The following is a 56957-nucleotide window of genomic DNA, read 5'->3' on the forward strand; positions in this document are numbered from 1 at the left end:
GAACGCGGACTCTTCGAACGGCTGAGCCTCGAGGCGTTCCAGTCGGGCCTCTCATGGGCCACGATCCTGAGGAAGCGCCCGGCCTTCCGGGCCGCCTTCAAGGATTTCGTCCCCGAGGAGGTCGCGGCCTTCACGGAGGCCGATACGGCACGGCTCCTGGCGGATGCGCGCATCGTGCGCAACCGGGCCAAGATCGCCGCCACCATCGGCAACGCGCGTGCCACCGTGGGGCTCCGGGAGAAGGGCGGGCTGAGCGAGTTCATCTGGTCGTTCAAGCCCGCCGCCACCCCGGAGCCGCGGACCATGGCCGAGGTGCCCACGCAGTCCGCGGAGTCGGCGGCCATGGCCAGGGCGCTCAAGAGGGAGGGCTTCGCCTTCGTCGGCCCCACCACGGCCTACGCCCTGATGTCGGCCGTCGGCATGGTGGACCTGCACCTGGTCGGCTCTCACCGCCGGGGCAGCTCCGGGATCTGGAGCTAGCGCACCCGAGGGTCCGCTACCAGCTCCTGGCCGCGCCCCCGCCGCCTCGTTCGGTCTCGGCGGCTGCCACGAGCATCGCGCCCTCACGGGCCACGCCGGAGGCGTTGCCGATCCAGCTCCCGGGATCCTCGTCCTGGATCTCATGCCCGAGGGCCGCCAGCCCGGCGCCCGTCGGCGAGGACCCCAGCCCCAGATCCGCATCCTCGGGGAAGGAATTGCGTGAACTGAGCCGTGGGGCCGCCACCGCGTCCACCAGCGGCAGCCCGCGCTCGAAATAACCCGCGATGATCATGGCCACCGTCGTGATGATGGTCGCCCCGCCCGGTGTGCCCACCGACAGCCGCAGACCGGCGTCGTCGGTGATCAAGGTCGGGCTCATCGAGGAACGCGGGCGCTTCCCGGGACCGGGCAGATTGGGATCCGGGACCCCCGGCGTCACCGGCACGAAGTTGAAGTCCGTGAGCTCGTTGTTCAGCAGGAAGCCGTAGCCCGGGACGGTGATCCCGGATCCCCCGGTCTGCTCGATCGTCAGGGTGTAGGAGACGGCGTTGCCGTACTGGTCCACGACGTTCAGATGGGTGGTGGACTGCCCCTCACGCGGCTCGGGCTGGCCGATGCCCGCCGCCGCGGCGTCCTCGTAGTCGCCGTCGGGCGAACCGAAGGGAATGGGACGGTCCTGGGCGCGGTCCGGGGCGAAGAGTGCCGCGCGTTCCCCGGCGAATCCCGTGCTGAGCAGCTCCCCGATCGGCACGTCCGGGACATGGCCCACCCACCGGTTGCGGTCGGCGAAGGCGATCGCGGTGGATTCGGCGAAGCGGTGAAGATAGTCGACCTCGCTCAGCGCGCTCAGCGGGGTGCCCGTACGGCGTTCGATCTCCTGGAGCAGGTTCAGCGTCTCCCCCACGGCGATGCCGCCGGAACTGGGCAGGCCCATCCCGTACACGGTCATCCCGCGGTAGGCGCTCACGGTCGGCTCCCCCGGCAGGGCCGCGTAGGAGGCCATGTCCTGGGCGGTCATCGGACTGCCCGGCACCTCGTCACCGCCCGCGGTGGTCGGCCGGTTCGCCTCGGCCAGCACGGCCTGGGCGAGGGCGCCTTCGTAGAACTCGCGGACGCCCTGGGTACGGAGGATCCGGTAGGTCTCGGCCAGGTCCGGGTTGCGGAACTCGCTGCCCACGGCCGGGGGCTCGCCATCGGGCATGAAGACCCTGGCCGTCTCGGGGAACCGGGAGAACCGCTCGGCGTTCTGCGCCGTGTGGTCGTGATAGTTCTGATCGACCACGAAACCGTTCCGGGCCAGCTGCTCCGCCGGCTCGAGCAGTTCCCAGAGATCCCGGGTGCCGAAGCTCGCGAGCGCAGCCTCCCAGGTCGCCGGCGTGCCGGGGATGCCCACGGACTTCCCGGAGCCCACCACGGCATCGAAGTCCAGAGCGTTGCCCGCACCGTCCGTGAACTCGGTCTCGGTATAGGCGGCGGGCGCCGTCTCCCTGCCGTCGATGGTGTGCACTGCCCCGGTGGCCGCCTCCCGGTAGACCAGGAAGCCGCCACCGCCGACCCCGCTGGAGAAGGGTTCGGTCACCCCGAGGACGGCGGCCATCGCCACCGCGGCGTCCACGGCGTTGCCGCCGCATTGGAGCACCGTGAGCCCGACATCGCTCGCATAGGCGTCCACGCTGGAGACCGCGGCCGTCGCACCGCAGGATTCCGGTGTCTTGAAAGGCTCCGGCTGGGCTCCGGTACCACCGCCTTCACCAGCGCCGGGGGCGCCGGCGGGCGGCACCGAGGCCCGCGCTGGTGAGGCCACGAGCCCTCCCGCTCCGAGCGCCGCTCCGACGCTCAGAAGCGCTCTGCGGGTGACATGTCGTGAGGGTGTGTGGGTCATGGCTCGTCCCCTGCTCGCCGCGGATGTGCTCTGTGTCACGTTCATCTAGGACACTACAAGGGTGCGCGGCTCCACGGGTAGGGGCATGGCAAGGACGGATTGGGCCTTCCGGAAACGGTTCAGCCCTGCGGCAGCCGCCGGAGAGGGGCTTGGGCGCGGGAGCGCAACCAGTTGATGAGCACGCCGGTCAGGGCCGCCGCGATGCCGCTGAGGACGACCAGGACCAGCATGGTGGTCAGTGCCTGGACCGAACCGGCCTGCTGATACGGCGCGCCCTGCCAGTGGGACAGCCAGACGGGTCCGGCGATTACGGAGGTCAGGAACGGCACCAGGTACAGCAGGCGCAGCCACAGGGGATCGACGGCGGCGAAGACGGGAGCCGAGGCGGTGATGCCCACATTGGTCAGGAACCAGCAGCCCGCGCTGAGCACGAGGATCCCCAGGGGGTTCTCTCCCAGGCTGCCTCCTAGCGTGGTGAAGTCTGCACCCGATCCCAGCGCCCACGGCCATGCGAGCATGGACACCGCCGCCGCCACGGCTACGGTGGGGCCCGACAGCAGCAACAGCGGGATCAGCCCGCGCCGGGGGAAGCCGTAGTCCTCCCGGTGCAGGTCGGCCAGCACCCATGGCCAGAGCACGGCGGCCGCCGACAGGGCGATGACGCCCAGGAGGGCGCCGTCGTCGATGACCGAGAAGTTGTTGTTCCGTAGAACGGAGCGCTGCCCCAGGAACGCGGCGATGACGCTGACTGCCGCCAGCACCACGGCGAATCCCGCCTGGGATCTCAGGGCTCGTCCCAGTGTGGTGTGCCCGCCGCTCATCGGCCCCCGCTCACTGAGGCGGAATCGCCCTTCGCTGTCTCGATTCTCCTGCGCATAGGCCCACCCTATGCGGGCCCGTAGGGTGGGGGGATGCGCGACCTCCAGACACTGCACCGCATCCTCCAGGAACTCGACGGCCAGGGCTACGGAGGTTACAAGCGGCTCAAGGGGATGTACGACCTGGGAGATTTCCGCCTCAGTGTCGACCATGTCCAGGTGGATCCGTATGCACCGCCCTCGAAGGTCCGTGCGATCTTCACCCGTGAGGCCCTCGCGCTTCCGCCGGGGTCGGCAGACAGCCGCGAGCAGCGGATCGCGGCCGCCGATTTCCTGGCCCGCGGCTTCCTCGCAGCGGTCACCGCCCGTCAGCGCGGGGCGGGAGGTTCTCCGCGGTCCTCGCGGGCGGCGCCTCGCGGACGATGGGGCCATGACTCCGGGGCGGACGAGTCGCGGGCGATCACCGCCTACCCCTGCGGGCAGGAGGTGATCGAACGCAGCACCGTCGTGATCTCCGGCGAGCACGTGGAGGTCCGGTTCGAGGTCGGGCTGCCGGCCGCGGGCCGGCGGGTCAAGGGCCGCTCGGCGGACCGCATCCTCACCAAGGCCCTGCCCGAGGTCCTGCTGTCATCCCTGGCGCCGGGTCACCGTGACGACGACGCGCTCATCGCCCACGTGGAGCTCTACCTGGACCAGCTCGCCCTGCGTGATTCGCTGGCCGAACGCGATCTGGTGGCCTTCGTCGGCGACGGCGCGATCCTGCCCCGCCGCTCGGGCGACTCGGCCCTGCCCCTGGAACGCGGCGCCGTCCCGTTCGAGAGCCCTCAGTCGCTGCGGGTCGCCGTCGACCTCCCGAGCGGCCGGCGGGTGACCGGGATGGGGGTCCCCTCCGGCATCACGGTGATCGTGGGCGGGGGCTATCACGGGAAATCCACGCTGCTGGCGGCTCTCAGCGGAGGGGTCTACCCGCATATCGGGGGCGACGGACGCGAGTGGGTGCTCACGCGCGAGGACGCGGTGGCCATCCGGGCGGAGGACGGCCGCGCGGTGACCGGCGTCGACATCTCCCCTTTCATCACGGGGCTGCCGACGGGCGTGGACACCCGTGCCTTCACGACGACGAACGCCAGCGGCTCCACCTCCCAGGCGGCCAATTTGGTCGAGGCCCTGGAGACGGGGACCTCGGCGGTGCTGATCGACGAGGACACCTCCGCCACGAACTTCATGATCCGCGACGACCGCATGAAACGCCTGATCCCGGCGCACAAGGAACCCATCACGCCCTTCGTGGACCGCGTCGAGCCCATGCTGACCCAGACGGGGGTCTCCACGGTCCTGGTGGCCGGTGGGTCCGGGGCGTTCTTCGACGTGGCCGACCACGTCATCGCCATGGAGTCCTACCAGCCGCGGGACGTCACCCGGGAGGCCCGGCAGATCGCCGCCGACACGCCCCTGGCGGACGAGTCGGGCACCTCCGGCGTCAACGCCCGCGAGGTACCACCGTTCCGCGCACGGACCCCGCGGATCGTGCAGCGCAACAGCCTCGCCCCGGCATCGAAGTCGAAGGGCTCCCGTGCCCGAGGCCGTACGGAGATCCAGGTGGGACGTGAGCACATCGATCTCAGCGCGGTCTCGCAGCTGGTCGACCCGGGGCAGACGACGGCGATCGCCCACGTCATCGATCAGGTGGGTGCCGGGTCCGGAGGAAATGTGGCCCTGGAGCAGCTCGCCTCGGAGGTGATCTCCCGGCTCGAGCGAGAGGGACTGGACACCCTGGGCCGCCATGCAGGACACCCCGGCTATCTGGCAGCCCCGCGCCGGCAGGAGCTGCACGGGGCGATCAACCGCTACCGGGGCCTGAGACTGGCCAACGACGGCGATGAGGAACCCGCCTCCTAGGGCAGGCCCCCTCAGATCCCCTCGTACGGGCCTCTCCGTCGGGCCTATCCGCTCAGGCGCCTTCTTCTCAAGCCTCGGAGACGGGGTGGTAGTGGCTGTCGTCGTTGACGTAGGCGTAGTAGATGCCGATGAGCAGACCGCCGCCCATGAAGTTCCCGATCAGCGCCACCCCCACGTTGGCCAGCGCTGCCAGGACGTCGATGCCGTGGTTCAGCCCCACGACGGTGAACAGCACCGTGTTGGCCACGGAGTGCTCCAGACCCAGGAACGCGAAGACGAACACGGCCGCGATCATGGACAGCGCCTTGGTGAGGTCGTCCTTGATGTAGCCGTTGTAGATCAGCAGCATGGCCAGGTTGATCATGAAGTTGCACAGCACGGCCCGGACGAACAGGTCCCCATAGCCTTCCCAGCCCCCGGCGACGTAGGCCAGCTTGTGCTCGGTCGCCGCGAGCATCGCCTCGCCGGCGGCTCCATCGGGGATGGTGGACATGGTGTACAGCACCGCGATCAGCAGCCCGCCGAGGAAGTTGCCCAGCAAGCACAGCCCCAGGATCTTCAGCCCCCGCCAGGCCGTGATCCTGCGATAATAACCACCGATCGAGACGATCATCATGTTCGATGTCAGCAGCTCCGACTTGGTGTAGTAGATGAACACCAGCGCCCAGCCGAAGGCGAGTCCACCCAAGGCGCGGCCTATGCCGATGAGCGTCTCCTCCCCCACCGGGATCCCATCGAAGACCGCGATCAGCCCGAAGTTGGTCACGTACAGGATGGCGACGATCATCCCGGCCATCGCAGCACGCATCAGATAGCGCTGGACCAGGGTCCCGGTCATCCGGTACTTGGTATCCAGGGCCTCCAGGACGGCTGAGATGAAGGTCTTGCCCGGGAACAGGGCGCTGACCGATTTGCCGTGCGGCGCGCCGGTTCCGGCTGTCGCGGTGCCGTCCGGACCGGATTCGGGATGCGCTTCGTCGCGGGTGCTTTCAGTGGCCACCGGACGATGGTGCCACGGCGTGCGCACGCCGCGGGTACGGTTTCCCGTTGTTTTCGCGGTGTTTCGGTGGCGACGCATCACACCGCCGTCGGACGCCCGCTCGGCGCCCCGGACCTACTGCGGGCTCCCGTCAGAGGTCGTTCTCCTCCATCACCGGCGGGCTCGTCTCCACGTCGACCCACCGCATCCACCGGGGCTCCAGACCGACGACGCACAGGTAGGCGGGATCCTCGGCGCTCTCACCGTGGGCGATGGCCAGGGCGTCCGCCGCATGCTCGGCCTCACTGCCGCCCAGGACGCGCGCCAGGGCCTCCATCTGGATCTCCTGCCCCTGCCCGGAGACCACCACGAGCGACACCTCGGGGCGCGAGCCGATGTTGAGAGCCTTGCGGGCGCGACGGTCCGTGGCGAAGACGATGGTCCCCGACCCCGTCACCGCGAGATTCACCCACGCCGCCTCGGGGAAGTCCCCCTCCGCGGGATGGGTGGCCAGGACGCCGCCGGGATGCCGCTGGACGAAAGCGGCCAGGACCGCCGCCGGCTCCGGATTCTGATCTGTCATGATGTCCCCTCATCGTCCGCGCCGCTGCAGGCTGACTAACCCTTTCCATCTCCGTCCGGAACCACCCGCCGAGCACTCTCGGAGGCGGTGGGACGACACGGCGCGGTTCTTCTTCGCCCCTCACTCAGACAGGTGTCCAAGTATGACGCCGACGGGCTCCCGGCGCCATCGCACCACGCCGGTCACCACGATGCCCCCACCCCGGCGTCCAGGCCCCCCGCGCCTTGCGACCGCACTCAGATGTGCTTGATCACCTTGGCCGGGTTGCCGACCGCCACGACGTTGGCGGGGACATCCTTGGTCACCACGGCGCCGGCACCGATAACGGAGTTGTCGCCGATCGTCACGCCGGGGCACACGACGGCGCCACCGCCCAGCCAGACGTTATCGCCGATCACGATCGGCTTGCCGCCTTCCAGCTTGTCCCTCCTCGGCTGGGGGTCGACCGGATGGGTGGGGGCCAGCAGCTGGACGTTGGGGCCGAACTGGCAGTCCTCGCCGATGGTGATCGGAGCGACGTCCAGCGCGGTGAGGTTGAAGTTGATGAAGGTGCGCGCGCCGATCGAGATGAACTCGCCGTAGTCCACGTACAGCGGCGGGCGGATCATGACGTCCTCGCCGAGGTCGCCGATGATCTGCTCCAGGATCCCGCGGGCATCGTCCTGCTCGTGGAGCACGGCCATGTGGTACTCGTGCGCCAGGCGGGCCGCCAGCTTGCTGCGCGCCGCGTTGACCGGATCGTCCCCGATATACGGGTCGCCGGCCATCATGCGCTCGCGGTTGGTACGGTCATCGCCTTCGAAGTAGTCGCGCTCAGTCACGTCACCGAGCCTACGCGTCGCCTCAAACGGCCGCGAGTAGTCTCCGTCCGGCGGGTACAGGCCGTCCTAGACCCGGTAGCGGGAGTCCGGGGCGTCCGTGACGAACATGTAGCCCGGGGCGTGGGTCAGGGCGAAGGGCGGGCGCGATGCCATGATCGCGGCCTGCGGGGTGACGCCGCAGGCCCAGAACACGGGGATCTCGCCCTCGCCGATCTCCGGAGCGTCCCCGAAGTCGGGGGTACCGATGTCGGTGATGCCCAGACCCTCCGGATCGCCGACATGCACCGGCGCCCCGTGGAGTGCCGGATACCTTCCGGAGATCTGCACCGCGTCGGCCACGCGGTGCGCGGGGATGGGACGCATGGAGACCACGAGCTCACCGCTGATCCGTCCTGCGGGCGCACACGGCCGGCAGGTGCGGTACATGGGCACGTTGCGCTCCAGCTCCTGGTGCCGGATGGGGATTCCCGCCTCGACCAGGCCCGCTTCGAAACTGAAGCTGCAGCCGATCAGGAAGGAAACCAGATCGGGGTGCTCCTCCCAGGCGGAAGAGGCGTCGCCGGTTTCCTCCGCCAGCTCCCCATCGCGCCACACCCGGTAGGCGGGAAGGTCCGTGCGCAGGTCGGCGCCGGGTGCCATGGCCGGTTCGGTGGCCCCGGCGTCGAGCACCTCCAGGACCGGACAGGGCTGAGGGTTGCGCTGGGCGTAGAGCAGGACGTCGTAGGCCCAGTCCGCGGGGACGGAGATCAGGTTCGCCTGGACCAGCCCATGGGCGACGCCGCTCGTGGGCCGGACCAGTCCCCCTCGATAGGCGGCTCGGGCCTCCCGGGCCTCGGCGAGCTGTCGCCGGGTCGCGGAGATCACGACTCCTCCACGGTGCCGAGCACCTGGCCTGCCACCAGGTCCTCTCCGGCCTCGGCATTCCGACGCAGCGTACCGGCCCGGGGTGCCTTGACCGGCACCTCCATCTTCATCGCCTCGATGACCGCGACGGTCTCTCCTTCGGAGACCTCCGCGCCGTCGTCGGCCTTCCACGCGCTCAGCCTGCCGTTGAAGGGAGCGGGCACCGCGCCGGGGTCGGACTCGGTCTCCTCGCCACCTCCGGCGTTGTCCTCCGGCGCCGCCCCGTCGGAGGAGGTGCCGAGGCGGGCCAGCAATGCGGCCGGCAGTCCCAGCTGCACGCGCCGCCCGTCGATCTCCACGGGCACCCGCAGAAGGGGCGTCTGCCCGGGTGAGGGAACCGGCTCGGCGGCCGCGAAGTCCGCAGGGCACTCCTCCTCGATCCAGCGGGTATGCACCGCGAACTCCCCCTCGGAGGCCGTGAAGGCAGGGTCTGTGACGACGTACCGGTCGAACGGCAGCACCGTCGCGACGCCTCCGATCTCGAACTCGTCCAGCGCCCGCCGCGATCGCGCCAGGGCCTCTTCGCGGTCCCGCCCCCAGACCACGAGCTTGGCCAGCAGCGAGTCGAAGCTGCCCGGGATCGTCTGCCCCGCTTCGAAGCCGGCATCCAGGCGCACGCCCTGGCCCGCGGGGGCGTCGAACCTCTCGATCGTCCCGGGGGTCGGGAGGAAGCCGAGGGCGGGATCCTCGGCGTTGATGCGGAACTCGATCGCATGACCGAAGACCTGCACCTCATCGGGTACGCGCATGGGTTCGCCGGCTGCGATGCGGAACTGCTCCTGGACCAGGTCCACCCCGGTCACGGCCTCCGTGACCGGGTGCTCGACCTGCAGGCGGGTGTTGACCTCGAGGAAGGACAGGGTGCCGTCGGCCCCCAGCAGGAACTCGACCGTGCCCGCCCCGACGTAGTGCGCGGCGGCGCAGATATCGGCGGCAGCGGTGTGGATCCGTGCGCGCAGGTCGTCGTCGATGAACGGGGCGGGTGCCTCCTCGACGAGCTTCTGGTTGCGGCGCTGCAGGGAGCAGTCACGGGTCCCGAGCACCGCGACGCGGCCGTGGCGGTCGCCGAGGACCTGCGCCTCGATGTGCCGGGGACGGTCCAGGAACCGCTCAACCAGGCAGTCGCCTCGTCCGAAGGCCGTGACGGCCTCGCTCACCGCGGATTCGTAGGCTTCCGCGATGTGCGCGCGGTCGCGGACCACGCGCATCCCCCGTCCACCGCCGCCGTGGACGGCCTTGATCGCCACGGGGAGGCCGTGAGCGTCGGCGAAGGCGACGACCTCCTCGGCGTCCTGCACGGGATCGTTCGTGCCGGGGACCAGCGGTGCCCCGACCTCCGCGGCGAGCGCCCGCGCGCGGGCCTTGTCGCCCAGCAGCTCGATGGCCTCGGGATCTGGGCCGATCCAGACCAGGCCCGCGTCGATGACGGCGCGGGCGAACTCGGAGCTCTCGGAGAGGAACCCGTAGCCGGGGTGCACCGCATCCGCTCCGGCGCGTTCGGCGATCTCGAGCAGCTTCGCGATGTCGAGGTAGCTCTCGCCGGGGGTGGTCCCGTCAAGCGCGTACGCCTCGTCGGCCAGGCGCACATGAGGCGCATCGGCGTCGGGGTCCGCGTACACGGCGATCGAGCGCAGCCCGGCCTCCTTCGCGGCGCGGACGACGCGCACCGCGATCTCCCCTCTGTTGGCCACCAGGACGGTGCTCAGGCTCATCGTTCGTTCTCCTCTGTCGTCGAAAGGCTCGTCGAAGGGTGTGTCGATAGGTGTGTCGTGGTGAAGCGCACTCGGGCGCCGGGCGGCAGCTGCGCCGCGAGGTCCAGGTCCCGGCCGTGGACGACGCCGATCACCGGGTAGCCGCCCGTCAGGGGCCGGTCGGCGAGGAAGAGCACCGGCTGGCCGTCGGGGGGAACCTGCAGCGCCCCGGTGACGGTGCCCTCGCTCGGCAGTTCGCGGTCGCGGTAGTCCGCCGACCGTTTCAGGACCTCGCCCGCCAGGCGCACTCCCACTCTGTCGCTGTGCGGGGTCACCTCCCAGGAGGTCTCGGTCAGGCTCCGCAGCCCCTCCTCGCCGAACCAGTCATCGCGCGGCCCGGGGACGATGCTGAGGACGGTCTCCTCACCGGGTACGGGGAGCTCGGCAGCGGGTGGCTCCGGGAGGCCGACGGCGGTCGTGGGAGCATCACCGGCGAGCACCTTGTCCCCTGCGGCGAGCGGTTCGGGGCCGAGGCCCGCGAGGGTATCGCGGGAGGCACTGCCGAGCGCGAGCGGTGCCCGCACCCCACCCCGCAGGGCGAGAACCGTGCGGAGACCGCGTTCCGGGGCGTCGAGCTGCATCCGTTCGCCGGGATCGACCCGGAAGGGGCGGCCCGTCACCACCTCGCGCGAGCCGAACGGCCCCTCGATCCGGCCGCTGCGCGGTGCGCCGGCGAGGGCCAGGACCGAGGTGGTGAGCACCTCGGCGGCAAAGCCGCCGTGTCCCAGTTCCAGGACGGGGAGGCTCTCGGCGTTGCCGACGAGCCGGTTCGCGCTGGCCAGGGTACCGCGGTCGGCGGCTCCGGACGGGCTCACGCCGAACGCGGCGAATCCGGGGCGGCCCGCGTCCTCCACGAGGGTCTGCAGACCGGGCTCGGTGACCTCCAGGACAGGTCTGCCGCCCTCGGGTTCCGTGTCCACGGCGCTTCGCGCGCTCTCCTGCGGCTCGCCGATCGAGAGCTGTCCCCGCTCCGCGGAGAACCTGACTCTCGCCCCGGGGACCAGTGCCGCGGGGCGCTCGCGATCGAGATCCCACATCGCCCGGGGGGTATGCCCGATCAGCTGCCATCCTCCGGGGCTCTCCCGCGGGTACACCCCGGAGAACGGTCCCGCCAGGCCGACGGAGCCGGCCGGGATACGCGGCCGGGGCGACTGCCTGCGGGGCACGCTCAACGCGTCGTCCCCGCCGGAGAGATAGGCGAAGCCCGGCGCGAAACCCGTGAACGCGACCGTGTAGTCCGCGGCCAGGTGCCGGTTGATGACCTGGTCGACGCTCATGCTCGTGAGCTGGGCGACCTCCTCCAGATCACCGCCGTCGTACGTCACCGGGATCACGGTCTCGGCCTCCTCCCCCGCCCGCCCGGCGGAGCCCGCGTGCTCCCTGAGCAGCTTGCCCAGCCGCATCGTGAAACGCCGGGGGGATGCCGCCTCACCGCCGTACACCAGCACGGTCTCCGCAGCGGGTACGAGCTCCCCGACATCCAGCTCACCGGATTCACGGGCAGCGGCGAGCGAGGCGAAGACCGCCAGGGCGTGGTCGAGAGTTCCGCAGTCGAGCAGCAGGGCACCGTCCCCGGCGACCCGGACCTTCGGTTCCGCAGGACCGGATCCGCGGGCGGCCCGTGAATCTGCGGCGTTCACCGCGCACCCGTGAACGAGCCGAGGGAGACACCCGCGTCGAGCAGATGGCTGCGCACGTCGGCTGCCATCTGGACGGCGCCGTCGGTATCGCCGTGCACGCAGATCGACTCGGCCCGGATCTTCACCTCACTGCCGTCGCGGGCGCTGATGACGCCTTCGCGCACCAGACGCAGCATGCGTTCGGCGACATCGGCCGAGTCGTGGAGCACCGCACCCTCCTCGCGCCGGGAGACGAGAGCGCCCGTGGGCTCGTAGGCCCGGTCGGCGAAGGCTTCCGGGACGGCGCGCAGTCCCGCGGCCTCGGCCTGCTCGACCAGCGGGGAGGCGGCCAGGCAGACCAGCGGCAGCTCGGGATCCACCGCACGCATGGCCCTGATCACGGCGGCGGCCTGCCGTTCGTCGCGGGCGATCGTGTTGTAGAGAGCGCCATGCGGCTTGACGTAGCCGACCTCGGTGCCCGCAACCCTGGCCAGCGCCTGAAGTGCGCCGATCTGGTAGATGACGTCGGCCTCCAGCTCCTCGTCGGTCACGTTCATCTGCCGCCGGCCGAAACCCACGAGGTCCGGGTAGGCGACGTGCGCCCCGACCGCGACGCCGCTCCCGGCGGCCGCCCGCAGGGTCCCCAGGACGGACTTCGGATCACCCGCATGGAACCCGCAGGCGACGTTGGCGCTCGTGACGATCTCGAGCATGCGTTCGTCGTCGCCCATCCGCCAGGCGCCGTAATGCTCGCCGAGATCGCTGTTCAGGTCGATGTGCAGCATCGCAGCCCTTCTTTCCTGATCTGTGTTTGCTCGTCATGGTTCCCGGGGCCCTCTCGATCCCCACCGTAGGCAATCAAGCCCGCACGCACACCTGCCCCGCCTACACCGTGAGGAACTCGAAGATCGCCCCGAAGGAGACGACCCCCATGTACCAGGTCAGCGCGGTGACGACCGTCCCGGCCGCGAGGAGCAGCCGGTTGACCTGGTAGCCCCCGAGGAGATCCTTGCGGAACCACCCGATGTACATGAACACGGTGAAGCCGATCGGGAGGATCAGCCCGTTGAATCCGCCCGCGAACACGAGCAGGGCGGCGGGAGCCGTACCCACGATCAAGTACACGGTCAGGCTCACCAGGATGAAGACGACCGTCACCCAGCTGCGCAGCCTGCCCTCGACCCTGTGGCTGAACACGCTCATGAACGAGACCGAGGTGAAGGCGGCGCCGATGATGCTGGACAGCGCCGCTGCCCAGATCACTAGGCCGAAGGCCCGCAGGCCGAATTCGCCGGCGGCCGCCTGGAAGGCCTGGGCGGCAGGATCGCCCGTGACGTCGATGACCACGCCGCTCGCCGTGACGCCGAGGAAGGCGAGGAACAGCAGGAACCGCAGCAGGCCGGTGACGCCGATACCCAGTAGCGCCGAGTTGGTCACGGAGCGGATCTGCTCGTGGCCGCGGATACCCGAGTCCAGCAGCTTGTGCGCCCCGGAATAGGTGATGTAGCCGCCCACCGTCCCACCGACGATCGTCGTGATCATGGCGAAGTCGATCGTGTCCGGCCAGACCGTCTGCCGCAGCGCCTCTCCCACCGGCGGGTCGGAGACGATCGCGACGAAGAGCGTCAGGACGATCATGACCGCGCCGAGGACGACCACGACCTTGTCCATCGCCGCGCCGGCGCGCTTCACCAGGAAGATGCCGATGGCCAGCAGGGCGCTGATCAGCCCGCCGATCTTGGGGTCGAGGCCGATCAGGGCGTTGAGGCCCAGGCCCGAGCCCGCGATATTGCCGATGTTGAAGACGAGTCCGCCGAAGATCACGAGCACCGCGAGCAGGAAACCGCTGCCCGGGATCGCGGCATTGGCCAGTTCGCCCGCGCGCTGTCCGCTCACGGTGATGATGCGCCAGATATTCGACTGCACGACGAAGTCGATCACTACCGACGCGAGGATGCCGAAGGCGAACGCGGCGCCCATCGACACGGTGAAGGTGGCGGTCTGGGTGATGAACCCCGGGCCGATCGCCGAGGTGGCCATCAGGAAGATGGCACCGAGCAGAGAGCCCTTGCGGGCTTTCACGAAGTCAGCGGCGCCGGTCCTCCCCTCGCCCTCGCCGGAGGGTCGGGCTCCGCTGGACTCATGCCCTGCACCGGAAGATGTCTGTCCGTTCATGTGCTGCATTCCTTGCCTGCCGCTCCGGCCGCCCCATCTCAGGATCCGGGCTCAGGAGAGTGCCCACCAGCCCGGTCGGGGAGCATTGATGACCAAGAAAATACCGTGTTTATTGAACATTGCAATAGAGATTGTTCAACGAAATGGGCATTTTCCAGCCTTGTTACACTCCCGATATGACCAGCCCCGGCCCCCTGGAGCAGGGCGGTGACCCCCGTCCCCAGACCCCTGCACCGCGCGCGGAGTCTACGGCCGTCCAGCTGCGGGCCATGATCACCGACGGCTCGCTTTCGCCCGGCGAGCACCTGCCCGAGGCCAGATTCGCCGAACGTTTCGGCGTCTCGCGCAATACCCTGCGGGAGACCTTCCGGATCCTCGGCCAGGAGGGCCTGCTGTCCCAGATCCCCCACCGGGGCGTCTGCGTGGCGATCCCGACCATCACCACCATCATCGACGTGTACCGGGTGCGCAGGCTCATCGAGTGCCAGGCCATCGCCGAGGCGTTCCCCCGGCATCCGGCGATCCTGCGGGTCCGGGCGGCGGTCGACCAGGCGGGCGAGGCCCGGGATCGCGGCGACTGGCGCCAGGTCGGCACCGCGAACATCGCGTTCCACAAGGCCCTCTTCGAGCTGGCCGACAGCCCGCGTCTCATGCGCCTCTATCAGCAGATCGCCGCGGAACTCCGGCTGGCCTTCGGCCTCATCGACGACGCCGAATACCTCTACGCACCGTTCCTCGAATTCAACCGGGAGATCCTCGAGCATCTGGAAGCGGGCGACGGCGCCCGGGCGAAGGCCGCCCTGGAGGACTACCTCCTACGTGCCGAGCGCCTGGTCCTCGCGGCCTACGAGCGCCTCGACGAGGTCGAGTGAACCGCATGCCCGGCTCCCCGGCCCTCCTCGATGTCACGGCTCTGTCCTGCGGGTTCATGGGACACGCCGTCTGCGGCGAGGTCACCGTCACGATCGCCTCCGGCGAGGTCCTCGGCATCGTGGGCTGGAACGGCGCGGGGAAGTCCACGGTCCTGCGCACGGTGGCAGGACGGCAGGATGCGCTGAGCGGCAGCGTGCGATTCCGCGGCGAGCCCCGGCAGGAGGAGTCGGCCAGGTGGCGCCGTGCCGTCTCGGCCGTCTTCGACGACGACGCATGGTTCCCCGGGCTGACCGTCCGCGAGCACCTGCATCTGGTGGCCGCCGGTCATGGCCTGGCGGCGCCCGACCGCTCCGTCGACCAGGAGCTGGCCTTCTTCGGCCTCGAGGCGGCGGCGAAGGCCTTTCCGGAGACTCTGTCCTCCGGCCAGCGCCGCCGCCTCCTGCTGGCCGCGGCCTTCCTGCGGCCGGCAGATCTGATGCTCCTGGACGAGCCCGAGCAGCGGCTGGACCCCGCCATGGTCGCCCGCCTGGGGGAAAGGATCGTGGCTGCGGCGGACGAGGGCATGGCCGCCGTCGTCGTGACCCATGACCCGCAGTTCCTGACCCGCGTGGCCGGGCGCTGCCTGGTCATCGACGACGACGTGGACGAACTCACGCCTGCGAGAGCCGCCGCCCTGATCACCGGGCGGCCCGCGGAGTGAGCCGCCCCGAAGCAGGCCAGGCGAGGAGCGCGGACGCACGGGCCACGACCTCGGAGTTCGACCCCTGGCGCAGGGTCCGCCAGATCACGCGCCCCCGGCTCGCACGGCCGCTCGGCGAGCGGTTGTTCGAGGGCTACATCATGGTCTTCTACCTCATCGTCGTCGTCGCGATGGGCGGCAGCCTCCTGCACTTCACCAGCGCGCAGACGCAGCCGTCGACCTTCCTGCTCGACTCCGTGATCGTCGGGCCCGGCGGGATACCGGCTCTGCCGGCGATCTGCCTCATGGTCCTGGCCTTGGTCCTCATCGCATCGTGGGGGCTCCTGACCGTCGGGCCGGTCTCCGCGTCGCGAGCGGACCTCGTGTGGGGGCTGCAGCTGCCGGTCGACCGGCAGCCGTTCCTGCGGGGAACAGTGCGGCGGATCCTGCTGAAGGCGCTGCTCGCCTCATCGGTCGTTGCGGTCGTCGTGCTGTTCGCCGGCAGCGCCATCGTCGGTGACAGTGCCACGTTGCTGTCCGCTTGCGTGCTCGTGGCTGCCATCGGCCCGGCGGGGGCGGCTGCGGCCGTCGTCGTCCAGGCCCGTTCCCGGGCTGAAGGGGATACCACCGCCGTTGCGGGCATCGCCCTGTGGAGCGGCGCCGTCCTGCTGTTGGCCGGAGCGGGCACGGGACTCACAGCCATGGCGCTCGGCGTCCCGTTCCCCGTGGTCGGCGGGGACTCGCTCGCTGCGGTCGCCATCGTCGCAGCGAGTGCTCTCGCGGTGGTCGCCACGGCCTGCGTGGGATCCGCCTTGGCCCTGCGGTCGGTGCGCGGACTGGGCTGGCCGCAGCTGGCCTCCGGCGGCGGGCACCACCTGGTCCTCCGGGCGGCGGCCTCCTCCCTAGACGCGCAGGCCGTCTACCGGTCCCTGACCCGCGCCCCCTCCCGACGACGACGCGCTTCGGCGCTGCTCCGCTCGGCGGTCTCGGGCCCGTGGACCGCCGTCGTCGCGGCCGAGGCGCTCTCCTGGTGGCGGATACCGGGTGCCCTCTCCCTCTGGCTGAGCACGCTGGGACTGGGTCTGCTGCTGCCCACCGTGTCCGGGTGGGGCGCGCCGGTGGTGCTGCTGGCCGGGGTCGTCGTCCTGGGGCTGCTGGCGGCCGACTGCGCCGCGTCGGCCACGAGGGCCTCGGCCTTGTCCCCCGACCTCGAGGCGGTACTGCCGATCTCGGCGGGCTCCGCGCGCATCGCCAGGCTGGTCCACCCGTGCGCGCTCATGGCCGTCTGGATGACGGTGACCCTGGGAGTCCTGAGCCTGCTCACCGGATTGCCGGTCCTCCTCGCGATGGCGCCTCTGGCGGGGATCGGCGTGGGAGCGACGGCGACCGCCGGGGCGCGCCAGCCGCCGATCAACTGGGCCGGCTCCATGGTCCTGACGGAACTCGGGCCCGTCCCGGTCGGGGCCATCAACCAGATGACGGCCGCCCACCGGTCCGGCGTCATCGTCCTGGTACCCGTCGCCACGGTTCTCCTGGGAGCCGGCGGCTGGGTGCCGCTGGCCGTGCAGGCGGTGGCCACGGGTGCGATGGTGATCTGGGCGCTCGTCGTCCAGAAACGCCGGTGAGAGGGCATCCCCTGCGCTGAGACGCGAGGTGGGCCGCTCATCAGCGCTGATGGTCGGCCCAACTCGCATCTCGGCGGACTTTCTCCTGCAGCTGGACGTACCTACGGTGGGGTCATGAGCATTCCGAACATCACCCTGAACAACGGCGTCGAGATTCCCGCGCTGGGTTTCGGCGTCTACCAGACGCCACCGGAGGAGACGGTGGCCGCCGTCGAGAAGGCCCTCGAGACGGGTTACCGGCATATCGACACGGCCGCGGCCTACGGCAACGAGCGCGAGGTCGGGCAGGCCATCCGCAACTCGGGGATCTCCCGGGAGTCGATCTTCATCGAGACCAAGGTGTGGATCAACGACTACGGCTACGACCAGACGCTGCACGCCTTCGAAAAGGCCGCGGGCAAGCTCGGGGTGGAGCAGATCGACCTGCTCATCCTGCACCAGGCGCTGCCCTCGGAGTTCGAGAGGACCATTGACGCCTACCGGGCGCTGGAGCACCTGCTCGAACAGGGCAAGGTACGGGCGATCGGCGTCAGCAACTTCATGCCCGAGCACCTGGATCGCCTGATGGGCGAGACCCAGGTGATCCCCGCCGTCAATCAGATCGAGGTCCACCCCTACTTCCGGGAGACGGAACTGCTGGACAAGGACCGCGAGCTGGGCATCGTGTCCCAGGCCTGGTCCCCCATCGGCGGCATCACCTTCTACCGCGACTCGAACGGCGAACGGGGCAGCACCCTGGAGGACGAGCGGATCATCGCCATCGCCGAGGCGCACGGGAAGTCCCCGGCGCAGGTCATGCTCCGGTGGCACCTCGACCAGGGCCGCCAGGTGATCCCCAAGTCCGTCACCCCCGCACGGATCGAGGAGAACTTCGACGTCTTCGACTTCGAGCTGACCAATGACGAGCTGACCGCCATCGATGCCCTGGACACCGGGGTCCGTGGCGGCCCGGACCCGGAGGACGTCACCATGGCGACCTTCGGGAAGGAGATCCCGGAGGCGTAGCCGAACCGTCGCAACCGCACTCCAGCATTCCCGTCCGGGGCCCTTCTCTTTGTCGCATCGCGCAGAGAGGAGGGCCCCGGACTTTTGATGAGCCGCCTCGCCTGAATCCCTTGCATCCATCCCGGTTCTATGGTTAATTAGTTGAGTAACTAACCAAAGGACCTAGAGGAGGTGCTCATGACTCCGCCGGCACCGCGTTCCGATCGCCCGATCTTCCTGGAGCTCGCCGACCGGATCGCCGACGACATCCTCTCGGGCGCCTACCCGCCGGGCAGCCAAGTGCCATCGACCACCGAGCTGTCCGTGCACTACCGCATCAACCCGGCCACGGCCGGCAAGGCCCTCAACCGCCTGGTCGACCACGCCGTGCTGGAGAAGCGCCGCGGCCTCGGCATGTTCGTCACCGCCGACGGGCCCGAGGTCCTGCGCACGCAGCGCCAGGGCGAACTCCTCGACTCCTACGTCGCCCCGCTCCTGGCCGAGGCACGACGGCTCGGCATGACGACGGCCGACGTCGTCGCACTGCTGCAGAGCCACCCCGGGGCGGCAGCCGCAACGTCCCCGACCCACACCACCACTGCACCCGCGGAGGCATCGTCATGACTGTCACCACCACCGATCCCACGACCCGATCTGCCGCAGGAGCCCCCGTGACCAGCACCCCAGAGACCTCCGCAGGCATCGCCCTGCAGGGCGTCACCAAGTCCTTCGGCAAGACCGAGGTGCTCAAGGGCATCGACCTGCACCTCAAGCCCGGGAAGGTGTACGGGCTGCTGGGCGCCAACGGCGTGGGGAAGACCACGCTCATGTCCGTGATCTGCAACCACACGTTCCGCAGTTCGGGACGGATCACCATCGACGGCGAGGAGCCCGCCGAGAACGCCCGGATCCTGGAGCGCACCTGCTTCGTCCACGAGGACCAGCGCTGGCACGACGACTACCTCGTCGACCACATCCTGCGCGCGCTGCCGCACTTCTACCGGGACTGGCAGCCGGATCTGGCCGAGCGGCTCCTGAGCCGGTTCTCGATCCCGCGCAAGACGCCCCTCAAGAAGCTCTCCCGCGGACAGCGCTCCGCCTTCGCGGTGTGCATCTCCCTGGCCAGCCGCGCCGAGTACACCTTCCTGGACGAGCCCTACCTGGGGCTGGATCCGACCTCGCGCAATATCTTCTACGAGGAGCTCATGCGCGAGGTGGCCGAGCGCCCCCGCACGATCCTGATGTCCACGCATCTGATCGACGAGGCCGCCAACCTCATGGAGGAGGTCGTCCTGATGCGCCGGGGGCGCATCGAGCTGCACGCCGACGTCGACGAGGTCACGAGCTCCATGACCGCGATCCGCGGCATCGACGAGGCGGTGGACGGCTTCACGGCCCCGTACGACGTGGTCTCCTCGCAGTCCCTGGGCCGGATCCACTCCGTCCTGGTCAAGGGAGCGCTGGCCCCGGACGAACGGGCACGGGCGGAGGCCCTGCACCTGTCGGTCGAGAAGCCCGGCCTGCAGGAGATCGTCGCAGCCCTGGGCATCCTCGACCACGCCGTGGCGCAGAACCTTCCGCAGAACTCAGAGGTATCAGAGGCAGGAGTCACATCATGAACTACCCCATGCGCAGTTTCCGGCTCTACATGAGCCATCGCACCTACGCGATCTACGTCGCTCCTGTCATGTTCCTGGCCGTGCTGGCCCTGACCGTGATCGCGGGCCTGATCACCGGCATGGTGACCGGCCTGCCCCTGCCGCCCGAGGCGGCCACCACCTTCAGCGGCATGGGGATGCTGGTCAGCGTGCTGATCGGCTTCTTCATCTCCTCCTCGGCCCTGGCCGTCAACCGGACCTTCGCCACCGTGCTCGCCTTCGGCGGCACCCGGCGAGATTTCTGGATGGGCTCGGCCATGGGGTTCGGGGTGACCGCGCTGATCGCCGCCGTCTTCGCGACGGCTCTGCTGGGGATCGAAGAACTGACCAACGGCTGGTTCATCGGGGTCCCGGTGTTCGGCACGCCGCTGCTGGGCAACGGCGACTACCTCATCACCTTCGTCGCCGTCCTGGCCTACTCCCTCGCCGCGCTCTTCACGGGTGCGGCCTTCGGGACTATCTTCCGGGCCTTCGGTGCGACGGCGGTGACCATGGCCATCATCGGCGCGGTGCTGATCGTGGCGGGGATCGTCGCGGTGCTGGTCTGGCAGCGCGAGTTCACCATCCAGGCGGCGATCGATCTGGGCCACTGGCTGCCGTCGGTGCTGGCCGCGGCGTTCGCCCTGGTGTGCCTGCTCGTCAGCTACGTCACGAACAAGAAGGCCACGGTCTAGGCACGACGCCTCCGGGCATGACGGGTACGGGGCCTAGCAGTCCGCGTCCACTGTCGACCCGGGTCCCTCCCGCCCCCATCACCGGGCGGGAGGGACCCGGGTCGTTGCGGGTCAGTCCTCCATCGACCGTACGATGCCGACGACGCCGTCCCCGTACCGTTCGAGCTTCTTGGCCCCGATGCCGCTGATCCCCCTGAGGTCATGGAACTCGGTGGGCCGGGCCTGGGCGATCGCGATCAGGGTGGCATCGGGGAAGACCACGTAGGCGGGCACCTCCTGCTCCCGTGCCTGCTCGGAGCGCCACGCCCGCAGCGCCTCGAACAGCGCGGTCTCGGAGGCGCTGAGGTCGGCAGCGGTCGTCGACGACCTCCGTCCCGAGGATGCCGCAGCACGTCGCTTGGGGGCGGTACGGCGCAATTCGACCGTCGCCTCCCCGCGCAGGATCGGGCCGGCGGCCGGTGCGAGGCCCAGGGTGCCGTACTCGCCGTAGGAGGTCAGCACGTTACGGGCCAGCAACTGCCGGATCACGCCCCGCCATTCGGTCTCGCCGAGATCGGCGCCGACGCCCCAGACGCTCAGCTGGTCGTGCCGGGAGGCCGTCGACCGCTGATTCTCCTTGCCCCGCAGCACGTGGATGATCTGCCCGGCGCCGAAATGCTGGCCGCGTTCGCGGTCCAGGCGGATCACCGCCGAGAGCAGTTTCTGCGCGGCCACCGTGGCATCCCAGCCGGTCGGCGGGTTGAGGCAGTTGTCGCAGTTGCCGCAGGGCCCGGCGTCCTGGCCGAAGTACCGCAGGATCTGCACCCTGCGGCAGGTCAGCGACTCGCACAGTGCGAGCATGGCGTCCAGGTGGGCCCGCTGGCCGCGCTGGTGGGCCTCGGTGCCGTCGGAGTCGTCGATCATCCGGCGCAGCTGGACGACGTCGTGCAGTCCGTAGGCCAGCCAGGCCGTGGCGGGCAGCCCGTCACGCCCGGCGCGGCCCGTCTCCTGGTAGTAGCCCTCGACGCTCTTGGGCAGGTCGAGGTGCGCGACGAACCGCACGTCGGGTTTGTCGATGCCCATGCCGAAGGCGATGGTGGCCACCATCACCACGCCGTCCTCGCGCAGGAACCGTGCCTGTCGCTCGGCCCGCTCCCCCTCGCTCAGGCCGGCGTGGTAGGCCAGGGCGTCCAGGCCTTCCTTCCGCAGCGCCTCCGCGGTCTGCTCCACGCTGCGGCGCGAGAGGCAGTAGACGATCCCGGAGTCGCCGTCGTGCTCGGAACGCAGCAGCTGCAGCAACTGGGTGCGGGCCTTGTCCTTCTCCACGATCCGGTACTGGATGTTGGGCCGGTCGAAACTGGCCACGAAATGCCGCGCCCCGCCCAGGCTGAGGCGTTCGGTCAGCTCGCGGTGGGTGGCTTCCGTGGCCGTCGCGGTCAGCGCGATCCTGGGCACGTCCGGGAAGCGGTCCGTCAGGACGGACAGGCCCAGGTAGTCCTTGCGGAAGTCATGGCCCCACTGGGACACGCAGTGCGCCTCGTCGATGGCGAACAGGGACAGCCCCGCCCGGCTCAGCAGGTTCAGGGTGCGCGCCTGGACCAGCCGCTCCGGGGCCATGTACAGCAGGTCCAGCTCCCCCGCCACCAGGGAGGCCTCCACGGCCGCGGACTCCTCCGGGCTCAAGGTCGAGTTGAGGAACGCCGCCCGTACCCCCACGGCCGCGAGCGCGTCCACCTGGTTCTGCATCAGGGCGATCAGCGGGGAGATGACGATTCCCGTGCCGTCCCTGACCAGGGCCGGGATCTGATAGCACAGGGACTTGCCGCCGCCGGTGGGCATGAGCACCACGGCGTCTCCCCCGGCGGCCACGTGCTCCACGATCTCGGCCTGGTCGCCGCGGAAGGCGTCGTAGCCGAAGACCTCGCGCAGGACGTCCAAGGGCGTGGTGGTTGCGCTGGCGGGATGGGAAGTCACCGCTCCAACCTAGTGCCCCCGGGCGCTACAGGTGGTCCGATCGGGGCCGTGGCAGCCTCGGAGTGCGCTATTGCACAGGCCGGATCTCGCTCTCCACCACCCATTTGTGATTGGTCATGGCCATGCCGTCCATATCGAAGTCCACCATGTAGACGGTTTCGTCCGTGGAGCTGTCGACGCTCGCCCGAGCGCCGTCCATCCCCGGCATGTGATCTGCGGTCAGGACGACCTCGGTCCCATCGGGAAGGGGCGCCTCCCCGGGGTCCTCCAGCTCCTCGTGGACCACCCACTGGTGTCCGGTGACGGGCTCGCCGCCACCGGTGGGCGTATAGGAGACCGCGTACGTGGTCGTGTCGAAGGCCCCCGAGATCGTGGCCTCTGCGCCGTCCATCCCGGGCATGTGGTCCGCGGCCAGGCGGACGGTCTCCCCCATGGCGTAGGCGGGGTCGGCCGCCTCCTGGATCCCCTCCGGTGGCTGACCTCCGTCGGCATCGTGCTGATGACCGCCGCCGCCTTCTTCGTGGGCGTGGCCCTCGGCCGCGGTCGCCTGACCGGAGGGCTCCGCGGTCTCCTCCTCGCCCGAGTCCCCGCAGCCCGTCAGGACCAAACCGCCGATCAGGACGGCCGAGGCCATTCCCAGCGCTGTCCTCCGATGTCCCATACCGTCTCCTTCTCCTCGTCTACCGCCGGTTCAACGTCTGCCGCTGGTGGTCGCACCCGGCCACCGGGATTCTGAGAGCTTCCGTCCGCCGGGGCCCCTCCGGGTGATCTGGCGGCTCCCTTCACCGTATACCCCTGGCGGGTATCGGCGCACGAGGTTGCCAAGCCGGCGTCGCTCCGTACGGTCCGCACCAGCGGCTCAATTGCTATTGTGGAACGGCGTCTTTAATGTAGGTTAGGCAACCCTTACTTACGGGATGCTTTCACCCTCCTTGAAAGGCGCCATGTCTATATCGCTGCGCACCCCGGCTGCTGCCGTGGTCACCGTGCTCGCCATCGGTCTCTCCGCATGCTCCGGGGGCTCCTCGGATTCCTCGGGCTCAGGGGACGACGGCGACTGGCAACCCGTGACCATCGAGCACGCCCTCGGCACCACCACCATCGAGGACAAGCCCGAGCGCATCGCCACCGTCAACTGGGCCAATCATGAGGTGCCCCTGGCCCTGGGCGTGGTCCCCGTCGGCATGGCCTCCGCCGACTTCGGCGACGATGACGACAACGGGATGCTCCCCTGGGTCGAGGACCGGTTGGAAGAGCTGGGCGGCGAGACCCCCGTGCTGTTCGACGAGACCGACGGCATCGACTTCGAGGCCGTCGCCGACACCGACCCCGACGTCATCCTGGCCGCCTACTCCGGGCTCACCCAGGAGGACCACGACACCCTCAGTGACATCGCTCCCGTGGTCGCCTACCCGGAGACCGCATGGGGCACCCCGTGGCGGGAGATGATCGAGGTCAACAGCGAGGCGATGGGAATGGCCGAGGAGGGCGACGAGCTGGTCGCCTCCCTGGAGGAAGAGATCACCGAGGCCGCCGAGAAGCACACCGGTCTGCAGGGCAAGACCGCGATGTTCCTGACCCATGTGGACACCACCGACCTGAGCGAGGTCAGCTTCTACACCACCCACGACACCCGCGCGATGTTCTTCGAGGACCTCGGACTGGAGACCCCGCCGAGCATCGCCGACGCCTCGGCGACCACCGACCAGTTCAGCCTCACCCAGAGCGCCGAGCAGGCAGACGCCTTCGACGACGTCGACATCATCGTCACCTACGGCGACGACTCGCTCGTGGAGACGCTCGAGTCCGACCCGCTGCTGTCGCAGATGCCCGCCGTCGAGAACGAGGCGATCGTGGCCCTGCCGGGCACCGAGCCGTTCGGCACCGCCGCGAACCCCACGCCGCTGTCGATCTCCTACGTGCTGGAGGATTACCTGACCGCGCTCGACGACGCCGCGGCCAAGTAACCGCCGCTTCATGGCTCTTCTCGCCTCACCGCAAGCGTCGACCGCCGTTCGCCGGCGGTCGACGCTTGTGCGCACCCGCTGGCTCCTCGTGCTCGTCCTCCTGCTGGTCGCCTTCATGGCGGCCTCGGTCATGATCGGCTCCCGCGACGTCGGACTCTCCGACGTCGTCGCCGCGTTCACCGGGCCGCCCGAGGGCTTCGACCAGGCCGCCGTCGCCAAGCGCATCCCCAGGACGCTCCTGGCGGTCGTGGCCGGTGCGGCGCTCGGCGTCTCGGGGGCGGTGATGCAGGGGGTGACCCGAAACCCGCTCGCGGACCCGGGCATCCTGGGGGTCAACACCGGAGCGACCCTGGCGGTCGTGATCGGCATCGCCTTCTTCGGCCTGACCTCGGCGGCCAGCTTCATCTGGGTCGCCATCATCGGGGCCGCCGCCACCGCCCTGGCGGTCTACGTCATCGGCTCCCTCGGGCACGGGGGCACCACTCCCCTCAAGCTCGCCCTGGCGGGGGCCGCGACCGCAGCCGCCCTGAGCTCCCTGGTAACGGCCGTCATACTGCCCCGCGGCGATATCGCCGGCGGGGTCCGGTCCTGGCAGATCGGAGGCGTCGGGGGCGGGACCTTCGCGAGCATCCAGCAGGTGCTGCCGTTCCTGGCCGTCGGGTTCCTCCTGTGCCTGCTGACGGCCAGGGGGGCTGGACTCCCTCGCGCTGGGCGACGAGTTCGCCGCCGGCCTGGGCGAACACGTGACCACCATGCGCGCGACCGCATCCCTCGGGGCGGTGATCCTGTGCGGGGCGGCGACGGCGGTCACCGGGCCCATCGCCTTCGTCGGCCTGGTCGTGCCCCACGCCTGCCGGCTGATGATCGGGGTGGACCATCGCTGGCTCATCTCGTTCTCGGCGGTCGCCGGCGCCGCCCTGCTGACCGCCTCGGACGTGATCGGCCGGATCGTGGCCCGCCCCGCCGAGCTGGATGTCGGAATCGTGACCGCCCTGATCGGCGCCCCCTTCTTCATCGCCATCGTCCGCCGGCAGAAGGTCCGCGCGCTATGACTACCCTGTCGCCGCAGAAGACGGCCGGCCCCGCCATGCCCACCCTCGAACGGGTCACCCAGGCCAGGCATCACCGCACCGCCCGGCGGCGCACGGTCGTCGTCGTGCTGCTCGTGCTGGTGGCCCTCGTCTACGCAACCTCGCTCATGGTCGGCAAGACCTTCTACCCCCCGTCCGAGGTGCTCGCCGTGATCTTCGGTCAGGACGGGTCCGGAGCCACCTTCACCGTGGGACGGTTGCGACTGCCGCGCGCAACACTGGCGGTGATCGTCGGCTGCTGCTTCGGCCTGGGCGGGGTCACGTTCCAGACGATGTTGCGCAATCCGCTCGCAAGCCCCGACATCATCGGCATCAGCGCCGGGGCGAGCGCTGCGGCTGCCTTCGCCATCGTGTCGCTGTCCCTGACCGGGGCTCAGGTCTCGGCCTTCGCGATTATCGCGGGCCTGGCGGTCGCGGTGATCATCTACCTGCTGTCCTATCGCAGCGGCGTCGCCGGCACCCGGCTGATCCTGATCGGCATCGGCGTCGCGGCCATGCTGGACAGCCTCACCAGCTACGTGCTCTCCCGGGCCGCGCAATGGGATCTGCAGGAGGTCATGCGCTGGCTCACGGGCAGCCTCAACGGCGCCTCGTGGGAGCAGGCCCTCCCGGTGCTGATCGCCCTGCTCCTGCTGGGCCCCCTGCTCCTGCTCACCTCGCGCGACCTGACCGCCACCCAGCTGGGCGACGATGCCGCATCGGCCCTGGGCGTGCGGGTGAACCGGACCCGGCTCGTGGTGATCGTCGCCGCGGTGGGCCTGATCTCGTTCGCCACGGCCGCCGCCGGCCCCATCGCGTTCGTCGCCTTCCTCTCGGGGCCGATCGCCGCCCGCCTGGTCGGGCCCGGAGCCTCCCTGCTGTTCCCGTCCGCCCTGGTGGGAGCCCTGCTGGTGCTCTCCGCCGACCTGGTCGGGCAGAACTTCATGGGCACGCGTTTCCCCGTGGGGGTCGTCACCGGCGTGCTCGGCGCCCCCTACCTGATCTATCTCATCGTCCGCACCAACCGCACGGGGGGTTCCTTGTGACCACCAACCACTCACTGACGGTCGAGGGGCTCTCCCTGGGATACGGCGATCGCACCGTCATCGAGGGGCTGGACCTGTCGATCCTGCCCGGCAAGGTCACCGCCATCGTCGGGGCGAACGCGTGCGGCAAATCCACCCTGCAGCGCTCGATGTCCCGCTTGCTCGCACCGCGGGCCGGGAGCGTGCTGCTCGACGGCCGGAAGGTCCACGAGCTGCCGGCCAAGCAGCTGGCCCGCACCCTGGGACTGCTGCCGCAGTCGCCGGTCGCCCCGGAGGGCATCACCGTGGCCGAGCTGGTGGGGCGGGGCAGGCATCCCCACCAGGGCCTGTTCTCCCGCTGGAGCCAGGAGGACGACGCCGCCGTCGCCGAGGCCCTCGAGGCCACCGCGACCGTGGAGCTGATGGACCGGCCCGTGGACGAGCTCTCGGGCGGCCAGCGCCAGCGGGTGTGGATCGCCACCGCCCTGGCCCAGCGGACGGACCTGCTGCTGCTCGACGAGCCCACCACGTTCCTCGATGTCAGCCACCAGGTGGAGGTCCTGGACCTGCTGACGGACCTGAACCGCCGCCGAGGCACCACGGTGGTCATGGTCCTGCACGACCTCAACCTCGCGGCCCGCTACGGGGATCACCTGGTGATGATCGCCGGCGGCCGCCTGCATGCTGCGGGCACACCGGCCGAGACCTTGACCGAGGAGAGCGTGCGGGCCGTCTTCGGGATCGACAGCAAGGTCATCGTTGATCCGACGTCGGGCACGCCCCTCATGCTGCCCCTGGGACGCCACCACGTGAAGCATCCGTCCGCCTGATCTTCGAGACCCTTCCTTTCCTGCCGAGATGCGCCCCCTACGGCGAGATGCGACGTGGGCCGCTCATCGACGTCGATGAGCGGCCCACGTCGCATCTCGGACAGGCTGGGCCCGCTTCCACCGACCCAAATCACGAAACGCTGCCCTGCGCTTGCGCAGCAGGCCGCGGTCATTCAGCACACCCAGGCAAGTCGCCGAAGATTCGGCGCCGTCGACGAGTTCCTTCGACCGAGCGATGCGGGACATGGCTGGCTCCGAAAAACAAGGACGCACTTCCCGTCAAAACAACTGGACAGTCACAGCCTCGTAATACAAGTTGGGACTAGCGCTCGTCGGTTCCATTCCGCGCCCACAGCAGCACCGGGATCAGCACCAGTGCCAGCACGCCTCCCGCCAGAGACAGGGCGTTGAAGCTTGTGGCTGACATGACCACCCCCGACATGACCCCGCCGCCAGCGCCGGCGAGCGCGATCAGGACGTCGATCTTGCCCTGCGTCTTCGGGCGGTTCGCGGGCACCGTGCCGTCCACGACCAGCGCGGTCCCCGCGATCACACCGAAGTTCCAGCCGAGGCCCAGCAGCACGAGGGCGAGGATGAGCAGGACGAGCGAATCGCCGGGGGCGAGGCCCGCGAGCACGCCGGCCGCGAGGAGGGTGACACCGGTGGCGATCACCACGGGGGTCCGTCCGAGCCGGTCCACCAGGATTCCCGTGACCAGCGAGGGCAGCCACATCGCCCCCACGTGGAGCCCGATCACGAGCCCGACCGCGGCCATCCCGTGGTGATGGGCACGCATATGGACGGGGGTCATGGTCATGATCGCGACCATGACGATCTGCGTCAGCACCATCACGATCGCCCCCACGTAGGCGCTGGTACCGATCGGCGTCCGGGCATCGTCGGGGCCGCCTTCAGGTCCGTCCGATGAGTCGTCCGTACCGGGATCCTCCGCCGACGTCGCCGTCGCCATCCGCCTGGCCAGCAGATACGGGTCGGGGCGGAGGAAGGCGAAGAGCACCAGGCCCGCGGCGCCGTAGGCCACGGCCGCGAGCAGGAACGGGCCCGCCAGGACCGGGATGCCCAGGGCAGCCGCGAGGTTCCCGAGGGGGTCGATGAGATTGGGACCGGCCACCGCCCCCACGGTGGTGGCGACCATCGCCATGCTGGTTCCGAACCCGCGCCTGTTCTCGGGCGCCAGGTCGGTTCCCGCGTACCGGGCCTGCAGGTTCGTGGCGGTACCGGCTCCGTAGACGAGCAACGAGGCGAATAAGAACACCGGGGTGCCGGCGACGGCGGCGATGACCACGCCCGCGGCTCCGAGGGCGCCGGCGATGAAGCCGAAGGCGAGCCCGCGGCGACGTCCGAAACGCTGGGTGGACTGCCCCACCAGGAAGGCGGTCAGGGCCGAGCCGAGGGTGAACAGGCCCGTGGGCAGCCCCGAGAGGCTGTCCGAGCCCAGCATGTCCTGCGCCAGCAGTGCACCGACCGAGATCCCGGCGGCCAGGCCGGACCCGCCGAGGATCTGGCTGAGAATGACGACGACGAGCGTGCGCCGATGGACCCGTGACCGCTCGTGTTCCAGGGCGATGCGATCCTGCGCGAGCTGTCCGGACATGGCCGATCGCCGCTCAGCGGGAAGCGGGCGGGGTGACCAGCGGCATGCCGTCGAGCAGCTCCTGCATGACCAGCGCGCTGCGCGGGATGTACTCGGCGATCGTCAGGCCCACGACGTCCGCCGCGGTCGAGAGGTCCGCGACCACTCGCTGCAACTGGGCCCGGGTCAGTCCGCCCGGTACCTGGCCCAGGCCGAGGACGCTCTCGTCGCTGTCGACGGTGTCGACGTCCAGGTGGATGGCCACCTTGGATGCGCCCGTGCTTGCGAGCCAGTCCAGCAGGGTCTCCGTCGAGGTCCGCAGTTGCTCGGGACCGAAGGCGGTCACGCCCCAGGCCTCGATGTTGGGGTAGGCGTCCTCCTCCCATTCGTGGAGGCCGGCCAGCGCCAGCCGGTCCGGGTCGACTCTCGCCGGCAGCATGCCCACGATCTCCGCATCGCCGTGCCCGAGCAGCGCGGAGACCGCCATCGCGTGGTATCCGGTGTAGGCGGTCTCCGGGGTGTCCGTATCGGGATGCGAGTCGATCCAGATCACGGCCAGGTCCTCGCCGTACTTCTCCTCCAGGGCGGCGAAGGGCGCGACGCTCACCGAGCACTCCCCGCCGAAGGTCACGATGCGCTCGGCGTCGTGGCGGGCGATGGCCGCCTGGGCCTGCGCCAGGGAGGCCACGATCGCGCTCCGGGACTCGATCCCGCCCGCGACCTCGTCGGCGGATTCGGCCATGGGCACGGCGACCACCTCGGTGGGCCCCTCATGGGCGGGCAGGATCGCCTCCAGGACCCGCGCGCCCACCGCGTAGCCGTGCCGCGCGCGTGCCAGCGGCACCTCGGGCAGCAGGAGGGAGACGTTCTCTCGGCTCGCTCCCTGCCACTGCGGCCAGACCAGGCGCAGGGTTCCGTTGCCCGTCTGCTCGAGATTCATCCGGTGCACTCCTTCATATCTTCATAACTTCATATCGATGGCCGTATCGATCGGGACGGCCTCCAGGATCGCCCGGACCGGTCGGCTCAGGACTGCGGCAGCAGCGAATGGGAGAGGAAATCGGCGAGTTCGCCGGTCGCGGTCAGCGGGAGGACGTGGGCCACGTACTGGTCGGGTCGTACGACGACTACCACGCCCTCCCGCGACAGACCGCGTTCCGTGAAGATGTCGCTGTCCAGCCAGGCCGTGGGGGCGGCCGCGAAGACCTTGTACCAGTCGGTCAGGCCCAGGGGCCCGGTCTTCGGCTGGAGGATCTCCGGCACGGCCGTGACCTCGACGGCCTCGTAGGGCTGCTGGTAGATCGCCTTCACGTCGAAGACCGCATCCGCGTCCGCGCCCTCCGGGGTGAACCGGAGCACGGGCGAGTCGGGGGACGAGGACAGCCAGTCCGCCCATGCGGTCAGAGCGGAGTCCTCCCCCGGTGCGGGCGCATCGGCGAACGCGTAGATCCGCCAGCGTCCGTCGGCCCTCGCCTCGTGGCCGAGGTGCACCACATTGCCGTCGCACACGCGCACCACCTCCGAGGATTTGAAGCGCTTACCGATCGGGAAGCCCTCCGCGAGCGCTTGATGCTCGTCGCCGGCCACGATCATCGACGGCGTGTACTGCGTCATGAACCCCGAGGGGAATTCGGCGGTGGCCAGGTAGTAGGTGGCGAGGTCCTGCGGGTCGGAGATCTCCTCGGGCTTGCGGGCCATGAGCGACGACCACTCGCGGTCGAAGTCGATCAGCTGCTGGGCCACCGGCTGGCGCTCGGCGGAGTAGGTCGACAGCAGCGACTCGGGGCTGCGCCCCGTGAGCACGGAACCGAGCTTCCATCCCAGGTTGAATCCGTCCTGCATCGACACGTTCATCCCCTGTCCGGCTTTGGCGCTGTGCGTGTGGCAGGCATCACCGGTGAGGAAGACCCGCGGGGTGCGGTCGGACCCCTCGGCGACGTCGTCGAACCTGTCCGTCACCCGGTGCCCGACCTCGTACACGCTGTGCCAGGCGACCTCGCGCACATCGAGGGTGTAGGGGTGGAGGATCTCGTTGGCGCGGCGGATGATCTCCTCCAGCGGGGTCTGCCGCACGCGGTGGTGGTCGTCCTCGGCCACGGCTCCCAGGTCGATGTACATGCGGCTCAGGTAGCCGCCCTCGCGCGGAATGTGCAGGATGTTGCCCGCCGCGGAGTTGATCGCGCACTTGGTGCGCCAGTCTGGGAAGTCGGTGTTCACCAGGACGTCCATGACGCCCCAGGCGTGCAGCGCGGGCTGCCCGATGTGCTGGCGGCCGATGGCCGTGCGCACACCGCTGCGAGCGCCGTCGCACCCGGCCACGTACTTGGCCCGGATCGTGCGCTCCTCACCCGCCCGGTTCCCCTCCGCATACCGGATCTGCACCTCGACCGGGTACTCCCCCTCCTCGTGCACGGTGAGGCCGGTGAACTCGACGCCGTAGTCGGGACGGATCCGACCGGGACCGTGGGCCGCGCTCTCGGCGAAGTAGTCGAGCACCCGCGCCTGGTTCACGATCAGGTGGGGGAACTCGCTGATCTTGAACGCGTAGTCCTCGGTGCGCGAGGTCCGCACGATATTGCGCGGGTTCTCGGGATCGGGGCCCCAGAAATTCATATAGGCGATGTTGTACGCCTCGGCGGTGATGCGCTCGGCGAACCCGAAGGCCTGGAACGTCTCCACGCTGCGGGGCTGGATGCCGTCCGCCTGGCCGAGCTTGAGCCGTCCGTCGCGCTTCTCGACGATCCGCGTGACGACGTCGGGGAACTGCGACATCTGCGCGGCCAGCAGCATGCCCGCGGGCCCGGAGCCGACGATCAGGACATCCACGTCGTCGGGGATCTCTGCGGGCCGGTCGATCCCGTGACCTGCCGCATCCAGTACTCGGGGGTCTCCGGAGACGTATCCGTGGTGATGGAACTGCATCGTCGTCGATTCCTTTCCTCTGACTTCGTCGTCGAGGTACGTGATCGTCGAGCGGTGTTCTATATTCGAACTCACCATTCGACTATTGACCGGATCGTATACGAGCTGAATGTGACCGGCAATACCCTCCACCCCCGACGGGAGATCCATGACCACCCAGCGCACGACCCCGGCCTCGCAGACCTTGAGCCGCGGCATCCGCATCCTCGAGGAGCTGGCCTACGCCCGGGAGCCGCTCACGATCGATGCGATCGCCGAGCGCCTGGAGGTCCACCGCTCGATCGCCTACCGGCTGCTGCGCACGCTCGAGCTCCACGGGCTCGCCGTGCGCGATGCGGGCGGCCGCGTGCAGCTGGGCGCCCGCATGGCGACCCTGGCCGCGGGGGTGGCCTATGACCTGCATTCCGAGGCGCTGCCGGAACTCACCGCCGTCGCGAACGACCTGGCCGTGACGTGCTTCCTGGCCGTACGGGACCACGACGAGTGCATCACGCTGACGAGCGTGGAGCCCCGGCACGCCGTCGCCTCGCTCGCTCAGCGGCCCGGTTCCCGGCACTCGATGCTCGTGGGCGCCCCCAGCAAGGCGATTCTGTCGGCGCTCGCCCCGAGCCGGTGGCCCGCGGGGGTGGACGAACGGTTGCGCGATGAGCTCGCCGCAGCGGCTGAGCAGGGCTACGCCACGAGTCATGACGAGGTCATCCCGACCGTCCGCTCGGTGGCCGTGCCGCTGGGGCTTCCCGCCAACCGGGATGCGGCGGCGATCGCCGTCGTCTACGTCGGGGACCACGACGAGGCCCGGATCGCCGCGCGACTGCAGGAGTCGGCAAGGATCATCCGCTCTTTCCTGGGCGGCTGATCGCCACCGCGGGCGGCATTGCGGACAGCATTGCGGACGTCGCCATAGCCGGCACGGGTAGACCGGTCGAGACAGCGCCCGTCGGAAACCGGACGCGGAAAATGCTTGCCGTACGCCCGACAGAAAATATACGATTTCAGATACAACGCACCGAGGTGCCACGGCAACGGCGCCGCATCAGCGCGAGGAGGCGCATTGTGAGGGATACCGTCAGACCCGGCAAGATCATCGCGATCCACATCAGTTACGTCTCACGTGCCGAGCAGAGGGGGCGCCGCCCCGCCAACCCCTCCTACTTCTTCAAGCCGGCCAGTTCCGTGGCGGGCACCGACGGGACCGTCGAACGCCCCGCCGGCACCGAGCTGCTCGCGTTCGAGGGCGAGATCGCCCTGGTCATCGGCGAGCCCGCCCACCACGTGAGCGCGGCGGAGGCATGGTCCCACGTCGCCTCGGTCACCGCTTCCAACGACCTGGGGCTCTACGACCTCCGCGCCAACGACAAGGGCTCCAACGTCCGTTCCAAGGGCCGCGACGGCTACACCCCGCTGGGGCCGGAACTGATCGATGCCGCGGGGCTCGACCCCGCCGGGTTGCGCGTGCGGTCGTGGGTCAACGGCGAGCTGCGCCAGGACGACACCACCGAGGGCCTGATCTTCTCCCTCCCGCAGATCGTCGCCGACCTCTCCCAGCACTTCACCCTCGAGACCGGCGACGTCATCCTGACGGGCACGCCGTCCGGCTCGTCCGTGATCGTCCCCGGCGATGTGGTCGAGGTCGAAGTGGATGCTCCCGGTGCGCCGGGCTCGCCCTCCTCCGGCCGGCTGCGTACGACGGTCGTGCAGGGCGAGGCAGACTTCGATCCCGCTCTCGGATCGCTTCCGGCGGTCGATGACCGGCAGCGCGAGGAGGCATGGGGGTCGCGGGAGGCCGCTGGACTCCCCTCCGAGCCGGAGCCCGCTTCCGGGACCCCCGCGCTGAGTCCCGACCTGCGCGCCAAGCTGGAGGAGGCGCCCACCGCGGGCCTGTCCGCCCAGCTGCGCAAGCGCGGCATCAACGCCTGCGTCGTCGAGGGGGTGACCGCGAACGGCCCCGGCACCAAACTGGTGGGCACCGCCAAGACGCTGCGCTTCGTCCCGGGCCGCGAAGACCTCTTCAAGAGCCATGGCGGCGGGTACAACGCGCAGAAGCGCGCCTTCGACGAGGTGGCCCCCGGCGAGGTCATCGTCATCGAGGCACGCGGCGAAAGCGGGTCGGGCACGCTCGGGGACATCCTCGCACTGCGGGCGAGATCCCGGGGGGCCGCGGGTGTGGTCACGGACGGCGGCGTCCGCGACTACGACGCCGTGGCCGAGATCGGCCTTCCCGTGTTCTCCGGCGGGGCGCACCCCGCGGTGCTCGGCCGCAAGCACGTGCCGTGGGACGTCGATGTCACGGTCGCCTGCGGCGGCGCCACCGTGCAGCCCGGCGACATCATCGTGGGCGACGGCGACGGCGTGATCGTCATCTCGCCCGCACTCGCGGAGGAGGTCGCCGAAGCCGCCCTCTCCCAGGAGGAGGAGGACGCCTGGATCGCCGACCAGGTGGCCGCCGGGAACCCGATCGAGGGTTTGTTCCCCATGAACGCCGAGTGGCGGGAGAAGTACCGCACCCGGGAGACGTCATGAGCGAGGGCCAGAGCAAGTCGCAGCTCGCCTACCACTGGATCAAAGAGCGCATCGTGCGCCAGGAGTTCACCCCGGGCTACCGCCTGGTGCTCAGCACGATCGCCGGGGAGCTCGGCATGAGCGTCGTGCCGGTGCGCGAGGCGATCCGGCAGCTCGAGGCCGAGGGCCTCGTGACGTTCGAGCGCAACGTCGGCGCCCACGTCCTGATGGTCAACGACTCCCAGTACCGCCACAGCATGCAGGCGCTGTCGATCCTCGAAGGATCCGCCACGGCCCTCGCGGCCCGGGCGCTGACCGCGGAGGACCTCCGGGAGGCCCGGGAGATCAACGACAGGATGATCGCCCAGCTCGAGGACTTCGATCCCCGGGTGTTCACGACCCTCAACCGGCACTTCCACTCCAAGCTGTTCTCCAAGTGCGCCAATCCGCGCATGCTCGACCTGGTCGAGGCGGAATGGGTCCGCCTGGGCCACCTCCGGGATTCGACGTTCACCTTCGTCCCGGGTCGCGCGCAGGAGTCCGTGCGCGAGCACGAGAACCTCGTCCGGCTGATCGAGACGGGGGCGCCGCTCGGCGAGATCGAGAAGGTCTCGCGCCGCCACCGCTCCGCGACCCTCGACGCGTACCTGATCCACGAGCACCCCGACGAGACCCTCGGGCTCCCGGCCTTCTGACCTTTCAACCAAGCCAGCATCTCAGCCAGCATCTCAGCCAGCATCCCAGCGGAGGAAAACCATGACCGAGACCGCTTCCGACTTCGACCAGACCTACGTGCCCGCTGATCTGCCCGAACGGATCCAGCACTACATCGACGGCGAGTTCGTCGACTCCCTGGACGGTGACACGTTCGACGTGCTCAATCCCGTCACCAACGAGACCTACCTGCAGGCCGCGGCCGGCAAGAAGGCCGACGTCGAGCGCGCCGTCGAAGCCGCCAAGCGCGCTTTCGAGGAGGGCCCGTGGCCGCGGATGCTCCCCCGCGAACGCTCGCGGGTGCTGCACCGCATCGCCGATATCGTCGAGTCGCGCGACCAGCAGCTGGCGGAGATGGAGTCCTTCGACTCGGGCCTGCCCATCACCCAGGCCCTGGGCCAGGCGCGTCGCGCTGCCGAGAACTTCCGCTTCTTCGCGGATCTGATCGTCGCCCAGGCCGACGACGCCTTCAAGGTGCCGGGCCGGCAGATGAACTACGTCAACCGCAAGCCCATCGGCGTCGCCGGGCTGATCACGCCGTGGAACACGCCCTTCATGCTCGAGTCGTGGAAGCTGGGGCCCGCCATCGCCACCGGCAACACCGTCGTGCTCAAGCCGGCCGAGTTCACGCCGCTGTCGGCCTCGCTGTGGGCCGGGATCTTCGAGGAGGCCGGCCTGCCCACGGGTGTCTTCAACCTGGTCAACGGGCTCGGCGAGGACGCCGGCGACGCCCTGGTCAAGCACCCCGACGTCCCCCTGATCTCCTTCACGGGCGAGTCCCGGACCGGCGAGCTGATCTTCGGCAACGCCGCGCCCTACCTCAAGGGCCTGTCGATGGAGCTCGGGGGCAAATCCCCGGCGGTCGTCTTCGCCGATGCCGATCTGGACGTCGCCATCGACGCGTGCATCTTCGGCGTCTTCTCCCTCAACGGCGAGCGCTGCACCGCCGGCTCCCGCATCCTCGTGCAGCGTCCGGTGTACGACGAGTTCGTGCAGCGCTACGCGGAGCAGGCCAAGCGGGTCAGGGTCGGCCACCCTCACGATCCGGCCACCGAGGTCGGTGCGCTCGTGCATCCCGAGCACTTCGAGAAGGTGATGAGCTACGTGGAGATCGGCAAGTCCGAGGCCCGTCTGGTCGCCGGAGGCGGACGCCCCGAGGGCTTCCCGAACGGCAACTACGTGGCCCCGACCGTGTTCGCCGACGTCTCCCCCGATGCCCGCATCTTCCAGGAGGAGATCTTCGGGCCGGTGGTGGCCATCACCCCCTTCGATACGGAGGAGGAGGCGCTGGCCCTGGCGAACAACACGCGGTACGGGCTGGCCGCCTATGTGTGGACCAACGACCTCAAGCGCGCCCACAACTTCGCGCAGAGCATCGAAGCGGGCATGGTGTGGCTGAACTCGAACAACGTGCGCGATCTCCGCACCCCGTTCGGCGGCGTCAAGGCCTCCGGCCTCGGGCACGAGGGCGGCTACCGCTCGATCGACTTCTACACCGATCAGCAGAGCGTGCACATCACCCTCGGCGCGCCCCACAACCCCACTTTCGGCAAGCAGGAAGCGAAGGCCGAGTAGGCCCCGCACCCGACATCGAGCAAGGACGCTGAGATGACCAACCGCGAAGACATGACCCTGACCTCCTCGGGCTTCTACGTGAGCCAGGAGGCCCCGATCCGTACGAGCAATCCCGTTCCCACCCCGCAGGCCGCACCGCCGGACATCCTGCGCTGCGCCTACATGGAGCTCGTGGTGACCGACCTGGCCGCATCCCGGGCGTTCTACGTCGACGTCCTGGGCCTGTACGTCACCGAAGAGGACGACACGGCGGTCTACCTCCGTTCCACGGAGGAGTTCATCCACCACAACCTGGTGCTGCGCAAGGGCCCGACGGCGGCGGTCGCCGCGTTCTCCTACCGGGTGCGCAGCCCGGAGGACCTCGACCGCGCCGTCGGGTTCTACACGGAGCTCGGCTGCGACGTGCGCCGGGAGGCCGGGGGCTTCGTCAAGGGCATCGGCGACTCGGTGCGGGTGGTGGACCCGCTGGGCTTCCCGTACGAGTTCTTCTTCCAGACCGACCATGTGGAGCGCCTCTCCTGGCGCTACGACCTGCACACCCCCGGGGAGCTGGTGCGCCTGGACCACTTCAACCAGGTGACCCCGGACGTGCCGCGCGCCGTACGCCACTACCAGGACCTCGGCTTCCGGGTCACCGAGGACATCCAGGACGAGGAGGGCACGGTCTACGCGGCGTGGATGCGCCGCAAGCCCACCGTGCACGACACCGCGACGACCGGCGGCGACGGCCCGCGGATGCACCACGTCGCCTTCGCCACGCACGAGAAGCACAACATCCTGGCGATCTGCGACAAGCTCGGTGCTCTACGGCGCTCGGACGCCATCGAACGCGGCCCGGGCCGTCACGGCGTCTCGAACGCGTTCTACCTCTACCTGCGCGATCCCGACGGGCACCGAGTGGAGATCTACACCCAGGACTACTACACGGGGGATCCCGACAACCCGGTGGTCACCTGGGATGTCCACGACAACCAGCGCCGCGACTGGTGGGGCAACCCCGTGGTCCCCTCCTGGTACACGGACGCCTCGCTCGTGCTCGACCTCGACGGCGAGCCCCAGCCGGTGGCCGCCCGAACCGACGCCAGCGAGATGGCCGTGACCATCGGAGCAGACGGGTTCTCCTACACCCGCCGCGACGAGGGCGAGGAGTCCATGCCCGAATGGAAGCAGGGCGAGTACAAGCTCGGCAACCAGCTCTAGCCCCGGGGCACCCTCCGAGCAGAAGGCCCCCTCCCGAGCACAAGAAGGAGACGAAGAATGCTTCCCGCAGAGACGATCGCGGACCTCGCCGGTGAACTCGCCGAGGCCGAGCGCACGCACAGCACCATCCCGCGGATCACCGCGCGATACCCCGAGGCCGATGTGGAGGACTCCTACGCGATCCAGGGGGTATGGCGTGATGCGCAGATCGCGGCGGGTCGCCACCTCATCGGGCGGAAGATCGGCCTCACCTCGAAGGCGATGCAGCAGGCCACCGGTATCACCGAGCCCGACTACGGCGTCATGTTCGATGACACCGTGTGGCAGAACGGCGCGCAGATCCCGTTCGACGCGTTCTCCAACGTGCGGATCGAGGTGGAGCTGGCCTTCGTGCTCAAACATCCCCTCGAAGGCCCTCGCTGCTCGCTGTTCGACGTGCTGCGGGCCACGGAGTACGTGACCCCGGCCCTGGAGGTCCTCAACGCCCACGTCGAGATGGAGGGGCGCACGATCGTGGACACGATCGCCGACAACGCCGCCTACGGCGGACTCGTCCTGGGGGGCAACCCCGTCGCCCCCGACGCGGTGGATCTGCGATGGGTCTCGGCCCTGCTGTACCGCAACGAGACCATCGAGGAGACCGGGGTGGCCGCGGGGGTCCTGAACCATCCGGCCACCGGCGTCGCCTGGCTCGCGGACAAGCTCCACCAGCATGGCGCCCGGCTCGAGGCCGGCGAGATCATCCTGGCCGGTTCTTTCACCCGGCCCCTGTGGGTCTCCCGTGGCGACAGCGTGTTGTGCGACTACGGGCGGCTGGGGACCATCACATGCCGCTTCGCCTGAACCCCACCCTGCGCGAACGCCTCGAAGGCGCCGAGCGGCCGTTGTTCGGCGGCTGGGTCTGCTCCGGCTCCCCGGTCATGGCCGAGATCATGGCCGGGGCCGGGCTGGACTGGCTGCTCATCGACATGGAGCACGCCCCGAACGGGCTGGAGTCCACCCTCGCGCAGCTCTACGCCGTCTCGGGCTATCCGGTCACGCCCGTCGTCCGGGTTCCGTCCGCGGATCCCGTGACGATCAAGCAGGTCCTGGACCTCGGCGCGCAGACGATCCTGGTGCCCATGGTCTCCACGCCCGGCGAGGCCCGGGAGGTCGCCCAGGCGGCGCAGTACCCGCCGGCCGGCCGTAGAGGAGTCGGCAGCGCCATGGCCCGCTCGGCCCGGTGGAACCGCGTCGACGGGTACCTGGGCGAGGCCGCCGGACACGTCTGCGTGATCGTGCAGATCGAGACCGAGGAGGGCGTCGGCAACGCCGCGGCGATCGCCGGGACGCCCGGTATCGACGGCGTGTTCGTGGGCCCCAGCGATCTCGCCGCGTCCATGGGCCTGCTGGGGCAGCAGACCCACCCGGAGGTCGTCGCCGCGGTACGGCAGGCGTTCACCGGGGTGGCCTCGGCGGGCAAACCGGTGGGCGTCAATGCCTTCGACCCCGCGACGGCCCGTGACTACGCGGAGAACGGGGCGGGCTTCGTGCTCGTCGGCGCGGACGTCGCCCTCGTGGCCCGAGCCTCCGAGGACCTGGCCGCCAGGTTCATCGGAGCCGAGCCGGAGTCCCCCCGGTCGTCGTACTGAGCTCGCGGACCGCCCTCAGCAGTAGCGCGCGACGTTCTGGTGGGACCTGCGACTCCTCCTGCCCGCGGGCGCCGGACTCGTTGCATTCCTCCCGGAGATCCATTAACTTACTATTCGTAAGTTACGTTCGGTAACTTGATTCGCTTCCTGCACTCTATGCCGAAGGATCCCCACCATGCACGCGCTCGTCCTCTTCGCCCATCCCGACCGGGACTCCCTGACCACGTCCACGGCGAACCGCATCAGCTCAGGCCTGGAAGACGCCGGCTGGTCCGTCGAGGTCGCCGACCTCGTGGCGGAGGGATTCGACCCCCGCATGACGGAGGAGGACCTCGCCGTGGTGCGCGGCCTCGGTTCTGCACCGGCCGACGTCGTTCGCGAGCAGGAGCGCGTGGAGCGGGCCGATGCCCTGATCATCGTGCATCCCGTCTACTGGTGGTCCATGCCCGCCCTGCTGAAGGGATGGATCGACCGGGTGTTCACGTTCGGCTGGGCCTTCGGCACGGACAGCGCGACCGCACTCGTGGACCGCGCCGTGCATATCGTCCGGCTGGGCGGCAGTTCGCCGAGGACCTACGAGTCCCACGGCTACGACCGGGCCATCCGCACCGGCGTGGAGCACGGCATCTTCGAGTTCGCCGGGGGCCCGGTGGCCTCCTCGCATCTCATCCACTCCGCACCGGAGGGCATCGAGGAACGCGCCGCCGAGTCCGTCGACGCCGTGGTGGCCAGCGTGACGGGCGCCCGGGCCTCGGTCTCGGCGTAGCCTCGCGGTCGTCCCGCACGCCCCGCCGGGTGCCGGTTCATGGGGCTCCGGCACCTGCACCGGCGCAGCGGACGGCCCTTGGTGCCGGGCCTTGGTGTCGGGCCTTGAAACGCCTTGTTACTTTGGCCGGATGGAACCGTTCATGCTGGCCCTGGACCTGATAGGTGTCTTCGCTTTCGCCCTCTCCGGAAACCTCCTGGCCGCGCGGAAGAACATCGACATCATGGGCAGCCTCACGCTAGGCCTGGTCGCGGCCCTGGGCGGCGGGACCCTGCGGGACGTCATCCTCGGGAACACGCCCCTCTCCCTGGCTGAACCGGTCTATCTGGTGCCGCCGGTGATCTCCGCGGTGCTGGTGTACCTGCTGGCGCAGCGAACGCATCGCGCCCGCGTGCCGATCATCGTCTTCGACGCCATGGGGCTGGGCGTGTTCGCCGTCACGGGCACCTCCATCGCACTGGGTGCGGACCTTCCCGTGCCCAGTGCGATCGTCCTGGGCGTTCTCACCGCCGTGGGCGGCGGGATCCTCCGGGATGTCCTGGCCAATGAGATCCCCGCCGTCTTCAATGGCTCCGACCTCTACATCCTGCCCGCGCTGCTCGGCGCGGCGGGCACCGCCGCGGCCTGGGGTCTGGGCTGGGTGAGCCCCGCCGTGGTCCTCGGCCTCGCCACCGTCGTGTTCGCCTTCCGCATGGTCGCCTGGTTCCTGCAATGGACGGTGCCCTCGCCCATGCGGGGCTGGTCGTTCCGCGGCCGCAAGGATCGCCCCGAGTTGCGAGCCGGCCGGGCCGGCCGGTCGGTGTTCCGGCGCCCCTCGAAACGGCATGTCCGCGCCGTCACCGGACGACTGGGCCTCACGGCCCTTTCCAGCCGGATCGAGCAGGGGCAGCGCCGCCAGGACCAGGCGGACTGAAGATCTCCGGGAGCCGGAAAGGCCGTCCTCCATCCCCACGACCACGGCTGCGGGAGAGCGCGCTGCCGCCCGCCGTCGTCGTCCGGGTGTCCCACTGACGGAATCCGCATGTTAAATCTCGATGTAATCCTTGATCACAGATTACATATCGCTTTACGCTCTGCCTCACGTGGTGTCGGAGAAGCTACCGTCGACCGCAATCCAGCGGGCCACGCCGATGCACACCGGGGGCATGCCCCCGCACGCTCGATGAACCCGATGGAGCAGCTGCTATGGACGTCACAGGAACACTCCAAACCATCGCGGACAATCTCTGGATGCCCGTGATCGTCCTGGCCATGGTCATGGGCGTGTATTTCACGATTCGCACGAGGTGCCTGCAGATCCGCCTCTTCCCGCAGATGCTGAAGGAGCTCAAAGGCGGTGGCGACGCCGGGCCGGGCGGCCTGACGCCCTTCCAGGCGCTGGCGCTGACCATCGGCAACCGAGTGGGCGTCGGCAATATCGCCGGCGTCGCCACAGCCATCGGCTGGGGCGGCCCCGGTGCCCTCTTCTGGATGGCGGTCATGGCCTTCTGCGGTGGGGCCTCGGCGTTCATCGAGTCCACGCTCTCGCAGATCTTCAAGGAACGCGTGGGCAACGAGCTGAAGGGCGGCGTTCCGTACTACCTCCAGAAGGCCTTCCAGAAGCGGTGGCTGGGGCTCATCGCTGCGGTCATCGCACTGATCCTCTACACGTTCCTGGCACCGGGCATCCAGGCCAACAGCATCGCCGTCAGCGCGGAATACGCCTTCGGTCTCCCCGGCTGGGTGACCGGCATCGTGGTGACGGCGACCCTCGGAATCATCATCTGGGGCGGCCGCGAGCGCGTGATCAAAGTGGTCAACATCCTCGTCCCCATCATGGCGGTCGGCTACATCGGGGCGACCATCATCGTCCTGGGCGCCAATATCACGCAGCTGCCCGGTGCGATCGCCCTGATCTTCCAGAGCGCTTTCGGCGCTCACTCCGTCTTCGGCGGCATCATCGGGGCCGCAGTGGCCTGGGGCGTGCGCCGCGCGCTGTTCTCCAATGTCGCCGGAGTGGGGGAAGGCACCTACGCCGCCGGCGCGGCCGAGGTCTCGCACCCGGCCAAGCAAGGACTGGTCCAGACCTTCTCCATCTACATCGACACCCTCACGGTCTGCATGGCCACCGGCCTGATGATCGTGGTCACGGGCCAGTACAACGTCATCACCACGGACGGCACGGTGCTCGCCACCAACCTTCCCGGCGTGGCCGCGGGCACGGGCTTCACCCAAGCCGCCGTCGACACCGTCGTCGTGGGCTTCGGCAGCCCCTTCGTGGCCATCTCCGTGGCTCTGTTCGCGATCACCACGATCGTGGCCTTCTACTTCATCGCGGACACCAACCTCTCCTTCATCCTCGGCCGCAACAGCAGGACCTGGGTGAGGGCGCTCGAGATCTGCATCCTGGCCGTCTGCTTCATCAGCTGCCTGGTGGACGCGGCCGCGGTCTGGGCGATCGGCGACATCGGCTACGCATCCCTGGGCATCATCAACTTCATCGCTCTCATCCTCTTGTCGAAGACCGCGCTGAAGGCGCTGCGCGACTACGATCAGCAGCGCAAGAACGGGCTGGATCCCACGTTCGATCCGGTCAAGCTGGGCATCAAGCACGCGAACTACTGGGAAGATCTGCGGGCTGAGCGTTCGGCTCCCTCCCCGGACACGAATCCCGACTCGGCCGAGTCCCCCTCCTCGCCCCAGAAGGACACTCTGGGCACTGACAGCTCCGGCGCTAAGGACAGTTGATCATGACTCTCGTGGTGGCATTCCCGTACGGCACCAAGGACCGGTCCGCGCTGCATCTGGCCGGCGTACTGGCCCGGTCCAGCGGCGACTCCCTCCGGATCGTCAGCGTGGTACCGGCTCCCAGCCGCTCCCCCATCCCCACCGGACGCGATCTGCAGTTCGCCGCCTGGTCGCGTCAGAGGGGGGACAAGGCCGTCGCGGAGGCCAGGCAGGCGGTCGCGGAGATCTGCCCGGACGTGCGCAGCGAGGCGCTGTACGTGGCCTCCCGTTCCAAGGCCAAGGCGCTCCTGGACGAAGCCGTGGCCAGTGACGCGGCCATGATCATCGTGGGCTCCGGTACCGATGGAGGCATCGGCAGGATCTCGGTGAGCTCTACGGCAGACCGTCTCCTGCATTCCTCCCCCGTCCCCGTCGCGCTGGCGCCCCGGGGTTACCGGGCGGACGGTGACGCACGCGTCACCCGGGTCACGTGCGCCTTCCGCGGGGACCCCGCCTCCCACGATGTGCTGGCCCGGACCACCAGGATCTCCGAGGAGGTCGGCGCGCAGCTGCGGGTGGCGACCTTCGGTATCGAAGGGCAGAACGTGGCCCCGTTCGAGCACGATGAACAGGCTCGCCGCATCGAGTACGAGGAGCAGGTGAAGTCCGTCCAGACCGCCGCGCTGGAAGTGGTCACGGCGGAGCAGAGCCGTCCGGCGGAGGAAGTGGTCGGAACCGGCCGCACCTGGACCGCGGCCCTCGACTCCCTGGACTGGGTGCCCACCGAGGTCCTGGTCGTGGGCTCCTCCTCCGAGGGCGGGGCGACACGGCTGTTCCTCGGCTCGAACGCGTCCAGGATCATCCGGCACACCCCGGTTCCCGTGGTCCTGGTGCCCTGACCGGTCGGCCCCGCAGCCGATCCCTGCCCATGCCCGGATGGCCGTCCGGCCGGCCCGTAGGATGGAACCCATGCCGCTGTCGAAGATCGAGCCCAGGTCCCGCGTGGGCGACCAGGTTTTCGAGGCGGTGCACGCGGCCATCATGTCGGGCGATCTGCCCGCCGGTCAGCGACTGCGCGTCCGCGCGCTCGCCGAGGCCCTGGGCACGAGCGTCGTGCCGGTCAGGGAGGCCATCCGCAGGCTGGAGGAGGCCGGGCTCGCCGAGGCCTTCCCCAACCGCGGTGCGGTGGTCAAGAGCCTCACCCCCGCCGATCTGCTGCACATCTACGAGGTCCGGCGTCTGCTGGAGGTCGAGGCCACCGCTCAAGGCGTCGGCAATCTCTCGGACGGCGATGCTCGGCGACTGCACGAACTCCTGCAGTCCATGCGCGACGATCTGGCGGAGCACCGTGTGGTGGACTATCTCGATCACGACGAGCAGATGCTCGGCCGCATCTACGCCGCCTCCGGGAACCCCGTGCTCGTCGCCAGCATCCGCACCCTCTGGCGGCGGTGCCGCCCGTACAAGGTCGTCGGCGCCCAGCGTGAAGTGGAGTCCGGCGATCTCTCCCGGCTCCTGGCCCACCTGGAGTCGCTTCTGGAAGCCGTGAGCGACAAGGACGCGGATCGAGCCGCGGCCATCACCGCCGAGTCACTGGACGCGGCGATCGCACGCATCCGCGGGGCGCTACCCGAATAGCAGGAACGGCCATCCGGCGTTCCGGCTATTCGGGCAGCGCCCTCCGTCCGGCCTCAACGGCCGAGGATGCGCAGCACGAACTCCGCGATGACCGTCGACGCGAGGAAGGTCGCGCCGATGACCACGAACCCCACGGGCAGGATCTTCCAGCCGATCTGCTTGAGCATGGGCAGATCCTTGCCGATGCTCAGGCCGGCGATCGCCAGCATCAGCGTGATGACGGAGAGGAAGTCCACCGAGGCGGAGGTCTCGACCACCCACCCCGATACCGGCACCCACGGCGATGTGATGATCGTGCCGAGGGTGATGACGATGATGAGGGCGGGCACCTTCCCCCTGGTCGAGGCGGTGACCCAGAGCCCGAGGGCGACCAGGGCGGCCATGATCAGGTAGGTGATCACCATGTCGAAGGAGAACGTCACGCTGGCGATGGTCGCCGTCACCAGCCCCGCGCCACCGAGGATCAGCAGGCTGGCTCCCGGGTGGAGGTTGACCTTCGGGACATCCAGCACCTGCGCCGCGACCTGGCCGATCTGCGCGGTGACTCCGCTGGCCGTCTTGGACTTCTGCCTGCGGGTCAGGAACCGGTAGAAGCGGTCCGCCAGGGGCAGGGAGATCCAGAGCGCCAGATAGACGCCGGCCAGGCTCGCGATCAGGTTGGCGGTGGTGGCCAGCGCCGCGATGGTATCGGCGTTCTCCGGATGCGCCGCGGTCACGGAGGCGATGCCCGCCGCCATCATCGACCCCGAGCCGACGCCCGCCCCCATCGCGAGCGCTTCCCACCGGAAGATGTCGAGCGACGAGAGGACGGAGGCCACCAGGCTCACGATGATGGCGCCGAAGATCGACCCGAAGACGTACATCGACAGCACGCCGCGGTACTGCGGAGAGTCGCTGCCGAACCGGGAGGTCACCATCGCGAAGGACGGTTCGCGGTCGATCGAGAACGTCGCTCCCACCGTGGCCGGTCCCATGCGCAGCAGGACGGCGAGAGGCAGCGCCAGGAGCAGCGAACCGAACACATTGCCGAACTCCTGCAGCAGCAGTGCCGGCCCGGCGGCGAAGACCGCCGGGAGCTCCTGCCCCAGCGTGAGGGACAGGCGCGCGCACAGCACGAGCACCGCGACCGACATGATTGCGTTGGCGGTGTGCTGCAGGTCCACCGGTAGCGGCCTGAACCGCTGGCCGGAGACCAGCACGCCCATGAGCAGCGCCCAGACCATCGGCAGCATCACCACGGAGGCGTTGCCGACGGGGATGGCCAAAGGCCCGATGAACTGAGCGATCGAGGAGATGACGACCATCAGGCCGATCAGCACCCACAGGCCTCTGTCCTTGAAAGAAATGCTGAATTCCCGCTGCAGGGGAGCCGCTACGGCCTCTTCGGGCGGTTGCGATCGTGACATGGCAGGGCCTTTCGGTTCATGGGTCGGCGACCCAGACCAGACGGGTCAGGCGGAGAATTTCGCCTGGGTGGCCCCGGTGGGGCGTTCGGCCTTGCGACGCTGGAAGTCTGCACGCAGGTCGGCGTTGAGGGCGACGTCCACGACGGTCGCGGCCATGGTGACCGCCCCGTCGATGATGGCGTCGTCGGCTTCGGGACTGGCGGCGATCTCGGTGAACGCCGGGTTGTGAGGCGGGGACTGCTTGCCGCGGAAGGTCTGGAGCGGATGGATGGCGGGCACCACCTGGGAGACGTTGCCCATGTCGGTCGAGCCGCCGCCGAGCCGGACCTCGGGGTCGATGGTCCGCCCGCGCTGGGCGAAGTTCTCGTCCCAGAGCCCCGCCAGCACCTCATCGCTGACGACAGGCGCGTAGGGGTGCTCGGTCGATTCCCACTCCCAGCTGCAGCCGGTCGCTACCGCACCGGCTTCGAAGCAGTTGAGCACCTTCTTCTTCATGTCGCGCCAGATCCCGAGATCGTAGGCGCGCAGCTCCACCTGGACGACGGTGCGCTCCGGGATGATGTTGGTCGCCTCCCCGCCGAGGGAGATGAAGGCGTTCATGTTGGTTTCCTTCGGCAGCTGCTGACGCAGCATGGCGAGCGCATTGAGCGCGAGCACCGCGGCGTTGGATGCGTTGATGCCCAGCTCCGGTGCTGCCGCGGCATGCGAGGTGTGCCCCGTGTAGACGACCTGGAAACGGTCCACCGCCGTGGACTTCATGCCCTTCGCGCTGTGGCTGTCACCGGTCATATCGGGTGAGGCCGTCATGCCGTGGACCATCAGGGAGAAGTCGGCGTCCTCGAAGGCACCGGCCTCCAGCAGCGATACCTTCCCGCCGCCATGCTCTTCGGCGGGAGTCCCGAGCAGCTTGACGCGCAGGCCGGCGTCGCCGGCGACCTTCGCCAGGCCCAGGGCCGCGCCGACCCCGGAGGCGGCGATGACGTTGTGGCCGCACGCGTGACCGATGCCCGGCAGGGCGTCGTACAGATTTCGCCGTCGCCTTGTCTCGCCCGGGTTACGGGGAAACCGCTCAGGGGCGCCGCGGCCGTCAGACGAGCGCGTCCCTCAGGTGCCCGATCTCGGCCTCGGAGAGGTCCAGGCCCAGGGTGAAGTAGCCCTCGATACCCCCGAACTGCCGATGCGCCTCGTCCAGCGCCGCCGCCAGGTACGCCTCCCTGACCCCCAGCACGGGAGTCAGGGCCTCCGGGTCGCCGCCGGCTTGCTCGAACGCGTCGAAGATCGGCTGCAGGGCCGGCAGGAGGTCCTGGTTGGTCCGCAGGTAGTCCGCCATCACCTCGTCGGGCTCCACCCCGAGCAGCAGCATCAGCGACGCGGCCGCCCAGCCCGTCCGGTCCTTGCCGGTCGTGCAGTGGAACAGCACCGCGCCCTCCTCCGCGGCTGTGGTCAGCCCACGGAACAGCCCCTGATAGGCGCGGCGGGCACTCGGCAGCGCGACGAAGGACCGGTAGGCGCGCTCGAACAGTTGCTCCGCGCGACCCCCGCCGAGGACCTCCTCGGCGCTGCGGGGATCCTCTAGCAGGGCCGTCAGCTGCGCCGGGGCCAGGTCGTCGGCGTCGCCGAGGACGTCGAGCGGCACCCGGCGGACCCCCTGCGGCACCCGATCGGGGCGGTCGATGCACTCCTGCTCGGTGCGCAAGTCGAAGACGGTCTGGATCCCGAGGCTCCGCAGCGCCTCGCTGCCGCTCTCGTCCAGGCGGCTGAGGTCCACGGACCGGTAGAGCACGCCGGAGCGCAGCGTCCCGCCGTCGGCGGTCCGGTGACCGCCGAGCTCACGGAGGTTGGGGAGGGTGGCGATGTTCATGCGTTGTCCTTTCTCGGGGGCTTCACCTCCCGGAATCCCGCGAGGGGCGATTCACCGCCCGCGCCGGGCAGCGGTGACGACGCCCGCTGCCGCCAGCCACAGGGGGTAGGGATACATGGAGATGCGTTCGATCAGCCCCAGCGGCAGGTTCCACGCGGTGGGGGCGACGAACAACCCTAACGATGCCATCCCGATCACGCCGCCCAGCACCGCCGTGACGCCCAGAAGCCGGTGCCGTCCGGACAAGGCCGCTCCGGCGAGAATCAGGCCGGCGTTCTGCGCGAGGAAACCCACGAGCGCCAGGACGGTGTGCAGGGCGAGATCGGCGTCGACCGGCACCGCGCCCACGGCCGACTGCAGGAGAGCAGCGGCCGCGAGCAGGAGCACCGCCCAGCTCCCGCTGCGCCGGCGTCCTCCATTCCGGAACCAGCGGTGCAGCAGCAGGACGGTCACGGCGATCGCCAGGCCCGCGACGATCCAGACTCCGTTCACCCAGGCATGAGCAGGCGAGCAGACCTCCACTGGCGGGTCGGTGTAGGTCAGCGGACCGCAGGTCGTTACCCCGAGGTCGCTGGCCGCCTGCTCGATCATGGAGTAGGGGGCGGTGGACATCGCGGCTGCCACCCATTCGACGACCATGCCGGTCAGGGCGGCGATCGCCAGGACCAGCCCGGCGGGCACGGCGATGCCGGCTGGGACCACATGCCGTCCGTCGTCACCGGTCATCATGGGATCTTCCCGTTCGTCCTTCTCTCCCACCCGCTGCCGGGGTATGGCCGGAGGATTGCCGGAGCATCGGTGCGAGCACTGTTCATGGTGTATATCACAGTCGCCCAGGCCGGTCCCTGATCGCTGCAACCTCCGCTGGTCCTGGTCCCAACACGTTTAAGTGCAGAACCGGCGGCCGGTTCTGCACTTAAACGTGTTGGAAGCGGGTTCAGGGGCCGCATCTACGAGGTCAGCTGGTGTGGTGGACCTCCTGCAGTTCGTAGACCGGGGTGTCGAGGCCCTCCATGCGGGCCTTGAGCTGCAGGGCGAGGTAGCGGGAGTAGTGCCGCGACTGGTGCAGATTGCCCCCGTGGATCCACAGCTGCTCGACATTGGTGGGCTTCCACATATTGCGCAGTTCACCCTCCCAGGGGCCGGGATCCTTGGTGGTGTCCGAGCCGAACCCCCATACCTTGCCCACCCGGTCGGCCACCTCCGGGGAGACGATGTCCGTGAGCCACTGGTTCATCGAGCCGTACCCCGTGGCGTAGACGATCAGGTCAGCGGGCAGTCGTCGCCCTTCGGCGCTGCCGTCGTCGATGACCACCGCGTCGGGCTCGATCCTGGTGACCTGGCCGCGGGCCAGGGAGATCCGACCGTCGATGACGAGCTGGCTGGCGCCGACGTCGATGTAGTACCCGGAGCCCCGGCGCAGGTACTTGAGGAACAGCCCCGACCCGTCCTCGCCGAAGTCCAGCTCGAAGCCCGCATCGGTGAGCTGCTGGTAGAACTCCGCATCCCGCTCGGCCATCTGCTCGTAGACGGGGACCTGCGCGCCGGGCAGGAGGCGGTACGGCCACGAGGCGAAGAGCATGTCCGCCTTCTCCGTCGTGACCCCGTTCGCGAGCGCCTCCTCCGAGTAGAGCGGACCCAGCGCCAGGGACATGAGCGATTCGCTGCGGGAGATGTGGGTGGACGACCGTTGCACCATGGTCACCTGGGCGCCCTTCTCCCAGAGCGCGGCGCAGATGTCGTGGGCGGAGTTGTTCGAGCCGATCACCACGGCCCTGCGCCCCTCGAAATCCCCTTCGCCCGTGAACTGGGAGGAGTGCCACTGCTCACCGGCGAAGTCGTCGCGCCCCGGGAAGTCCGGGACGTTCGGGTAGCCGGAGACGCCCAGCGCGAAGACCAGGTGGGTCGGGCGCAGTTCCAGTTCCTCCCCGCGCCGGTTGACGCGGACACGCCAGGTGCCGCCGTCGTCGTCGAAATCGGCCCTCAGGCATTCGGTGCCGGACCAGTAGTCGAGCTCCATGAGCGCGGTGTAGTGCTCGAGCCAGTCCCCGATCTTGTCCTTGGCGGCGAACACGGGCCAATCGTCGGGGAAGGGGAGGTAGGGCAGGTGGTCGTACCAGACGGGGTCGTGCAGGTGGAGGGACTTGTACCGTTTGCGCCACGAGTCGCCGGGGCGCTCATTGCGCTCGATCACGATGGCGGGCACCCCCAGGCGCTTCAGGCGGGCGGCCAGGCCGATGCCGCCCTGCCCCCCGCCCACGATCACGACGTACGGCTGCTCCTCGCGCCCGAAGGTGCGGGCGTGCTCCTCCTTGCGCTCCAGCCAGCTCTTCCGGCCGCGGGTGATGACGTGCTCCACCCCGGTCTCCCTGGCGGCCCCGCGCCTCTCCTCGAAGCCTTTGAGCTCCTGCATGGTGGTGAGCAGGGTCCAGGCCTTGCCGTCCCGCAGCCGCAGGTGCGCCCACCCCCTGGCGACGGCGGTCTCGAAGACCACCCAGGCCTCCACGACGCCATCCGTTTCGGTGGCCGGTTCATCCAGATGCCACCCGGACGGGGCGACGTCGTCCAGCCGGGCATCGAGCATGCGTCGGATCTCGTCCCGGCCCTCGAGGGTCTTGAGGTTCCAGGTGAAGGCGACGAAATCGCGCCAGTACCCGTCCACCTCGAAGAGGTCCGCGGCGCCCTCGGCATCCCCTCGGCTCAGGGCCTCGCCGAATGATGCGAGCCATGTCCCGACCGCGGTGTCCGCATCCGATGCCCGGGTTCCCGCCGCCGTCGCTGTTTCAGTCATGTCCACTCCTTCGTGCCATACACTCTCAGTTATGACGTAGCTCACAGTCTCGTCATGAGGGGGTGGCATTGTCGTTGCATCCGTCGTTGCGGTTCTCGGATCCCGCGGGTTTCGCCCGCCGGACCATCGAGGCGCACGAGCTCGTGCTCTCCGGCGGCCGCACCCCCGACCTGGAGAGTCATGTCGTCGAGGCATGGCGGCGCAGCGGAGAGGCTGGAATCTCGCCGGATCAGCAGCAGCCGGCCCACGTGCTCACCGAGGCCGACCTGTCCGCGGCGCGCTCGGCCACTCCCCTGTCCCGGGTTGCCGATGACGTCGTCGCCTCCCTTGCGGACACCTCCGCTGCCGGCCGCCATCTGGTGGTGGTCACCGATGCCGACGGGGTGCTCCTGTGGCGTTCCGGAAGCCGCCAGTCGCTGCGGGCCGCGGATGCCATCGCCTTCGCCGAGGGCGCGGACTGGTCCGAGGCCGGGATCGGGACCAACGGGATCAGCCTGGCGCTGGACCGCGGCGAACTCTCCCACGCCATGGCCGGAGAGCACTTCGTCCGTGCCCACTACGGATGGGCCTGTATAGCCGCACCGATCCGCGACGCCTCGGGGAAGATCATGGGCGTCCTGGACGTCTCGCTTCCAGCGGAGTCCGCGACGACGGAAGCCTCCTCCCTGGTGCGCTGCGGGGTGCGCCTGGCGGAGACCCTGCTGGCCCGCGAGGCTCGGCAGAGCCCGGCTCCGGTCCCGGTCACGTCCATCCGCCTTCTCGGCTGGCGCCCCGAAGTGACGCGCGCCGATGGCACCCGGGTCTCGCTGACCTCCCGCCGTGCCGAGCTGCTGGCCCTGCTCGCCTCCCGCGAGGCCTGGAGTGCCCGCGCGCTGGCCGAGGCGCTGTACGACGACGCCGGCGCGGTCTCGACCGTGCGCGGGGAGGTGCGCAGGCTCCGTCAGCTGACCGGTATGGAGATCGGCTCGCAGCCGTACACGCTGGCTGAGCATGAACGCGCCTGCGTGGACTTTCTCAACACCTCGGATCCCGCCGACCTGCTGCCCGATTCCGACGTACCGGCGATCGTGGATCTGCGGTATACCCGCTGAGCGCCTTTGCCGCGCCGTTCGATACCACGCGGTCGCATGTGATGGACTGGCCCGCTGCCACAGTTTTCACAGCAGGGAGGACCAGCGATGGCGAAGATCCGAGCACGCAGCACGGCGGTCACCGCGCCTGCGGTCGCAGCACTGATGCTGGCCCTGAGCGCGTGCGGCGGCGACGACGTCGGAACCGAGCCTCGGGCCGGCACCAAGCAGGAGGGCTCAGCGCAGGAACAGGTGATGATCTCCCCCGAGGGCGACGGTCCCATCGGCCTGACCGCGCCTTCGATCGAGGGGGACAGCGAAACCGTATCCGGGCGGATGATCGTAGGACCCGGTGAGTGTTTCTCGCTCCAGGACGAGGGTCAGCCCGAGCTCCTCGTCTTCCCGGAGGGCAAGGAGTTCGTCATTTCAGGCGACCGTCCCTCGGCGACGACGGAGGGGACCGGAACCGTCCAGGCCGGCGAGCGGGTCGAGTTCGACACCGTGGCGGTGCCGTTGGAGGAGACCGAGGGCCTCCCGGACCAGTGCTCCCAGGGTGTCGCGGACACGATCCACGTGGTTCAGGGCTGACGACGGCGCCGGCACTGCCGGAGTGACGGGTCACCCAGGGCCGTCGTCGGGATTCGAGGCCAGGCGACCAGCGACCTCGAGCACGGTCTCCACGAGATCGGTGAGGCCGGGTTCCTCGATCGGGAAGTGCCCGCACTCGCGCAGCAGGGTCACCTCGGTCGGCGCGGCGATCCGGCGGAGCACGCGTTCGCTCAGCTCGGCCGGGGTCCAGGCGTCCATGCCGGGGTGGACCAGGGTCACCGGCACGGTCATCGCCTCGGGCGGCGCGTGCCGGTATCTCATATAGGAAGCGAGGAAACCCACCGGGACCTTCGCCGCACCACCCAAGGGATCCGTGGCGCAGAGCCGGGAGAGGGCGGCATCGCGACTCATCTTCGACAGCTTCGCCACTCGGCTCATGGGGACCATCGCCGTCGAAAGCCACCCGCGTGCCATGCCGGACAGCGGGCCGCCCAGGATGCCCAGCGGACCGAAACGGGTCATCCGCGCACGCGCCCTCCAATCGCGGGGGTCCAGAAGGCAGGTCGCCACCACGTGGGAAACCCGCGAGGAACGCGCGGCGACTTCATAGGCGAGAAGTCCCCCGATGCTTGCGCCGAGCAGTACCAGCGGCCTGCCGTCGTGCTCAGCCTCGGCGAGGTCCACCAGGAGCCGCACCCAGTGCTCGTAGCGCACGGACGGAGGATCCGGGGACGCCGTCCGGCCGTAGAGGGGCAGATCGACGGCGGCGATATCCAGTCCGCGCTCGGCCAGAAGCGCCGCCATCGGCCACAGGGCACCGCTATGACCTCCTGCACCATGGATGACGAGCAGGCGGACCGGCGACGCGGGACGAGATTTGCGGGCGATATGCACGCGATGGCCTCGCCATGACCACCAGCTCTCCTCCGGATCCAGCTCCGCCGCCGAGCGGCGCTCGGGTGGCAGGAACGCCGCATAAGGATTGGAGGTCACCGCATCACGGTAGCAACCACCACCCGCGCCCTCCTGTGCTGCCGAGGTGGCAGTACAGGAGGGCGCGAGTCGGTCCGAGCTCATCTCGGGCGGATCAGAGGTTCCGCTCGGTCCAGATGCCGATGGCCTCCCGGATGCGCTGCGCGCACTCGGTTCCTCCGTAGACGGCGGCGAACCGGTCGTCGGCGACGTACATGTCAGCCAAGGACAGGTATGCGTCGCGGCCGGTCATGGGACTCGGCTGCTCGGCGAGCCAGGCGTGGTGGCCGGCGACCGCCTGCTGGAACTCCGTACTGCCAGGCGCCAGATTCTGTTCCGCCGCATGGCGCAGCGCGCCATTGACATCGGCACTGCGCTGCTTGAAGTCCTGCTGTTCGGTCGCGGAAAGGCCGTTCCACCAGTTGTTGCTGCCCTCCCAGGCCCGGTCGCCCCAGCGTGTCCGGACCTCCTCTTCGTACTGCGTGTGGTCGAAGCCGTCGAATATGGCCTTCATGGTGATCTCTTCTCCTCGTTCGATGTGGGCCAGCGTGCGGTGTACGGATGCGATCTGACGATCGATCCGTTCCTTCTCCTGCTGAAGCCACTCAATGTGTGCGCCCAGCGCCGCCGCGGTATCGGTCTGCTGGGAGAGCACCTCGCCGATGACGGGCAGGCTCAAGCCCAGTTCCCGCAGCAGCAGGATGCGCTGCAGCTTCACGAGGGCCTCGCGGTCGTAGTACCGGTAGCCGTTGCTGCCGATCCTCGATGGCTCCAGCAGGCCCACGGCACCGTAGTGACGCAAGGTCCGGCTGGTCGTACCGGCGAACCTGGCAACCTCTTGAATAGGCCACTCCACGTGCTGCTCCCTCCCGTAGCTGACACATCGACCGTAGAGCTTGACGTTACGTCAAGGTCAAGAGAGATCCATCGCTGAGGTTGCGGGAGAGGTCCGCTCCCTATCCTCAGGGGATCAGCCGGGTGACCAGATGGTCGACGACCTCGTCCGGGGACACATCCGGCAGGAGCGGGCCGGTCAGCTGATCGAACACGAACCCCTCGATCGCATAGTGGAACAGGGCCACTTCCCAGGTGCCTCCCGGCAGGCCTGCGTTCCCGGTGAACTCCACGTCACCGGCGAAACTCCCCCGTCGCCATTCTGCGAGCGGGCCGGCGACCTCTGGGTGACGCAAGGCCTCCAGGCGAAGTTCGAAAAGTGCGATCGTCGCGTCCCTGTCCGCCATGAGGCGACGGATGACATCGCGGGTGTAGTCGGCGAACAGCGCCCGATCAGGATCCCTGCCTGCTCGTGCAGCCAGGTCGCTCGCCGACGGGGAGAGCCGCTCTTCGATGCGCAGCACCAGTGCCGCGACCAGCGCATCCCTGGTGCTGAAGTAGTTCGACGCGGTCCCGGCGGGCAGCCCGGCCTCACGATCCACCGCACGGTGCGTCAGCCCTCGCGCCCCCGAGTCGGCCAGGACCTTCAACCCCGCATCGGCCAGGTGACGTCGTCGTTCCTCGTTGCGTGCCATCTCCGCACTCTATCCAAACTACTACAGCAGTAGTAGTCTTACGCCACGGAATATCGACACCGGGAGACATGATGCGTGAACTCGTGTACTACATCGCCGTGAGCCTGGACGGATTCATCGCCGGACCGCATGGGGAGTTCGATGCCTTTCCGGTGGAGGGCGACCACATGGAGACCCTCGTCCGTGAATACCCGGACACCCTGCCGACCGATATCGCCGGCCTGCAGGGCATCGACCAGAGCAGCGGCCGTTTCAGCACCGTGGTCATGGGATGGAACACCTACGTCATCGGCCCGGAGAACGGTATGCCGAGCTCTTACCGGCACCTGGAACAGATCGTGTTCTCGCGGCGGCATCACGCGGACGAGGAGAATCTGCGGACGACGGCGGAGGATCCCGTCGATGTCGTGAGCGAACTGCGCGCCCGGGAGGGAGGGGACATCTGGCTGTGCGGCGGGGCGGATCTGGCCACCCAGCTTCGCGGTCAGATCGACCGTCTGGTTCTCAAGCACAACCCTGTGGTGCTCGGCGGCGGCATCCCGCTCTTCCACGCTGGGCACTACGCCCCCGCCGAATTCGATCTGGTGCGCTCCCGGGACTACGCCTCCGGCGTGGTGATCTCGGAATACGAACGCTGAACCCGGCGGCAAGGCCCGACCCGCATACCGGCGACTTCGGTGGCGTCCACGTATATTTGGCATCCTGTGACGACGGGAAGGACCAGACCGTGGATGCCAATGACGACATCAGACCGTACCGGGACCCGGACCTCAGCGTGGAGGACCGCGTCGAGGACCTCCTGGGCCGGCTGACCCTGCAGGACAAGGCCGGATTGATGTTCCACGACATCACCACCATGCCCCCGGGTGGGGAGCTGATGGGTCCCGACAACCCGTTCGGCCGCCCGGCCAGCGAGCATGCGATCCGCGAGCTGCGCATGAACCACTTCAATCTCGCCGGCAGCGTCTCCGATGTCCGCGACCTGGTGGCCTGGAACCGCCGTCTGCAGGAAGTCGCCCTGGACACCGGCCCCGGCATACCGGTGACCATCTCCAGCGACCCCCGGCACGCCTTCAGCAACAACCCGGGAACGGAGTCGACGGCGGGTGCCTTCTCCCAGTGGCCGCAGTCCCTCGGACTCGCCGCGCTGAACGACCCGGACCTGGTGGAACGGTTCGCGGACATCTCCCGGCAGGAGTACGTTGCCGCCGGGCTCAGGGTCGCCCTGCATCCCCAGATCGACCTGGCCACCGAGCCGCGCTGGGCGCGTATCGGGATGACCTTCGGCGAGGACGCCGATCTCACCTCACGCCTGGTCACCGCCTATATCCGCGGACTGCAGGGCACCGAGCTGGGACCGGAGTCGGTGGCCGCGATGACCAAGCACTTCCCCGGCGGCGGACCGCAGCTGGACGGCGAGGACCCGCATTTCGACTACGGCCGCGAACAGGTCTACCCCGGCGGCCGCCGCGAATACCACTTGGAGCCCTTCCGCGCCGCGATCGCAGCAGGCACGTCCCAGATGATGCCCTACTACGGGCTGCCGCTGGGCACGGACTGGGAGGAGATCGCCTTCGCCTTCAATCATGACGTGATCACCACGCTCCTGCGTGAGGAACTGGGCTATCAGGGCATCGTCTGCACCGACTGGGGGCTGATCAGCGACAGCGTGATCATGGGCCAGCCCATGCCCGCACGGGCATGGGGCGCAGAGCACCTCAGCGAACTCGACCGGGTGGTCACGATCATTGAAGCGGGCTGCGACCAATTCGGCGGTGAGTCCCGGCCGGAGCTCGTGGTCGAGGCCGTCCGTTCCGGCAGGATCAGCGAACAGCGCGTCGATCAGTCGGTGCGCCGATTGCTGGCGGAGAAGTTCCGCCTGGGGCTCTTCGACGCCCCGTTCCTCGACGTCGACCACGCGCTCGCCACCGTCGGCCGCGATGATTTCGTCGCCGCCGGTGAGGACGCTCAGCGCGCCGCCATCGTGCGGCTGACCGCAGCCGACGACGGTCCCGCCGCGCTGCCCCTGCGCGAGGGCCTGAACGTCTACGTCGAGAACATCGGCGAGGAGGCCGCAGCCAGGCTCGGCACGATCGTGGACGATCCCAGTCAGGCGGAGCTCGCCGTGGTCCGGCTGGATGCCCCGTTCGATCCGCGACCGGGCGGCTTCGAGGCCTTCTTCCACGCTGGTTCGCTCGAGTTCCCGCCCGAGGAGCGCGATCGGATCGTGGCGCTGTGCCGGCAAGTGCCGACCATCGTCGTGCTCTTCCTGGACCGGCCGGCGAT

51 protein-coding genes and 1 pseudogene (2 of these 52 cut by a window edge) are annotated in these 56957 nt (G+C 69.4%); 29 read left to right on the forward strand and 23 right to left on the reverse strand.

The features are described 5' to 3' along the window. Positions 1 to 480, forward strand: partial view of a DNA-3-methyladenine glycosylase I gene (locus FCK90_RS06395; RefSeq protein WP_158033474.1) — the 3' portion only. It extends 120 nt beyond the left edge of the window; only the last 480 of its 600 coding nucleotides appear in the window; its start codon lies beyond the left edge, outside the window; it ends in the stop codon at positions 478 to 480. 16 nt (positions 481 to 496) lie between these two features. On the opposite strand, the gene ggt is transcribed toward FCK90_RS06395, so the two are convergent. After that, positions 497 to 2362 carry a gamma-glutamyltransferase gene (ggt, locus tag FCK90_RS06400; protein ID WP_158033475.1) on the reverse strand — a complete coding sequence of 622 codons (1866 nt, stop codon included), beginning with the start codon at positions 2360 to 2362 and terminating at the stop codon, positions 497 to 499. Between the two features lie 119 nt (positions 2363 to 2481). Beyond that, a complete protein-coding gene (locus tag FCK90_RS06405) occupies positions 2482 to 3183 on the reverse strand; it encodes a hypothetical protein (RefSeq protein WP_158033476.1) in 702 nt (233 codons plus the stop codon). A 90-nt stretch (positions 3184 to 3273) separates the two neighbouring features. Between FCK90_RS06405 and FCK90_RS06410 the strand changes: the two genes are divergently transcribed. Next, positions 3274 to 5079: an ABC-ATPase domain-containing protein gene (locus tag FCK90_RS06410; RefSeq protein WP_158033477.1), complete on the forward strand. Its 1806-nt coding sequence runs from the start codon at positions 3274 to 3276 to the stop codon at positions 5077 to 5079. A 67-nt stretch (positions 5080 to 5146) separates the two neighbouring features. On the opposite strand, the gene FCK90_RS06415 is transcribed toward FCK90_RS06410, so the two are convergent. From FCK90_RS06415 to FCK90_RS06450, 8 genes are all read right to left on the reverse strand, one after another. Next, a complete protein-coding gene (locus FCK90_RS06415) occupies positions 5147 to 6079 on the reverse strand; it encodes a formate/nitrite transporter family protein (protein ID WP_246180041.1) in 933 nt (310 codons plus the stop codon). Between the two features lie 130 nt (positions 6080 to 6209). Then, complete coding sequence (locus FCK90_RS06420) at positions 6210 to 6641, reverse strand: pyridoxamine 5'-phosphate oxidase family protein (RefSeq protein WP_158033479.1); 432 nt, start codon at positions 6639 to 6641, stop codon at positions 6210 to 6212. A 236-nt stretch (positions 6642 to 6877) separates the two neighbouring features. After that, positions 6878 to 7411 carry a sugar O-acetyltransferase gene (locus tag FCK90_RS06425; protein WP_158033605.1) on the reverse strand — a complete coding sequence of 178 codons (534 nt, stop codon included), beginning with the start codon at positions 7409 to 7411 and terminating at the stop codon, positions 6878 to 6880. 117 nt (positions 7412 to 7528) lie between these two features. Beyond that, complete coding sequence (locus tag FCK90_RS06430) at positions 7529 to 8326, reverse strand: putative hydro-lyase (RefSeq protein ID WP_246180042.1); 798 nt, start codon at positions 8324 to 8326, stop codon at positions 7529 to 7531. Further along, a complete protein-coding gene (locus FCK90_RS06435; protein WP_220433287.1) occupies positions 8323 to 10077 on the reverse strand; it encodes an acetyl/propionyl/methylcrotonyl-CoA carboxylase subunit alpha in 1755 nt (584 codons plus the stop codon). Before FCK90_RS06435 ends, FCK90_RS06430 begins: the two co-directional genes overlap by 4 nt. Then, positions 10074 to 11756 (reverse strand): 5-oxoprolinase subunit B/C family protein, encoded by a 1683-nt coding sequence (locus FCK90_RS06440; protein ID WP_158033480.1) that lies wholly within the window; start codon positions 11754 to 11756, stop codon positions 10074 to 10076. Before FCK90_RS06440 ends, FCK90_RS06435 begins: the two co-directional genes overlap by 4 nt. Then, positions 11753 to 12520: a LamB/YcsF family protein gene (locus FCK90_RS06445; protein WP_158033481.1), complete on the reverse strand. Its 768-nt coding sequence runs from the start codon at positions 12518 to 12520 to the stop codon at positions 11753 to 11755. The genes FCK90_RS06440 and FCK90_RS06445 overlap by 4 nt, the downstream gene beginning before the upstream one ends. 100 nt (positions 12521 to 12620) lie before the next feature. Continuing rightward, positions 12621 to 13910: an NRAMP family divalent metal transporter gene (locus tag FCK90_RS06450; protein ID WP_158033482.1), complete on the reverse strand. Its 1290-nt coding sequence runs from the start codon at positions 13908 to 13910 to the stop codon at positions 12621 to 12623. 176 nt (positions 13911 to 14086) lie between these two features. Between FCK90_RS06450 and FCK90_RS06455 the strand changes: the two genes are divergently transcribed. The 7 genes from FCK90_RS06455 (at position 14087) to FCK90_RS06485 (ending at position 20403) form a co-directional block, all read left to right on the forward strand. After that, positions 14087 to 14782 carry a GntR family transcriptional regulator gene (locus FCK90_RS06455; protein ID WP_158033483.1) on the forward strand — a complete coding sequence of 232 codons (696 nt, stop codon included), beginning with the start codon at positions 14087 to 14089 and terminating at the stop codon, positions 14780 to 14782. 5 nt (positions 14783 to 14787) lie between these two features. Beyond that, positions 14788 to 15483 carry an ABC transporter ATP-binding protein gene (locus tag FCK90_RS06460; RefSeq protein WP_158033484.1) on the forward strand — a complete coding sequence of 232 codons (696 nt, stop codon included), beginning with the start codon at positions 14788 to 14790 and terminating at the stop codon, positions 15481 to 15483. Next, positions 15480 to 17087, forward strand: coding sequence for a DUF6297 family protein (locus tag FCK90_RS06465; RefSeq protein ID WP_158033485.1), 1608 nt, complete (start codon positions 15480 to 15482; stop codon positions 17085 to 17087). The genes FCK90_RS06460 and FCK90_RS06465 overlap by 4 nt, the downstream gene beginning before the upstream one ends. 114 nt (positions 17088 to 17201) lie before the next feature. Beyond that, entirely contained in the window at positions 17202 to 18092 is an 891-nt protein-coding gene (locus tag FCK90_RS06470; protein WP_158033486.1) for an aldo/keto reductase, read from the forward strand. A gap of 177 nt (positions 18093 to 18269) precedes the next feature. Further along, positions 18270 to 18695: a GntR family transcriptional regulator gene (locus FCK90_RS06475; protein ID WP_158033487.1), complete on the forward strand. Its 426-nt coding sequence runs from the start codon at positions 18270 to 18272 to the stop codon at positions 18693 to 18695. Between the two features lie 47 nt (positions 18696 to 18742). After that, on the forward strand, positions 18743 to 19690 hold the full coding sequence (locus tag FCK90_RS06480) for an ABC transporter ATP-binding protein (protein WP_246180044.1): 948 nt from the start codon (positions 18743 to 18745) through the stop codon (positions 19688 to 19690). Further along, positions 19687 to 20403 (forward strand): hypothetical protein, encoded by a 717-nt coding sequence (locus FCK90_RS06485; RefSeq protein ID WP_158033489.1) that lies wholly within the window; start codon positions 19687 to 19689, stop codon positions 20401 to 20403. Before FCK90_RS06480 ends, FCK90_RS06485 begins: the two co-directional genes overlap by 4 nt. Before the next feature lie 111 nt (positions 20404 to 20514). On the opposite strand, the gene recQ is transcribed toward FCK90_RS06485, so the two are convergent. Then, entirely contained in the window at positions 20515 to 22356 is a 1842-nt protein-coding gene (gene recQ / locus FCK90_RS06490) for a DNA helicase RecQ (protein WP_158033490.1), read from the reverse strand. Between the two features lie 67 nt (positions 22357 to 22423). Then, a complete protein-coding gene (locus FCK90_RS06495; RefSeq protein ID WP_158033491.1) occupies positions 22424 to 23017 on the reverse strand; it encodes a YdhK family protein in 594 nt (197 codons plus the stop codon). Positions 23018 to 23300: 283 nt separating this feature from the next. Between FCK90_RS06495 and FCK90_RS06500 the strand changes: the two genes are divergently transcribed. The 4 genes and pseudogenes from FCK90_RS06500 to FCK90_RS06515 all read left to right on the forward strand — a co-directional run bounded on the left by FCK90_RS06500 (position 23301) and on the right by FCK90_RS06515 (position 27248). Then, the gene (locus FCK90_RS06500; protein WP_158033492.1) at positions 23301 to 24323 is read left to right on the forward strand and encodes an iron-siderophore ABC transporter substrate-binding protein; all 1023 of its coding nucleotides are present in this window, start codon (positions 23301 to 23303) and stop codon (positions 24321 to 24323) included. A gap of 10 nt (positions 24324 to 24333) precedes the next feature. Continuing rightward, a pseudogene (locus FCK90_RS06505) lies at positions 24334 to 25375 on the forward strand (FecCD family ABC transporter permease). Beyond that, complete coding sequence (locus tag FCK90_RS06510) at positions 25372 to 26439, forward strand: FecCD family ABC transporter permease (RefSeq protein WP_158033493.1); 1068 nt, start codon at positions 25372 to 25374, stop codon at positions 26437 to 26439. The pseudogene FCK90_RS06505 and the gene FCK90_RS06510 overlap by 4 nt, the downstream one beginning before the upstream one ends. After that, positions 26436 to 27248 carry an ABC transporter ATP-binding protein gene (locus FCK90_RS06515; protein WP_158033494.1) on the forward strand — a complete coding sequence of 271 codons (813 nt, stop codon included), beginning with the start codon at positions 26436 to 26438 and terminating at the stop codon, positions 27246 to 27248. Before FCK90_RS06510 ends, FCK90_RS06515 begins: the two co-directional genes overlap by 4 nt. Before the next feature lie 322 nt (positions 27249 to 27570). Here FCK90_RS06515 and FCK90_RS06520 read toward each other — a convergent pair whose 3' ends face one another. The 3 genes from FCK90_RS06520 to FCK90_RS06530 form a co-directional block, all read right to left on the reverse strand. After that, a complete protein-coding gene (locus tag FCK90_RS06520) occupies positions 27571 to 28863 on the reverse strand; it encodes an MFS transporter (RefSeq protein ID WP_158033495.1) in 1293 nt (430 codons plus the stop codon). A gap of 13 nt (positions 28864 to 28876) precedes the next feature. After that, positions 28877 to 29782: an arginase family protein gene (locus tag FCK90_RS06525; protein ID WP_158033496.1), complete on the reverse strand. Its 906-nt coding sequence runs from the start codon at positions 29780 to 29782 to the stop codon at positions 28877 to 28879. Positions 29783 to 29868: 86 nt separating this feature from the next. Next, a complete protein-coding gene (locus FCK90_RS06530; RefSeq protein ID WP_158033608.1) occupies positions 29869 to 31764 on the reverse strand; it encodes an FAD-binding monooxygenase in 1896 nt (631 codons plus the stop codon). A 148-nt stretch (positions 31765 to 31912) separates the two neighbouring features. Here FCK90_RS06530 and FCK90_RS06535 point away from each other — a divergent pair, with 148 nt between their 5' ends. From FCK90_RS06535 to FCK90_RS06590, 12 genes are all read left to right on the forward strand, one after another. After that, entirely contained in the window at positions 31913 to 32620 is a 708-nt protein-coding gene (locus FCK90_RS06535) for an IclR family transcriptional regulator (RefSeq protein WP_158033497.1), read from the forward strand. Positions 32621 to 32817: 197 nt separating this feature from the next. Continuing rightward, positions 32818 to 34284, forward strand: a complete 1467-nt coding sequence (locus tag FCK90_RS06540) for a fumarylacetoacetate hydrolase family protein (RefSeq protein WP_246180045.1) — start codon at positions 32818 to 32820, stop codon at positions 34282 to 34284. Further along, entirely contained in the window at positions 34281 to 34958 is a 678-nt protein-coding gene (locus FCK90_RS06545; RefSeq protein ID WP_158033499.1) for a GntR family transcriptional regulator, read from the forward strand. The genes FCK90_RS06540 and FCK90_RS06545 overlap by 4 nt, the downstream gene beginning before the upstream one ends. Before the next feature lie 61 nt (positions 34959 to 35019). Then, positions 35020 to 36552, forward strand: a complete 1533-nt coding sequence (hpaE, locus tag FCK90_RS06550) for a 5-carboxymethyl-2-hydroxymuconate semialdehyde dehydrogenase (protein ID WP_158033500.1) — start codon at positions 35020 to 35022, stop codon at positions 36550 to 36552. A gap of 33 nt (positions 36553 to 36585) precedes the next feature. Further along, complete coding sequence (gene hpaD / locus FCK90_RS06555; RefSeq protein WP_158033501.1) at positions 36586 to 37752, forward strand: 3,4-dihydroxyphenylacetate 2,3-dioxygenase; 1167 nt, start codon at positions 36586 to 36588, stop codon at positions 37750 to 37752. A gap of 57 nt (positions 37753 to 37809) precedes the next feature. After that, positions 37810 to 38595 carry a 2-oxo-hept-4-ene-1,7-dioate hydratase gene (gene hpaH, locus FCK90_RS06560; protein ID WP_158033502.1) on the forward strand — a complete coding sequence of 262 codons (786 nt, stop codon included), beginning with the start codon at positions 37810 to 37812 and terminating at the stop codon, positions 38593 to 38595. Further along, positions 38580 to 39383, forward strand: a complete 804-nt coding sequence (locus FCK90_RS06565; protein ID WP_158033503.1) for an HpcH/HpaI aldolase family protein — start codon at positions 38580 to 38582, stop codon at positions 39381 to 39383. The genes hpaH and FCK90_RS06565 overlap by 16 nt, the downstream gene beginning before the upstream one ends. A 175-nt stretch (positions 39384 to 39558) precedes the next feature. Beyond that, positions 39559 to 40149, forward strand: coding sequence for an NAD(P)H-dependent oxidoreductase (locus tag FCK90_RS06570; RefSeq protein WP_158033504.1), 591 nt, complete (start codon positions 39559 to 39561; stop codon positions 40147 to 40149). Positions 40150 to 40279: 130 nt separating this feature from the next. Further along, complete coding sequence (locus tag FCK90_RS06575; RefSeq protein ID WP_158033505.1) at positions 40280 to 41062, forward strand: trimeric intracellular cation channel family protein; 783 nt, start codon at positions 40280 to 40282, stop codon at positions 41060 to 41062. A gap of 317 nt (positions 41063 to 41379) precedes the next feature. Then, the gene (locus FCK90_RS06580) at positions 41380 to 42876 is read left to right on the forward strand and encodes an alanine/glycine:cation symporter family protein (protein WP_220433288.1); all 1497 of its coding nucleotides are present in this window, start codon (positions 41380 to 41382) and stop codon (positions 42874 to 42876) included. 2 nt (positions 42877 to 42878) lie between these two features. Further along, positions 42879 to 43754 (forward strand): universal stress protein, encoded by an 876-nt coding sequence (locus tag FCK90_RS06585; RefSeq protein ID WP_158033507.1) that lies wholly within the window; start codon positions 42879 to 42881, stop codon positions 43752 to 43754. 70 nt (positions 43755 to 43824) lie between these two features. After that, a complete protein-coding gene (locus tag FCK90_RS06590) occupies positions 43825 to 44493 on the forward strand; it encodes a GntR family transcriptional regulator (protein ID WP_158033508.1) in 669 nt (222 codons plus the stop codon). 53 nt (positions 44494 to 44546) lie between these two features. Here the strand turns inward: FCK90_RS06590 and FCK90_RS06595 are convergent, their stop codons facing one another. The 5 genes from FCK90_RS06595 to FCK90_RS06615 all read right to left on the reverse strand — a co-directional run bounded on the left by FCK90_RS06595 (position 44547) and on the right by FCK90_RS06615 (position 50551). Further along, positions 44547 to 45899: a DUF3100 domain-containing protein gene (locus FCK90_RS06595; RefSeq protein WP_158033509.1), complete on the reverse strand. Its 1353-nt coding sequence runs from the start codon at positions 45897 to 45899 to the stop codon at positions 44547 to 44549. A 45-nt stretch (positions 45900 to 45944) separates the two neighbouring features. Continuing rightward, positions 45945 to 46925, reverse strand: coding sequence for an amidohydrolase (locus tag FCK90_RS06600; protein WP_158033510.1), 981 nt, complete (start codon positions 46923 to 46925; stop codon positions 45945 to 45947). A gap of 61 nt (positions 46926 to 46986) precedes the next feature. Further along, positions 46987 to 47760 carry a tyrosine-protein phosphatase gene (locus FCK90_RS06605; protein ID WP_158033511.1) on the reverse strand — a complete coding sequence of 258 codons (774 nt, stop codon included), beginning with the start codon at positions 47758 to 47760 and terminating at the stop codon, positions 46987 to 46989. 51 nt (positions 47761 to 47811) lie between these two features. Then, on the reverse strand, positions 47812 to 48486 hold the full coding sequence (locus FCK90_RS06610) for a DUF998 domain-containing protein (protein ID WP_181954220.1): 675 nt from the start codon (positions 48484 to 48486) through the stop codon (positions 47812 to 47814). A gap of 232 nt (positions 48487 to 48718) precedes the next feature. Beyond that, positions 48719 to 50551: an NAD(P)/FAD-dependent oxidoreductase gene (locus FCK90_RS06615; protein WP_158033513.1), complete on the reverse strand. Its 1833-nt coding sequence runs from the start codon at positions 50549 to 50551 to the stop codon at positions 48719 to 48721. Positions 50552 to 50613: 62 nt separating this feature from the next. Here FCK90_RS06615 and FCK90_RS06620 point away from each other — a divergent pair, with 62 nt between their 5' ends. Then, the gene (locus FCK90_RS06620) at positions 50614 to 51642 is read left to right on the forward strand and encodes a helix-turn-helix domain-containing protein (protein ID WP_158033514.1); all 1029 of its coding nucleotides are present in this window, start codon (positions 50614 to 50616) and stop codon (positions 51640 to 51642) included. 87 nt (positions 51643 to 51729) lie between these two features. Beyond that, positions 51730 to 52209, forward strand: a complete 480-nt coding sequence (locus FCK90_RS06625) for a hypothetical protein (protein ID WP_158033515.1) — start codon at positions 51730 to 51732, stop codon at positions 52207 to 52209. Between the two features lie 30 nt (positions 52210 to 52239). Here FCK90_RS06625 and FCK90_RS06630 read toward each other — a convergent pair whose 3' ends face one another. From FCK90_RS06630 to FCK90_RS06640, 3 genes are all read right to left on the reverse strand, one after another. Then, positions 52240 to 53163 carry an alpha/beta hydrolase gene (locus tag FCK90_RS06630; RefSeq protein WP_158033516.1) on the reverse strand — a complete coding sequence of 308 codons (924 nt, stop codon included), beginning with the start codon at positions 53161 to 53163 and terminating at the stop codon, positions 52240 to 52242. Between the two features lie 94 nt (positions 53164 to 53257). After that, positions 53258 to 53998, reverse strand: a complete 741-nt coding sequence (locus FCK90_RS06635) for a MerR family transcriptional regulator (RefSeq protein WP_158033517.1) — start codon at positions 53996 to 53998, stop codon at positions 53258 to 53260. Positions 53999 to 54104: 106 nt separating this feature from the next. Next, on the reverse strand, positions 54105 to 54671 hold the full coding sequence (locus FCK90_RS06640) for a TetR/AcrR family transcriptional regulator (protein ID WP_158033518.1): 567 nt from the start codon (positions 54669 to 54671) through the stop codon (positions 54105 to 54107). Positions 54672 to 54739: 68 nt separating this feature from the next. Between FCK90_RS06640 and FCK90_RS06645 the strand changes: the two genes are divergently transcribed. Together FCK90_RS06645 and FCK90_RS06650 are read left to right on the forward strand one after the other, a co-directional pair. Beyond that, positions 54740 to 55309: a dihydrofolate reductase family protein gene (locus tag FCK90_RS06645; protein WP_343029889.1), complete on the forward strand. Its 570-nt coding sequence runs from the start codon at positions 54740 to 54742 to the stop codon at positions 55307 to 55309. A gap of 89 nt (positions 55310 to 55398) precedes the next feature. Further along, positions 55399 to 56957, forward strand: the 5' portion of a protein-coding gene (locus FCK90_RS06650) for a glycoside hydrolase family 3 protein (RefSeq protein ID WP_246180046.1). Its footprint extends 217 nt past the window's final position; the window shows 1559 of its 1776 coding nt (coding positions 1–1559); it begins with the start codon at positions 55399 to 55401; the stop codon falls past the right edge of the window.

The organism is Kocuria coralli (assembly GCF_008831305.1).
Lineage (GTDB): Bacteria > Actinomycetota > Actinomycetes > Actinomycetales > Micrococcaceae > Kocuria > Kocuria coralli.

Excerpts from the sequence above, each read along its gene's own strand:
- FCK90_RS06605 (WP_158033511.1), bottom strand. The coding sequence starts at position 47,760 with ATGAACATCGCCACCCTCCCCAACCTCCGTGAGCTCGGCGGTCACCGG.
- FCK90_RS06460 (WP_158033484.1), top strand. The coding sequence starts at position 14,788 with ATGCCCGGCTCCCCGGCCCTCCTCGATGTCACGGCTCTGTCCTGCGGG.
- FCK90_RS06450 (WP_158033482.1), bottom strand. The coding sequence starts at position 13,910 with ATGAACGGACAGACATCTTCCGGTGCAGGGCATGAGTCCAGCGGAGCC.
- FCK90_RS06485 (WP_158033489.1), top strand. The coding sequence starts at position 19,687 with ATGAACTACCCCATGCGCAGTTTCCGGCTCTACATGAGCCATCGCACC.
- FCK90_RS06645 (WP_343029889.1), top strand. The coding sequence starts at position 54,740 with ATGATGCGTGAACTCGTGTACTACATCGCCGTGAGCCTGGACGGATTC.
- FCK90_RS06640 (WP_158033518.1), bottom strand. The coding sequence starts at position 54,671 with ATGGCACGCAACGAGGAACGACGACGTCACCTGGCCGATGCGGGGTTG.
- FCK90_RS06410 (WP_158033477.1), top strand. The coding sequence starts at position 3,274 with ATGCGCGACCTCCAGACACTGCACCGCATCCTCCAGGAACTCGACGGC.
- FCK90_RS06405 (WP_158033476.1), bottom strand. The coding sequence starts at position 3,183 with ATGAGCGGCGGGCACACCACACTGGGACGAGCCCTGAGATCCCAGGCG.
- FCK90_RS06420 (WP_158033479.1), bottom strand. The coding sequence starts at position 6,641 with ATGACAGATCAGAATCCGGAGCCGGCGGCGGTCCTGGCCGCTTTCGTC.
- FCK90_RS06525 (WP_158033496.1), bottom strand. The coding sequence starts at position 29,782 with ATGAATCTCGAGCAGACGGGCAACGGAACCCTGCGCCTGGTCTGGCCG.
- hpaE (WP_158033500.1), top strand. The coding sequence starts at position 35,020 with ATGACCGAGACCGCTTCCGACTTCGACCAGACCTACGTGCCCGCTGAT.
- FCK90_RS06580 (WP_220433288.1), top strand. The coding sequence starts at position 41,380 with ATGCCCGTGATCGTCCTGGCCATGGTCATGGGCGTGTATTTCACGATT.
- FCK90_RS06435 (WP_220433287.1), bottom strand. The coding sequence starts at position 10,077 with ATGAGCCTGAGCACCGTCCTGGTGGCCAACAGAGGGGAGATCGCGGTG.
- FCK90_RS06625 (WP_158033515.1), top strand. The coding sequence starts at position 51,730 with ATGGCGAAGATCCGAGCACGCAGCACGGCGGTCACCGCGCCTGCGGTC.
- FCK90_RS06610 (WP_181954220.1), bottom strand. The coding sequence starts at position 48,486 with ATGACCGGTGACGACGGACGGCATGTGGTCCCAGCCGGCATCGCCGTG.
- FCK90_RS06510 (WP_158033493.1), top strand. The coding sequence starts at position 25,372 with ATGACTACCCTGTCGCCGCAGAAGACGGCCGGCCCCGCCATGCCCACC.
- hpaH (WP_158033502.1), top strand. The coding sequence starts at position 37,810 with ATGCTTCCCGCAGAGACGATCGCGGACCTCGCCGGTGAACTCGCCGAG.
- FCK90_RS06530 (WP_158033608.1), bottom strand. The coding sequence starts at position 31,764 with ATGCAGTTCCATCACCACGGATACGTCTCCGGAGACCCCCGAGTACTG.
- FCK90_RS06590 (WP_158033508.1), top strand. The coding sequence starts at position 43,825 with ATGCCGCTGTCGAAGATCGAGCCCAGGTCCCGCGTGGGCGACCAGGTT.
- FCK90_RS06470 (WP_158033486.1), top strand. The coding sequence starts at position 17,202 with ATGAGCATTCCGAACATCACCCTGAACAACGGCGTCGAGATTCCCGCG.
- FCK90_RS06575 (WP_158033505.1), top strand. The coding sequence starts at position 40,280 with ATGGAACCGTTCATGCTGGCCCTGGACCTGATAGGTGTCTTCGCTTTC.
- FCK90_RS06585 (WP_158033507.1), top strand. The coding sequence starts at position 42,879 with ATGACTCTCGTGGTGGCATTCCCGTACGGCACCAAGGACCGGTCCGCG.
- FCK90_RS06570 (WP_158033504.1), top strand. The coding sequence starts at position 39,559 with ATGCACGCGCTCGTCCTCTTCGCCCATCCCGACCGGGACTCCCTGACC.
- FCK90_RS06615 (WP_158033513.1), bottom strand. The coding sequence starts at position 50,551 with ATGACTGAAACAGCGACGGCGGCGGGAACCCGGGCATCGGATGCGGAC.
- ggt (WP_158033475.1), bottom strand. The coding sequence starts at position 2,362 with ATGACCCACACACCCTCACGACATGTCACCCGCAGAGCGCTTCTGAGC.
- FCK90_RS06475 (WP_158033487.1), top strand. The coding sequence starts at position 18,270 with ATGACTCCGCCGGCACCGCGTTCCGATCGCCCGATCTTCCTGGAGCTC.
- FCK90_RS06565 (WP_158033503.1), top strand. The coding sequence starts at position 38,580 with ATGCCGCTTCGCCTGAACCCCACCCTGCGCGAACGCCTCGAAGGCGCC.
- FCK90_RS06520 (WP_158033495.1), bottom strand. The coding sequence starts at position 28,863 with ATGTCCGGACAGCTCGCGCAGGATCGCATCGCCCTGGAACACGAGCGG.
- FCK90_RS06595 (WP_158033509.1), bottom strand. The coding sequence starts at position 45,899 with ATGTCACGATCGCAACCGCCCGAAGAGGCCGTAGCGGCTCCCCTGCAG.
- FCK90_RS06545 (WP_158033499.1), top strand. The coding sequence starts at position 34,281 with ATGAGCGAGGGCCAGAGCAAGTCGCAGCTCGCCTACCACTGGATCAAA.
- hpaD (WP_158033501.1), top strand. The coding sequence starts at position 36,586 with ATGACCAACCGCGAAGACATGACCCTGACCTCCTCGGGCTTCTACGTG.
- FCK90_RS06535 (WP_158033497.1), top strand. The coding sequence starts at position 31,913 with ATGACCACCCAGCGCACGACCCCGGCCTCGCAGACCTTGAGCCGCGGC.
- FCK90_RS06500 (WP_158033492.1), top strand. The coding sequence starts at position 23,301 with ATGTCTATATCGCTGCGCACCCCGGCTGCTGCCGTGGTCACCGTGCTC.
- FCK90_RS06455 (WP_158033483.1), top strand. The coding sequence starts at position 14,087 with ATGACCAGCCCCGGCCCCCTGGAGCAGGGCGGTGACCCCCGTCCCCAG.
- FCK90_RS06495 (WP_158033491.1), bottom strand. The coding sequence starts at position 23,017 with ATGGGACATCGGAGGACAGCGCTGGGAATGGCCTCGGCCGTCCTGATC.
- FCK90_RS06445 (WP_158033481.1), bottom strand. The coding sequence starts at position 12,520 with ATGCTGCACATCGACCTGAACAGCGATCTCGGCGAGCATTACGGCGCC.
- FCK90_RS06425 (WP_158033605.1), bottom strand. The coding sequence starts at position 7,411 with ATGATGGCCGGCGACCCGTATATCGGGGACGATCCGGTCAACGCGGCG.